Genomic DNA, 57,671 nt, shown 5'->3' with positions numbered 1-57,671 from the left:
GTTGACTCAGTTAAAGCGGGAACTCAGCTGGCGCTAACTACCTTAGCTAGCGGTAAAGCACACCAGGTACTAACACAATTAGCCACTATAAGCCAAGCGACAGAGCCAACTCAAGTGCACGCGCAAACTCAAGGGTAACGCCAAATGAATCAAGCTAATCAACACCCAAAAGAAAGTAATGTATTAACTAAAATAGTGGATACCAAAGTCGCCCATATTGCCGCCCTAAAGCTGCGTTTTCCAGAAGCGACATTGCAACCCAAAATATCTGACCGCAGTTTATTTGAAGCGCTAAAACAGCCTAATGCGCAATATATATTTGAGTGTAAAAAAGCCAGTCCATCAAAAGGGGTTATTCGTCCTGTTTTTGATGTGGAAGCCATTGCAGATACTTATACCAAGTATGCCGCTGGCATTTCAGTCCTCACAGATGAAGAGTTTTTTCAAGGTGATATGGATTATATTCCTCAAGTACGCGCCCGTGTTACTCAGCCTATTTTATGTAAAGACTTTTTTGTTGATGTATACCAGGTCAAATTAGCTGCCCATCAGAGCGCTGACGCAATATTGTTAATGCTTTCGGTGCTCGATGATGAACAATACCGACTACTGGCAGAAGAAGCTGCAAAGTATCAACTAGATACATTGACTGAAGTCAGTAATGAAGACGAATTACACCGAGCGATTGATCTTAATGCGCCTATTATTGGTATCAACAACCGTAACTTACGTGATTTATCGACAGATTTGGCTACTACAGAACAATTAGCGCCGCATATTCCGGCGGATCGGGTAGTGATAAGTGAATCAGGCATTTACTCGCATGACCAGATAAAACGTCTCAACCCTTTAGTTGACGGTTACTTGGTTGGCAGCTCAATTATGGCGCAAGAAGATATTGATTTAGCGTGTCGTCAGTTATTATTTGGCAACAACAAGGTCTGTGGCTTAACTCGTATTGAAGATATTAAAGCCGCTGCCGATTTAGGCGGTGTTTATGGCGGCTTAATTTTTTATCCTAAATCACCACGCGCAGTCGATTTACCCCAAGCTAAAGCCTTAGTGGATCAAATGGGTGTTCAGGGAATTAGTCTTAATATGGTAGGTGTATTTGTTAATGCCGACGCAAAAGAAATAGTCGAATCCGCTAAAATGCTCTCTTTACATGCGGTGCAATTACACGGCAGTGAAACAGAACTCGAAATAGCCGCATTAGCTGAGCAGTTTAGAGGTTTAAATATTAATTGTGCTATTTGGAAAGCCATTGCCGTTGACAGTAACAGTGGCGACATTGGTGTTACGCCAAAAGGCGCAAACCGTTACTTGTATGATAGTAAAAATGATAATCAATTTGGCGGCACGGGGCAGGCTTTTAACTGGCAATTATCTATCGAAAATAAAGATCAAGCTATGTTAGCGGGTGGCTTAAATGCCAGTAATGCCTACGAAGCCAGCCAGCAAGGGTTCTACGGATTAGACTTTAACTCAGGTGTAGAATCACACCCTGGTCAAAAGGAATATTCATTATTGGCACAGGTATTTAGCGCCCTTAGACGCAACTAACATTGCTAGCAGTGACTAGTTGTATGCAGTCATCAATGACTCACAGTAAAGATTAATTGAACCCATTTAGGATATCGCTGTTTGACTAGCGATATTCACAAATATCCGATTTTAACTTCGAATCGACAACTGACTCAAAAACAGAATCGATTTAGCAACAGGACAAGATTATGGACGAGCTCAAGCTTAACCCTTATTTCGGCGAATATGGCGGTATGTATGTACCTCAAATTCTAGTACCAGCTTTAAAGCAATTAGAAACTGCCTTTGTAGAAGCTCAACAAGACCCTGAATTTCAAGCAGAGTTTACTGACCTGCTAAAAAACTATGCGGGTCGACCAACCGCGCTGACACTTACCCGTAATTTAAGCCCTAACCCATTAGTAAAAATCTATCTTAAAAGAGAAGATTTACTCCACGGCGGTGCCCATAAAACCAACCAGGTATTGGGGCAAGCATTATTGGCTAAGCGTATGGGTAAGAAAGAAATTATTGCTGAAACCGGTGCCGGCCAACACGGCGTAGCAACCGCCCTAGCCTGTGCATTATTGGACCTTAAATGTAAAGTTTACATGGGTGCAAAAGACATTGAACGTCAATCACCAAACGTATTTAGAATGAAATTAATGGGGGCTGAGGTGGTACCTGTGACGTCTGGTTCATCAACCCTCAAAGATGCTTGTAACGAAGCAATGCGTGATTGGTCTGGCAGCTACGATAAAGCACATTACCTGTTAGGTACTGCAGCAGGCCCTCATCCATTCCCGACCATAGTGCGTGAATTCCAACGTATTATTGGTGAAGAAACCAAAAGGCAAATTCTTGAAAAAGAAGGTCGCCTACCGGATGCGGTTATTGCCTGTGTTGGCGGTGGTTCAAACGCTATTGGGATGTTTGCCGACTTTATCGATGAACCGTCAGTTGAACTTATTGGTGTCGAGCCAGCAGGTAAAGGCATTGATACGCCTATGCACGGCGCCCCGCTTAAACACGGTAAAACCGGTATTTTCTTTGGTATGAAAGCCCCACTAATGCAAGACAGTCATGGTCAAATAGAAGAGTCTTACTCAGTTTCTGCCGGACTTGATTTCCCCTCTGTTGGTCCACAACATGCTCACCTTAATGCTATTGGCCGTGCTAGATATGAATCAGCCACCGACGATGAAGCATTAGAAATGTTCCAATTATTGGCTCGCAAAGAAGGTATTATTCCTGCGCTTGAATCAGCTCATGCACTTGCCTATGCCGTGCGTCTAGCAAAAGAAGCCACCAAAGAAACCATTTTAGTGGTTAACTTATCAGGTCGTGGTGATAAGGATATTTTCACCGTAGCAGACATTTTAGCAGCCAAAGCACAGGAGAGCGGCAATGAGTAATCGATATCAGGCAGCCTTTGCTGCGTTAAAAGCAAAAAAACAAGGTGCCTTTGTCCCGTTTGTGACCATTGGTGACCCTGGTTTAGATATTTCTCTTAATATCATTAAAACCCTAGTTGAAAGTGGTGCTGATGCACTGGAGTTAGGTTTTCCTTTTTCAGACCCACTTGCTGATGGCCCGGTCATTCAAGGCGCTAATTTGCGCTCGCTAGCAGCAGGCACCACACCTGACGACTGCTTTGAATTAATCGCTAAGGTTCGTGTGCTTTATCCAGAGTTACCCATTGGCTTATTACTTTATGCTAACTTAGTATTTTCAAATGGTATTGACAATTTTTATGCCAAAGCACAGGCGGCTGGCGTCGACTCAGTACTAATTGCCGACGTACCTGTGGAAGAATCTGCGCCCTTTATTGCCGCAGCTAAACAGCATAATATTGCACCAATATTTATAGCGCCGCCAAATGCAAACAGCGACACATTAAAGCAGGTGAGTGAGTCTGGTGAAGGTTATACCTACTTATTATCCCGTGCTGGCGTAACAGGCACTGAGTCTAAAGCAGGCGCACCGGTTGAACTTATTCTGGCAAAATTAGCTGAATTTAATGCGCCGCCGCCACTATTGGGTTTTGGTATTGCTGAGCCCGCACAGGTCAAAGAAGCGATCAAAGCTGGTGCTGCGGGTGCTATATCAGGCTCAGCTGTGGTTAAAATCATTGAAACTCATCAACATGATGAAGTTAAATTACTGACAACACTTGCAGAGTTTACCAAAAAAATGAAAGCTGCCACGGCTTATTAAGTAAACCTAATTAGCTAATTATAATTGGAATAGATAGAATAATGGAGCCGCTAAAGGCTCCATTATTTTTACACTGCTATACTGATTTAAATGACTAAAATTGAAAAGGACACCATGGCTAAAACTGTATTGCATTTAATGATATCGATAGGCTTACTGCTCTTTGTTTACGGAGACGCTGAGGCCATCGACATTGAAGAAATCACTGAAGTGAAATATAACTTATCGGTGCAGTTTGTCGACCCTAAACAAGCCTATTATATTGCTTTACTTGAACTGGCTTTACAAAGAAGTGAATCAAAGTACGGCGCTTACAAAATGACACCTGTGGTTATCGAAATGCCACAAGCCCGTACCATCAAATTAGTTGAATCAAACCAGCATATAGACATTGTATGGACCATGACCTCTATTGAACGAGAAAACCAGCTGCAAGCAGTTTATATTCCGTTACTTAAAGGCTTAATGGGTTATCGTATTGGTATCATACGCAAAGGCGAACAAAGTCGTTTTAGTGGGATAAATTCCCTAACGGAATTTAAACGTATTCTTATTGGCCAAGGCTCAGACTGGCCTGATACAGATATTTTACAGCAAAATGGTTTTAGCGTAATTTCCGGTTCTGCCAGTAAATTATTAGCCATGTTAGCCAAAAATCGCTTTGACTATTTCCCCCGCGCAATACATGAACCTTGGGATGAATTGTCTCGCAGGGATGACATCGAATTAGAGCAACATTTGTTATTGCACTACGCCGCCCCCATTTACTTCTTTGTTAATAAGCAAAATAAACCATTGGCTGAACGATTAGAGTTTGGGTTACGCCAAACAATTGATGATGGCAGCTTTGATGAACTACTTTTAAATCATCCTATTACAGCAGGTATAATAGAGAAGGCTCAGTTACACAAGCGCAGACAATTTGAAATAGCCAATCCCCTTTTATCGGCCAAAAGCGCGGCATTATTAAATGATGCCAAATTATGGTTAACAACACTAGAAAGCGCTCAATAACATTAAATATCAATGCGATTAATCTCGACAACCTTACAATCAACTTAATGACCACAGCTAAATTTATTGATTAGTTTACCTGTCTACTGCAGTTATTTTATCCATCATAATTGATGAAAAAATGTTAATTATCAAACACCATTTTAGCCGTGGTAAAGGTTCTCGATTAACCTTATTGCATGTTACACTCTCAGCTTATTTTTTCATGCAATCGACTTTGCAGCCAACAGTGAATTTTATCTAACATGAAACAATTGCTCGATTTCTTACCCTTAGTTATTTTTTTCGCCGTGTATAAATTTGCCGATATTTATACCGCGACAGGCGTACTTATCGCCGCCACAGCAGTACAACTTATGGTAACGTACCTACTGTATAAACAAGTAGAAAAAATGCATCTCATTACCTTCGCTATGGTGACGGTATTTGGCTCATTAACTTTGTTTTTTCATGACGATGCCTTCATAAAATGGAAAGTCACTATCGTCTATGGACTGTTTGCCGTGGGGCTAGGTGTTAGCCAATTAATGGGCAAGTCAGCACTGAAAAGTATGCTAGGTAAAGAGATGGTTGTCCAAGATAAGATCTGGGCTCAGGTAACCTGGTATTGGGTCAGTTTTTTCATTATTTGCGGTATCGTTAATATTTATGTCGCCTTTAGTTTACCGCTAGAAATCTGGGTTAATTTTAAGGTGTTTGGCTTAACCGCATTAACCCTAATTAATACCGTAGTCACTGTGGTTTACTTGTTTAAACACATGGAAAATCCACCGGAAGATCAAAAAAATTAGTATCACTGTAATCGTTATTGAGGACGATTACAGTGCGTTTTATTCAACAAAGTTACACAGCAAATTTACGAACAAATGGAGCCTTGACTATGTGGTATATGATCTCTTCTCAAGATGTTGAAAACAGTTTAGAAAAACGTTTATCAGTCCGTGCCGACCACCTTGCACGTTTACAAGCTTTAGCTGACGAAGGTCGCTTGTTAACCGCAGGGCCACATCCAGCCACTGATAATGAAAATCCAGGCGATGCAGGCTTTACCGGTTCATTAGTGATTGCTGATTTTGCCTCACTAGAAGAAGCGCAAGCCTGGGCTGATGTTGACCCATATATTGCTGCAGGTGTTTATAAAAGCGTGATTGTTAAACCGTTTAAACGAGTCCTTCCATAATGAAAATTGTCTCATTTAACATCAATGGTATTCGGGCGCGGTTACATCAATTACAGGCATTGATTGATAGCCACCAGCCAGACATTATTGGCTTACAGGAAACCAAAGTGCATGATGAAGCATTTCCACTGGCCGATGTTGAAGCCATGGGTTACAAGGTGCATTATCATGGTGGCAAAGCCCACTATGGCGTAGCTATGTTGTCTAAAGTCGAGCCTATCAAGGTTATTAAAGGCTTTGAAAGTGACAGCGACGATGCACAGCGCCGTTTAATCATTGGCCAATTTAGTCAACCAAATGGCCGAGTATTAACTGTAATCAACGGTTACTTTCCCCAGGGGGAAAGTATTCACCATGAAACTAAGTACCCTGCTAAGCGCAAATTTTACCAAGATTTAATGACCTACTTAACCACTCACCACACCCCAGATGAAGACATTGCTGTGATTGGTGATATCAATATTTCACCACTTGATTTAGATATCGGTATTGGTGAACCTAACGCCAAGCGTTGGTTAAAATCAGGTAAGTGTAGTTTTCAACCTGAAGAGCGTGAATGGTTAAAGACCTTATTAGACTGGGGCTTTGTTGACAGTTTCCGTCAATTACATCCAACACGTACTGAGCGTTATTCATGGTTTGATTATCGCAGCAAAGGCTTTGATGACAACCGTGGGCTGCGTATTGACGTTGTGTTAGCAACACAATCGTTAGTGGCTAATGTGGTAGAGTCTGATGTCGATTATGAGTTACGCGGCATCGACAAACCCTCTGATCACGCACCGATCTGGAGCACGTTTAAAGCATAAACAACGGCTCTAATGTTTGTGTTTTACCCCATTAAAAAAGGCCTAATCGATGAGATTAGGCCTTTTTTGCTAATGCTATCTACAGAAATAACACTCAGCTTTCTATATGAAAACTGAAACTATAGCAACAAAGACTATAATATCTGCGCTATATCAAGGTGTTTTGCGGCTAATTCAGCACTTACTTGTGGAAGGTAAGGTACGTAACCTAAATAAGGTGCTGTCATCATTTGTTGTAAGCTTGCCAAATTAGCGGCTATCTCACTCATGTTTGCATCTACCTGATTAGCCACCCAACCAACAACCTTTAAGCCATCGGTTTCAATCGCTTGTAAGGTCAATAAAGCATGATTCAAACACCCTAGCTTCATACCGACCACTAAAATAACCCCGACTCGTTCGGCATTATGGGTTTGTACATAAGCATCCAGTTGCTTAGCACTGTCCGACAAATACTGGTTATTGCCTAAAGGTAATCGCCAGCCACCCGCCCCTTCAATTAAGGCGAAATCTGCCGCTAAAATTGGTGTTGCCAGTAAAGCTTCTACTACCTTAGACGCCGATAATGTTACATCTATTTGAGCAGCAGCAATATGCGGTGCAATGGCTGGTTCAAATGCAATAGGATTAACCTGTTGGTAGCTTAAGCCCATGTTTGATTGTGCCATTAACGCTTGCGCATCTGGGTTTCTTAATCCATCAGGCGTTAATACGCAGCCCGATGCGATGGGTTTAAAACCACACTTGTTACCTTGGGCCAAAGAAAGCAACGCTGAAGAAATTAAGGTTTTACCGCTATCGGTATCGGTACCCGTCACAAAATAAATCATGTTCCGCCTACTTTATGTAAATGCAAAATTAACGCTTTTTCGCGTGGATATAAGCTATGTGGTAGGTCAAAGGAATGCCTTTTTCGGTGGCGAGACCTTGTGCTAACACCACCCGCTCTTGCCAGGCGGATTTTGATAACATCGCCCGCGATTGACTGCCAGCTTGCCCAGCTGATGCCCCAACGCCTTTAATTGAATACAATAAACTGCGTAAACTATCAAAATATACGGTTACTTTTTCGACCTTAGCCTGTAAAACCATCCAATTGCTGTTGCAAGATTGCATCGATGCATCTTTAACACCAAACGCGCTTAACAGGCTGGGCATACTGGCAAATTGATTGGTTCTAAAACCTAATGTTTGTAGTTCAGGTAAACTGCCATCGGCTACTATGGCGAGACTACAAACACCGTTATCCACTAACACGCGCTCAATTTCATTAACTGCTTTGGGGAAATCATCACACCATTGCAAGGCAAGATTTGAGTAAACGCTGTCAACACTATTAGCGCTAAGCGTCAAAGATTGCGCATCACAGTTAAGGGTTGAGTATTGAGGGTAATTCAATCTGACCTGCTCTAACATGCCAGCGGCAATATCTATTGCAGTGACGTTCGATACCGATGAAAAATCACTAAAGCAGGTACCAGGGCCACAGCCAATATCTGCCAGATGACCTGTTAATATGGCATTACCCTGTAATGTTTTGGCGGTGATCCGCTGTAACACATCATGTTGTTTATAAAGACTGGCCGCATGGGAAAAGGTATCGGCAACCGATTTATCTAACATCTATTGATTCTCAATTGGCTGATCTATTAACAACAAAGCAAGCTCGGTTACAAGTTGGCGAATTTCTGCAGACGTATGCTTAGCATTTAGGGTAATGCGTAATCTGGCAGAACCTTGAGGTACTGTGGGCGAACGTATTGCCCCTACCTTAAAGCCTTTTTGAGCCAGCGATTCTGCCACCGTCATGGTCGATGTATTATCGCCAATAATAATAGGTTGAATTGCTGTGTTTGACTCAGTTAACCCAATACCCGCTTGCTCTGCTAAACGTCTAAATAAGGTAATATTGTCATTGAGTTGCATAAGGCGTTCAGGCTGCTGTTCAATCAATTTAAGCGCAGAAAAAGCCAAATATGCATTAGCCGGTGACAAAGCTGTTGAATAAATATAATGGCGGGCATTGGCCACTAAAAAATCAATCACTTGCTGGCTCGCTAAAATGGCTGCGCCTTGACAACCTAATGCTTTACCAAAGGTAACCACTTGAATATCTGCATCAGCTGCTGTTAATCCCTTGGCGCTTAACACCCCAAAGCCGTGGGCATCATCGACGATTATCCAGCTATTATGTTGCCGACACAGCGCGCTTAAATCACTAATGGGCGCGCAATCGCCGTCCATACTAAAGACGCTTTCGGTGACTAATACACTATTGGGATGTTTGGCTAACAGGCGGGCGGCACTGTCTATATCGTTATGCAAATAACGCAGCAACTTTGCGCCGCTGTCTTGAATGCCGTCAATAATAGAGGCATGTACCAGCTTATCGGCAATCACAGTGTCAGTGGTTGAAAATAAGGTTTTCATTAATGCATTATTTGCACTAAAACCAGAGCAAAAAAGCATTCCTGCTTGATGCCCGGTTATATCGCACAACTTTTCTTCAAGCATTGTATGTGCCTGACTATAGCCGCTGACTAATGGTGATGCTTTGCTGCCAACACCATAGGTTAATGCGCCTTGATAAAGCGCATCGGCAAGTTCGCTGGCGTTAGCTAAACCTAGGTAATCATTGTGACTAAAATCGATAACCGATTCTGCTTGATGGGCTGTGGCATTTAGCTCATGACGTTGTCGCAGCAAGCCATTTGCTTGCTGCTGCGCCATTTGCTGAGTCATTTTATCCGTGAGAGGATGCGCCATCAATTTGCCGTATTGTTGTCAATAATAAGCTTACAGTGCCGCGGCATCGTAAAACTGTTGAGTTGCTTTAGCGGTTTGCGCGCTGGCTTTGGCCACCATTTGACTGTCTTGGTCAATATTAGCCACAGGTCCTTGTTCAGGGTGTAGTCCTAAACGTTTAAACAAGTTCATGTCATCATTTTCTTCAGGATTAGCTGTGGTTAATAGCTTACATCCGTAGAAAATTGAGTTTGCGCCTGCAAAGAAACACATTGATTGCAATTCATCGCTCATACTTTCACGCCCTGCTGATAAACGCACTCGAGACTTAGGCATAATGATGCGGGCAACCGCAATGGTGCGCACAAATTCAAGTGGGTCTAGATCATCAATTTTCTCAAACGGCGTACCTGCGACTTTCACTAGCATGTTAATTGGCACTGAATCTGGGTGTTGGGCTAAGTTGGCTAATTGTTGTAACAAACCTGCGCGGTCAGTGGCTTTTTCGCCCATGCCGACAATCCCGCCTGAGCAAACCTTCATGCCAGAAGAACGCACGTTCGTCAGTGTATCTAAGCGGCTTTGATAAGTACGAGTGGTGATCACATCGCCATAATATTCAGGCGAGGTATCTAAGTTATGATTGTAGTAATCAAGCCCTGCGCCAGCCAATTGTTCAGACTGCTCTTTTGATAACATGCCAAGTGTCATGCAAGTTTCCATGCCTAAAGCACGGACATCTTTTACCATTTGAGTTAAATATGGCATGTCTTTATCACGCGGGTTACGCCATGCGGCGCCCATACAAAAACGTGATGCCCCTGCGGCTTTAGCGCTTTTGGCTTCCGTTAATACTTTTTCAATTTCAAGTAAACGCTCTTTTTCAAGGCCGGTATCATAACGCGCACTTTGTGGGCAATATTTACAGTCTTCAGGGCAAGCACCGGTTTTTATCGATAATAAACGGCTGATCTGTACTTCGTTAGGATCAAAACTTTCACGATGAATACTGTGGGCTTTAAACAGCAAATCATTCATTGGCAATGCAAATAACGCTTCAATTTCAGTTTTTTGCCAATCATTGCGAACTTCAGCTAACGACATGGATCATTCCTTTATTTTGATTTTATGTTGGCTAGGATACCTGTAGCCCGTAAACTGTCAACGCAGCGCCTACCACCAACTTTACTAATGGTTACTTTATGAGCAACTCGAGCGTGTCACAACAACCAAAAACCGAATCAAGCATTGATTACGCATTTGACCGCCAGCATATTTGGCATCCTTACACGTCAATGACTCAAGCTATGCCTGTTCATGGTGTGGTGTCTGCGCAAGATTGCGAACTCGTGCTGGATAATGGCCGTAAGTTAATTGATGGCACAAGCTCGTGGTGGGCATGTGTCCACGGTTATGGTCACCCGCATATTTTGGCGGCGATGCAACAGCAGCTTCATCAATTAAGTCATGTGATGTTTGGCGGTATAACCCATCAACCCGCTATTGACACCAGTAAGTTGTTAGTCGAAATGACTTGCTCGAGATTAACCAAGGTATTTCTGGCTGATTCAGGCTCTATTGCGGTTGAAGTGGCATTAAAAATGGCACTGCAATACTGGCAAGGACGAAATCAGCCTAACAAGCAAAAAATAATGACCGTAAAACGTGGCTATCATGGTGACACCTTTGCCGCCATGAGCGTATGTGACCCTGAAGGCGGTATGCATACTATGTTTGGTGACAATGTCACACAACAAATCTTTATTACCGCCCCGCAAACCCCGTTTGGCTTCAGTGCAGCATTAGACCCTCAATTACCATTAAATGTTCAAGACTTAGCCATTGAAGATGAAACCGCATTAATAACGGCTTTTGAAACCCACCATCAAGATGTGGCCGCGATTATTATCGAACCCATTATGCAGGGCGCTGGCGGAATGCGCTTTTATTCTCCGGCATATTTAACCCGATTACGTCAGCTATGTGATCAGTTTAATGTCTTACTGATATTAGATGAAATCGCCACAGGCTTTGGTCGCACAGGTAAATTATTTGCCTATGAGCATAGCAATATTGAGCCCGACCTACTGTGCTTAGGTAAAGCGCTCACTGGCGGTTATATCAGCCTTGCTGCGACTATGTGCAGTGATGAAGTAGCCAAAGGGATTAGTGACTCGCCCGCGGGGGTATTTATGCATGGGCCGACGTTTATGGCCAATCCCCTCGCCTGCGCCGCAGCAACAGCTAGCTTACAATTAATTAATCAACAGCAATGGCCAGCACAAATCAATATGATTGAACAACAAATGATCACTGAGCTTGGAGAGGCAATTGAATTTGAACAGGTAAAAGATGTTCGCGTATTAGGTGGCGTAGGGGTGGTTGAAATGCGCCACACAGTCAATACCGCACAATTACAGCAGGCTTTTATCGAGCAAGGGGTTTGGGTAAGGCCATTTAGCAATTTAATTTATATTATGCCGCCCTACACCATTAGCTCAGCGCAATTAAGCAAATTGACCAAAGCAATGAAAGTAGTCGCCGCGAGTATCTCAGAACCGCAAAGGGTCGCACCGAAAAAAGTGACTAAAAAGGAATTTATTAGCCATGGGTAAATGTCGATTGTTAGTTGTTTTTGTTTTATTGATCTCTCCATTGGCTCAAGCTCAATGGCAGCAAAAAAGTTTTCATGTTATGGGCACCCAAGCCCATGTTGAGTTCTGGTTGGCCGACAGTCAAACCCAAGCCACTGCCGACATGTTGATCAGTCAAGTTGAACAAGAAATGCAACGCATTGATGAAACAATGAGTCCCTATAAGGACACCAGTGAGCTCAGCCTAGTTAATCGTCACGGGGCGCTCGAAGCGGTGATTATTAGCAAAGAGTTATTTGAGTTACTGCAAGACGCTTACAAGATTGCAGAGTTAACCAAAGGCACATTTGATATCACCTACGCCTCGGTCGGTTACCAATATGATTACCGCCAACACAAAAAACCCAGCCAAGCTTTTATCGATAAAAACCTCAGCGCCATTAATTATCATTCGGTACAACTCGATGCGGATAACTCATCAGTCCATTTTAATCACCCAGCGGTTAAAATAGATTTAGGCGGAATAGCCAAAGGCCATGCGGTTAAGAACTGCCTCGCAATACTAAAGCAAGCAGGTATTAAACATGCATTAGTGAGCGCTGGCGGTGATACTGGCTTACTGGGTGATAGGCGTGGCAGACCCTGGTATGTTGGCATAAAACATCCAAGGGCAGACGATAAAACCGCAGTTCAGTTACCCCTTAGTGACGAAGCTATTTCAACCTCAGGTGATTACGAGCGCTACTTTATTGAAGATGGCGTACGCTACCATCACATTATCAACCCTAAAACTGGTGATTCAGCCCGCAATGTGGTTAGCGTATCAATTATCGGCAAAAATCCCACCTACGTAGACGCACTTTCAACTGCAATTTTTGTCAAAGGTTTACAACAAGGCATGGCACTGATCAATCAACTCCCGGAGTACGAAGCCATCATTATCGATAATAAGCAAACTTTGCACTTTTCAGAAGGATTACAGCAAGATTAAAGAATTGAATAAACTGTAATGTGCTTATTTTTATCACTTATCACTTATCACTTATCGGGACTGGAGCAATATAATAGGGCTGATAATGCCACCTAGCCTTTAAATGATGAGCGGTATCTAGAAAAATGAGCTAGCTAAAAGCTAACTCATTCATTACATCAACAACCTATAATACCCTGTCTATTATGGAAGTTTTCCCTACACAATAGGCTGAAACGCGGTCAACGAATCCAACATAGTGGCATTACCTAAACCTTGCCTTGGAGCGACACTATTAAACTGGCTTTGTTCACCGTGTAACGCCATATAGTTAAGTAATACTGTTTCAACTAGTAAGTTAACGTTATTTGCTGACGGTGCAGATGCTGTGTCTACCGAAGCATCTGAGCGCATAAAACCAATTTGTTGCTTTCTAGCCATTTGGTCGGCATTGGCTCCCATTAATTGCGGCTTGCCTGCAGGATTAAACACTAAGAAGAAAGCGGCTCCAGTTGATGAATTATCACCGGTCCACTCACCTTTACCTCGCCCTTCCTGTGAATCATCAATACGGCCATTACTTGCCACTGAACCATCACTAAACACGTATAGCATTAACGGCATATTGCGACGGGCAGCGTATTCTAAACAGGCTCCCATGCAACGTCCGGCGCGTAAGTCTCTTAGTTCTCCAGTAGCACGTTCACCGGTGTGATAGTCAAAACCGCCCATAGTGACTGTGCCCGCACCGGAAAATCCATTCACGACCAGTTTCATAATTGAAGCGGTTTTTTGAAACTCAGATTCCGAATCAAACTCATTGATATTAAAAATACCACTTGGGCCGACAATATCAGGGTCAAGTACTGGGTTTAACGTTGACGGATCACCAAAGCGATCCGCTAAGTCAGCGCTTTTAACATAACCGCAGTTAACCAAATCTTTAATCACATCATCACGGGTCACCTGGGTATTAACCGACGCCATTTTCTGCGCACTAACTCGTTGAATACTTTCCATTACAGTAACAGCATCTCGTTGAGATAACAGGCTAAATAAATCACCTACATCCACTAAGCCAGTAACATCTGAAGGTCGATCTATTTTCGTTGGACGTTTACCCAAATCGATAAAATTTGTCGCTGACATTGAATTGCCACCGGAGTCAGTATTGCGAGACCCGATTAGCGGCATTAACGAGCCATTTGCCCCTGCAGCCGCAATCGCATACATAGGATTATGTGGATTATTGCCGGTGTCGTTGTCAGATCTACTTGGAATAACCGCGCCATTAATCCGCGATGCGGTATCCGTGGATACTTTTTCTAGAATGCCACGTAAAAAGGCTGAATCAGAATGAAATGCTAAGCCTAAATCAGTATTGATAAAGTCAGACATGGCTGCATTAGGGTTAGCAATAGACGGTGCCATATCGCCGGGCAAGCCTAATTTGTTATAACCTGCTGTCGACAAAAAGTCTTGTTGTCCCCCGGCTCCGCCAACTAACACATTAGAGCCTGCTATGTTGGCTCCACCAGCTAGGTCGAAACTAATAAATGGAATTTTACCTACGCCCTGAACACTAATACCGCAGGACTCTCTTAGGGCTTCTAAATCTGGCGATAATGTGGCGTTAGCGTTATTGGGGTTGGCAAATAAGCTGAATAAAGATAACCCGGCAACCGCTGCGCCACCTTTACACAAGCCGGTAGAAATAAATTCACGTCGAGTTAACGGTTTGCGATGATCAGCAAACAACAAAGGACTGTCTAGGTGAAGATGCTTAGGTTTTCTCATGGTCAGTTCCTTGTGCTTGCGCTTCTGGTGTTTGATTAAAAACGGTGACAGTTAAAAATGGTTTGAATTGGCTCATCATCATTCTCCTACTGCACCAGCATAACGGCACTTGCTAATACTGCGGCACAACTGGCTTTTGCAATAGTGCGAGTGCGCACTGCATCACAATTGGTTGTACACACAGACAAGTTGCTCACTAGACTATCAAGTTCGTTAAACACCCCCAAACTGCTTGGCTGATTAGCCAAGTTAAGTGGCATTAATTGCGCTATTAAAGGATTAAGTAACTTGCTTCGCTCAGCAGGGCTTAATGCCACACTAGGCGCTGAAGTAAAGTCCACATCAGGGAACCAGGCACTACGTATGACGCTATCTTCAATTGCAGTATCACAATAGGCGATGGCCATTTGAGTTATTCCCATTTGCTGTGCTGAAATAAAGGTTTCAATGTTTTCAATACTCGGCAATTGGCGTTTTACCAACTGATAGGTATTGAACACTTTGGTTGACTGTTGCTCTACCCCTGTCAGCACGCTCATGGTGTGATTAATTTCTGCGAAGTTACGTATCCCCATTTGAGCAGACTTTGTGGTTGCAGGAACTTCTTCGGGGAACACTATTACTCCTGGAATGACCACGTTTTCGTGCTCACCCAGTTTCTCAAAAGTGAGAAAAAACTCATCTTGACTAGCACCTTTTTCAAGTGCGACAAGGGTGCCTAAAGGAGATATTAAAAACGGTTCGGCAATTTCCTGGCCAGCTTCAATCGCCAAATCAAGATTCATATAAGCCTGACCATGGGAGCTTTCTTTACCATTTATACCAAGGCGAAGTCCCTTAAGCGGAAATCCATTTCCTACTTGCGTACCATCAATATTAACAATCGATGCACCGCTAAATAGGTAACTGTAATTATCAAATTGGCTGACCTCAAACATCACATAGGTATTAGGTAAATCAATTAAATGACTAATAGAAAACAGTAAAAAGAATTTCTCACCCACACCAACATCATAATTCTGTAGCACTTGTGCAGGCTCTAGTACGCGGTTATACAGTGCTAGTAAGCGAATATCCCCTTGCCATACATGCTGATTTGACGCTTCACGGCCTAAAATTAATGCAAAGCTGTCATCCCAATTTGCCAGCGGGGCAATATCTTCATCCGCAACATTGATTAAGCGACCATTGACGTAAATTTTACGTCCTTCATTAGCCTTATAAGTCATCACTACGTGTTGCAATGTAGCTTGTAAAACTTCAGCGGCATCAGGAGTGCTTAATGCAGGCTCACCATTGGCACTTGAACTTTCGGTGCGCAGCATAAAATCATAATTATATTGAGTTTGCCCTAAAGTAAAGTTGCGAGCATTATCACCAGCCGAATAGGTCACAATGCGCGCAGGACCTTCTTGAACCACATTACTAGGAGTCACCCAGGCTTCAATCGAAAACTCACCGGTTGCTGTCATTAAGTCATGTAATTTTTTACTATTCGCGGTGCTGGCCTGTGCCTTACCATTTTTAAACGATAACCCCCAGCTTCCTAACCAATCAATATCGCCACTTAAACTGAGGTTGGCCGCAGGCGAAATACCTGAAGTGTCATAGGCAATATTGCCCTCTCCCGTTTTAAACTGGTATAAAGCAATGACGCCAGTTTCAAATCGGCCACCACTTGATGCGGTAATACCGTCAGTTAAACGCAGCGATTTAGACACCACCATATCCGCTGAAATGACGTCAAGTGGAATCGCATCACTTAATGCCGTAATGGCGTCACGCATTTCAATACTGTTCGCCTGACAATTGTCCCAACAGTTATGAAACTCACTGCCTAAACGCACCACTAAACGCGACTGAGCGGGCTCATCTAAGTTCATGACACGTTTGGCTGCTTCATACGCTTGTCCAACGTCATTACTAGCAAAGAATGGCGATTGTGCTAATTGAGCACTTTGATTATGACATTGCGAACAATACTGGTTAACAATAGGGTAAACATGTTGGCTAAATAAGCTGCTGTCATCGGGAAAGCTTTTGCTTGATCCAGGTTCACGGATAACTGGTGCGGTAAGTTCAATGGTATTTGCGGTACTCACACGATCGTCCGCCCATAACTTGATCCACTGAGTCATGGTTTCACCACATGCAGCATCACTGGCTAGCCAACAGTTATGACCACCAGCCACTTTATCCACTAAACGTGATTTTTGAGGCTCAGCTAAATCAACCAAAGGGTTGGTTGCCGCATAGGCATCATTAACATCATTACGACTAGCAAAGTAAGGTGCTTGATTACCTTCGGTATGACATGCGCCACATCGGTCTTGGGTTGAAATATTATCCCAAAGCGAAACTTTGTATTTTTGAATATCTTCCGTGGCAGCTGCGGGACCGCTGTACACATCAGATTGAGGGTCTTGCTTTTTAGGTGGATTGGTTTCTACATCGCCGCCCCCGCAAGCTGTGAGCATAAATATAAGCGAGAAAATAACTGAGGTTTGGATTAATAGGTGCTTCACCGTTACTCTCCCATACAGTAATTGCCAACTTCAGCAAATACGCGCTTCAGTTGGTAAGAGTTCTGTTTAAAGGAGGCGGTAGTTGCATTGATTTGTGATAAATCAGCTTGGCTTTCCGCATCACGTAAACAAACTGTTTTAAATACTTTTTTCACCTGGCACTGAGCAAATGCCTGGCTGTTAGCTAACTCTTGACCCAATGATTTTGCACCTGCACCTTGACCCGCTAAGCTGTTATCCCAACCTAGCTTTTGATTTATGCCCTCGCGCCAATAGTTTTTCCATTGATCATTTGCAGTAACAAAACCGAAAGGGAAGCTGGTTGCATTGAAATGATATTTAGCTTGCACACGACTGCCAGTGCTTGGGTCGACTTGACCACTGCTGTTATATGCTACCTTCCCTGCGTTGCCATCAGGGTCTGTGTCAAGGTTAAACTCATAGTTATAATAAGCAAATGCCTGCGCTAATGGATCCATGCCGGTATGACAGCCTGAACAATTGTTTATAAATAAGCGGCTATCACCACCTGGGCTTCGGCTAACGTCTTGGCGAATTCTATCGGTTGATAAAGTGTTGTCTTTTAATGGTTCTAAGTCAGTACATAAATGATTCATTAAGGTAAATCGCAACATAGCGCGATTGGTCCCTAAGTAAAAGAAGGCTTTTGCTGCTGCACGACTGGTCAACACTCCTGCGGTCGCGTCACTGGGCAAACCATTAAGACTTGATTGGGTAGTGCGCTCCAAATTCTCTTTTAAATCGACAAATTGATCATCAAGCGCTTGATAATGTGAATTGTTATTAGTGTTGTAAGCAGGTAAACCTAGACTACTTTTACCCACATAAACCATATCAGATTGTAGGATGTCTCTAAAATCTACATCATCTCTAACTGCGCCAATCACTGTGGCAGAGTAGTCATTTAGAGGCTCAAAAGTATCTTGATCTATATTGGTCCAAGGGGTAGCAAACAGCTTTAATGTGGTCGAATAAAATGCAGGAGTTTCCATGGCTAAGTAAGCTGCTTCGAGAGTTTTACCTTCATCAAGTAAACTGGCCATATTCTGCAATGTTTGCTGTGAAGCGGCAACACCGGCAAGGCGATCGTGCAGTAGTTTAGCTTGTTCAAGTGATCCTGCAGCTACATTAGCGGAACTAAAAATCATTAAAACTACTGTAAAAGTGTGGATTAATACTTTATTGCCTAAATGTTTAAGGCCAAATTTTGCAGCATAAACCAGACTGTTTAGTGTATAAAGTCGAGCCTTCATACTGTCTCCTTGTCATTTGTTCAAATTAACAATCGCCTGAAGAAACAGCATTTCACATTAAGCTGATTTTTGACGGGTCATTTAAAATCAGTAAAGCAGATTGTTTTTTATTTATTATTCAAGCCAATAATCTAAAATGAATAATTATTCAAATATTCAGCATAAAACCAACACCTTGTTGTTTGACTTTAAATATAGCCAAATTGTTACGGTTCTGATAATACTTCTCAACAAGGTAAATAAAAAGGATTAATTTTATTTTAACAAAAGTATTGAAACAAACACACATGACGGCAATAATACACTAAAGGCAAACAAGCCTACTCAATGACGCTAACAATAATAATACATCGTTAAGGGATTCTAATGAGGCCGACTGTAGGCTATAAATTTGTGATTTTTTCAGTATTTAGCTTACTTTTAGGCTGCGATACTGACACAGCCATAAAAGATGAACAGCCTGATCCCGTATTGATAGAGCACCCTGTTGTCTACATTCAGCGCGATCAATTAAGCGCTGAAAATCAGCCCCCACAATTTGATACTTTCGATCCTGCCCACTTTAATCCTGGTGCCAATTTATTGACAAAACGCAATGCGTTTGCCGATTCTCCGCCATTCAGTTTAACTGCATCTTTATTTGAATCAGACCAACTTGTTGATATAAGAGATTTATCAGTTTCAGATGATGGTCAACAATTATTGATGTCTATTAAAGTACAAAAGATTGACGCCAATGAAGATGAGCAAACTTCGTGGAATATTTGGCGCTATGACATTGCCACAAAAACGTTAAGCAGAGTCATGGCTAGTGACACCTTAGCCGAGCAAGGTAATGATTTAATGCCGTCATTTTTACCTGATGGCCGCATCGTATTTGCGTCGACCAGGCAACGTTTATCACGGGCAATTTTGCTTGACGAAGGTAAACCTCAATACACAGCATTAGATGAAAATAGAGATAATGAAACCTTTAATATTCATGTAATGGATCCTGATGGTTCGGCAATAAAGCAACTCAGCTTTAATTTGAGTCACGATTTCTACCCCTTAGTGATGCAAAACGGCCAAATTTTATATAGCCGATGGGACCTGATGGGGGCAAATCATGGCATAAATTTGTATCGCATGAACCCTGACGGCACCAATAATGAACTGGTTTTTGGTTGGCACTCGCATCAAATTGCACTCGATTCACAACCTGAAGTGATTGAATATATTAAGCCACAGCAGCTTCCGAGTGGAGATATTCTGATGATGCTAACCTCGCAAGCAGATCCAACAGCCGTTCATAAGCGTCCTGTTAGCATCAATATCGACGACTATATTGATGCTAATCAAGCCACAGGGTCGTCTGGAGCTCTAGGTAATGCGATAAATGATGTCGGATTAGCTGATTTTGATTTTAACTTCTCACCCAGTTTGTCAGCTACAGGTCGAATTAATCATCTATTTCCAATCCCAGATAACAGTAATCGGTATTTAATGAGCTGGGATTTGTGCCGAGTTATAATTGATGGGCAAATTAGATCTTGCGGTCAGTTAACAGAACAGCAACTTGCTGATGAAGCCTTGGTACTCGCCCCTGCATTTTACGAATTATGGTTATTAGACAATGCCAATAAAACTCAGCAGCTTGTGGCAACAACAGAGCAAGGCAAAATATTAACAGAAGCCGTGGTCATGCAACCCTCAGCTCAGCCTAAAACCTTTATTGCAGACAAAGTGGTTGGCAATGAATTAGATGCTCAACTATCACAAGAACTTGCAGGCAGTATTCATATTCGCAGCGTTTATGACTTTGATGGCACTGATAGCACAGCAAGCGCTGGCGGTATTGCTCGCCTAAGTGACCCGTCACAAACCCCTGCAGCAAACTTACCTGCCCGATTTTTACGCATTGTGCGTGGCGTACCTATGCCACCCGATGAAGTACGTGATATTCCCAATACTGATTTTGGCCGCAGTAATAATCAATTAATGCGAGAAATCATTGGCTATACGCCAATCCAACCTGACGGTTCAGTTAAAATTAAAGTGCCCGCTAATGTGCCACTTGCTATCAGCATATTAGATATTAATGGCAAACGAATTGGCGGGCGTCATCGTCAATGGATAAGCCTAAAGCCCGGTGAAACACTTGAGTGTGCAGGTTGTCATACTGCCAATAGCCAATTACCCCATGGGCGAATTGATGCCCAAGCCACCAGTATCAATGCAGGCGCAGTGGCAGGAGGTAGTCCTTACCCAAATGCCAGCGCAAACATCATTCCATCACAGGGCCAAACGATGGCTGAAGCAGATGAAATGGTTAATGGACTGGCGCAGTTAACCGCAGATATTCTCTACCAAGACATTTGGACTAATCCAGCAATTTCCGCTGTTAACCCAGCGTTGGAATATGCCTATAGTAATATGCAAACCTCGGCGCCAAATGGCGCAGAATGTTTTTCCAATTGGACCACTTATTGCCGTATTCAAATTAATTACGTTGAACATATACAACCACTTTGGGATTTGCCTCGCCCTGTTATTGATGAACTCACTCAAGTTGTTATTGCTGACAATACCTGTACAGCTTGTCACAATATGGCTAACCAAGAGGGAGTAGCCCAAGTACCGGCAGGGCAATTAGCCTTATTGAATACACCTTCAACTGACCAAGTGGCGCATTTAACCAGTTACCGCGAATTATTTTTCAACGACGTAGAACAAGAAGAAATAGATGGCATTATTGTCGATAGATTAGTAGAAGTACTGGATGCTGACGGTAACCCTGTCTATCAAGTCGACAGTGATGGTGAATTAATTTTAGATGCCGATGGTAACCCTATTCCAGTATTAACCACGGTCAATGTACCCGCTATTTTGTCGACTAATGGCGCGAGGGCGAGCAGAAACTTCTTTGATGCGATGAACAGCCCAACTCATCAAAGCATGTTATCGCCTGATGAACTTAAGCTGTTAAACGAATGGTTAGACATTGGCGCACAATATTACAACACGCCTTTTTATCCACTACCGTAATGATCGTAAACCAGCAAAAATGCTGGAAGCATAAAACAGTCACTACAAGTATTCGTACTGGAGCATATGGAATGATAATAACAATAGGAATCTATGTTTAAGCTCATGTTTAAGTTTATTACTAATGTTAGGCACTTTAAAAACACACTTTGTTTATTGGCACTAATTTGCCTAAGCCCTACGGTATTAGCTGAAACAGCTGCTGAACCCACGCTGCGTATTGAGGTGCCTTTTATTGAGCTACATTCAGGTCCCAGCGCAGGCTATCCTGTGGTGTCGGTGATCGAAAAAAATGAACTGGTCACTTTACTAATAAAACGCACCACCTGGATAAAAGTCAAAAATAAACGCGGTATTGAAGGCTGGTTCCATGAAGATGCCTTGCTCGGCCTATCTAAAGATGGCCAAGCTATTACCCAAAACCAAATCAGCCAGCAAGATGTGATAAACCGTGATTTTGAAGCGGGCGTTATGTACGGTGATTTAGAAGGTGCTAACTTTTATAATATCTATGGCGGCTATGCCTTTACTCCCGTATTCAGTGTTGAGTTATCGGCAGGTAAAGCATTGGGGAGCATTTCAGACAGTGACGTTTTTGAAATAATGCTGATGAGTCAGCCGTTACCCGACCTTATTGTTATTCCTTACATTGGTGTAGGCGCAGGCCTGATTAGCACTAAACCCCACAGCGTTATTGCCGATTCAGAAGCACGCGAAAGCACACTGATGAGTGGCGCTGTCGGCATTAAGTATCACATAGCACGTAACTTTTTAGTTCGGGCTGAATATAAACTCTCGTTAGCGTTAACAGACCGAGATGAAAATGAAGAGATCCAAACATGGAAAATAGGATTCAGCGTGTTTTTTTAATGCCGTTATTAACCGTCAGCGCGCTGACCTTAGGCCTAATAACGGCAAGCACACCGACTTTTGCTGCAGAAGCAGAGGTGAGCTCGACCGTTGCGGTTAAAGCCGGCGTGGAACGTCGCGACGTAGTAGAAGATTTACTTGATACTGAAAATTTTGAAGTCGGTATTCAAGGTGGGATCATGTCGATTGAAGACTTTGAATCTAGCCCTTGGATAAATGCACATGTGGGTTATCACATCAGTGAGCATTTTTATGTCAAAGCCAACTATGCACAAGCCAAAGCCGGTGAAACCAGTTTTGAAAAGCTAGCTAACGCTGCACCATTATTAACCGATGCAGAGCGCGAGTTAACCTATTATGGTTTAAATATTGGCTATACCCTCCTTCCTGGGGAGATATTTTTTAGCAAGGACATGGTATTTAACAGTGCTTTCTCATTCGAATTAGGTGGCGGTAGCACTGAATTTGCCGGTGATGAACAGTTCACGGTTAATTTAACCGCAAATTATCGGGTGTTTCTAACAGACTGGTTAGCATGGGACTTAAGCATGAGTGATTACCTGTTTAATACCGAAGTGACCGGAGCGTCTAAAACAACCCATAATTTAACCTTCGCTACCGGTGTTGCATTTTATTTTTAACCCGTAAATCGTCAGTTCAATTTATAAAGAACAGCTAATAAAAATAAAAAAGGATTATCGAATGTTGTTGAACAAACTGGGATGTAAAAGCCTGCTGACCGCGTTGGCACTATTAATGTCCATTAACGCCCAAGCCTTAACAGTAGGCGACGCAGCACCTGATTTCACCTTGAAGAATATGCAAGGCAACAACCTCAATTTGGCCGAGCAACGCGGTGAAATCATTTTAATTAACTTTTGGGCATCCTGGTGTGGACCGTGCCGAAAAGAAATGCCGGTGCTGCAAAAACTACAAGACAAGTATCAAGATTTAGGTGTACAAGTCTGGGGCATTAACGTTGAGCAAGAAAACCAAGCAGGCAAAGACTTCTTAGCCGATTTGGATTTAAGCTTTTCAATCTTTTTTGATGAAACCAATGCCTTGTCAAAAAGCTACCAAGTAGAAGCGATGCCGACCACAGTGATGATTGATCGCGACGGTAAAGTGCGTCATATCTTTCGCGGCTATAAAGACGGTTATGAAAAAAAATATGCCGATGCGATTAAAAAGCTGATCAGAGAATAAATCGATGAACATTAAACGCATAACTGACCGACTCTCTGCGAGTAAGCGTCTAAACACAGTGATATCAGCCGCAGCTGTTCTTGGGTTACTCAGTTTAAGTGGCTGTTCAAGCTTAAACATTGAGCCCTGGGTTAAACCCTATGAAAGGCAAAACCTAGCGGATCCCATTATGCGTTTAAACCGCCATCCTAGTGCAAGTATGCACATGGCGCACGTGTTAGAGGGCCGCGAATCGGCCCGCGGCGCAGAAGGCACGGGAGGAGGAGGTTGTGGTTGTAACTAATCGATTAAATCCGTTATTACGCAAAAGCTTAGTTCTATTACTGAGCCTAGTTGGCTTTGTATCACATGCCGCCATTATTGACCCTGATAGAGTCGATGTGCTCTACCACAGTTATGAAGGGGGTGGGATGAAAATTGACGGTCCCTCTATTTTACTGCGAAAAAAAGCCTCTGAATCTGTTGCGGTTACCGCCTATTACTACCTTGACAGTATTTCATCAGCCTCTGTGGATGTGATCAGTACCGCCAGCCCTTATACAGAAGAGCGTAATGAAGGCCAATTAGGCATTGAGTATCTTCGCGATAAAACCATGATGTCGTTTAACATACGTCAAAGTGATGAAGATGATTATTTAGCTCAATCCTTTAGTGTCAATGTGTCGCAAGATACCTTTGGTGACTTAACTAATCTTAATATGGGCTTATCATTTGGCGATAACGAAATTCGACGCAACGGCGATGAATTATTTGAAGAGCAAAGCCAGCAATATCGTATTCGCGCAGGCATTAGCCAAATTATTACCCGCAATCTAACCACCAGTTTAAATGTCGAAGCCATTGCCGACAGCGGTTACCTTAACAACCCATACCGAACAGTGCGATATGTGGACAGCAGCATTCCATCAGGTGTGGGCTATCAAGCCGAGGTTTACCCCGAAACTCGCAACTCCTTTGCCGCAAAGTTAACGGCCAGTTACTTTTTACCCTATCGCGCAGCGTTATTTGCTCATTATCGCCACTTTACTGACAGTTGGGAAATTCAAGCCAGTGATGTTGAGTTAGGTTATCGCCATCCCATTGGTGATGATCTCGAGCTGGAATTTAAAGTGCGCTACTACCAACAAACCCAAGCTGAATTTTATAGCGACTTATTTCCCTATCGTGATGCGCAAAACTATATGGCACGCGACAAAGAACTGAGCGACTTTAGCGATATCACTTATGGATTAGGGGTAACCTACTTTTTACCCGCCTCATTATCCTTTGGTGAAACTCGTTCGGAAGCGACATTACAATGGGATTATATTGATTTTAATTATCAAAACTTTAGAGATCCAACCGCAGATGGCGGCGTAGGAAATGAGCCGTTTTACGGTTTTTCAGCCAATGTTATACGCGCTTTTGTCAGTGTCTATTTTTAGCGCTTGCGGTATTCGCAAAGTCGACCAGACATACACTATTGTAATTAACAATTTCGCTCAGTAAGCATATTGCATGTTAAGCGTCCCTATTAATCAAACGTAATAGCCAAGGCTTTTTGATATGACTCAATCTCACTTTTATCGTGTCGCGTTAACTCGCTTTTTTAGCGTATGTTTACTGGTTATAGGAATGGCAACACTGGCCACACAAGCCAATGCTGAAGAGTCGACCATAGCCACAGAACTTGAAAATATAAAAAGCCAAGTGCTTAAGCTCAACCGTGATTTATTTATTTTAGAAGAAGATTTACTGTTTCCTGCCAGCACTCAAATAGCGGTATTTGTGTCTGTCGATGTTGGCCGTTTTATGACCCTCGACAGTGTGGAACTGAAAATTAATGATGATAACGTCTCCGGCACCTTATATACCGAGCGCCAACGCAAAGCCTTAGAACAAGGTGGTATTCAACGGGTATATTTAGGCAACCTTAAAATGGGCAAACATCAGTTAACGGCTATTTTCACTGGTATCGATACTGAAGGCCGAACGGTGCAACGTGCTGTTAACCATAACTTTGAAAAGACCGACGAAACCATAATGATTGAACTAACACTAGAAGATAACCAGTCTAACTATCGCGCGGATGTCAAAGTAGAGCAATGGGTGTTGTAGTTGAAGTTTTTAGTAGGAATTTTATAACATGGTTTTTGTAAAAGAGGTTTCGCTATATGGACTTTACAACCAACAATGACTTTTAAACTAATGTTTTCAAAAAAAAATCTTAATTTGTCGGTCCATTTTTTTAGCTTGTCTGCGATAAAGTGTGCATGTGTCATGAGCTTTCTGTTGTTAACGCAGGTTTGCATGGCACAAAGTTATCTAGCCTCGCCATTGTCTGTCCAGTCAACTAAAGACAAATTAGAAGATAAACTATACCGCCAAGCACTGTATTTTTACTTTGCCGGTGATTACGCTGCTGCGCTAAGACAAATTAGTTTAAATGAGCAACGCCATCAGCTCATATCATTAAGAAGTGATTTATTCGAAGCCGGTTTGCAAATCAATATAGGCCTTCACAGTCAAGCTGCTGCAACCCTATTGTCTTTTGAACAGAACCAGAATAATAGCCATCAGCGCAAATCAAGTGATGAAAACGCACAACAAAAAACTAAATCATCAACCTCTCCTTCGGAGCTATTACTGATTGCCTTGTTACAGCTTAGTGAACAACAAGTGGAGCAAGGCGATAATCAAGCAGCACAGCAAACTCTTGCCAAAATACAGCTTGTACAAGCTGAATATGTCAACCAATACCAAGTATTAAATCAGCTGGCATATTGGCCTAATACACCGTTAATGTTGGCAAAACTGGCCGCCCCAGTCAAAGATGAATCAGTCTCGCAAAGCTTATCGGGTGCTTATATCGCCCTCAATAATGCGCTGCAATATATGCAGCAAAATGAGTTCCAATTAGCTGAGCCCATTTTAAGTCAATTAAAAAATCAGACCTGGTTGTCCGCGCAGCAAACTTTTTGGCAACTGCTGTTCAATCCATTTTCAAGTGATCAATATGACAGCCTTGATAGCCAGGGCAATGTTATAAATGATAAACGGCGCCAACAGCAGGCGGTTAACGATTACGCTAAATTATTACTGGCACAAATGTATGTTATGCAGCAGCAATATGATGCCGCATTTAAAGAATTAGCTGACTTTCCTCAGAACAGCCCTTACTCAGAGTCAGCACTGTATTTATTTGCTTTTGCAGCACAAAATGTCGGCGAATATGACACCGCATTTAATTTACTCGATTTAGTTCAGCAACAATATCCATACTCTCATCTGGGTTGGCAAGCTGCGCTATTAAGTGCCGCACAAGTCACCCAGCAACAAACGCTTGAACAAGGTATGGCACGTTATCAACAAGCCGAGCAATTGTATTTAGATCAAATCGCCGACTTAGCCACCTTTAAACAGACATTCTTAGCTGCAAGTGATGTCGCCAATTTTAGTTTAAGCCATAAAAAAACCAATTTAATTGGTAGCCCACAGGTCAACTCAGATGACAATTCACTTGAATTATTAACCCCGCCCTCGTTTACTACTCAATCAATGTGGTTAAAGAAAGCCCTACTAGACGCGCTTTTAGCGACAGATTATCAAACCGTATTAACCCTCGATTTATTAAATGCCAATTTAAGAAGTCAGCGCAGCAAAAGTGATTGGTTAAAACAGACATTAGCGTTAAATAAGCAACGTCAACGCAGCGTGATTGAAAGACAACAGCAAACGCCTTATGCCGCATTAATTACACAGTTGAAGCAGCAAAAGCAAAGTGTAGCTAACATTATAACCGCTGCAAAAAATCAGCAAAATGGCCGAGCATTTGCTACCCAACTCGAGCAACAATGGTTACAGCGTATTGAGCAAAGCCAACTCAGCATTAATAAGTTGTCTGGCCAACGCGATATGAGCGATTATCAGCAGCGACTCACTAAAGTATCTGGGGTATTACACTGGCAATTACAGCGGAACTTTGCCGACAGACTATGGCAACACCAAAAAAGCCTGCAACAACTCGATCAGCAACTCAATGCGCTTGAGGCACAATCACAGCGATTTAATGCATTGTCTGCTTCGCAACGGGTTTACTCTGATTTTGATAGTCGTCAACAAATGAATGAAGCAGAAATTAACAAGTTAACCCTAGCTATTAAGCAGCTGCGTCTTAAAACCAGTGATGACATTCGTCAAAAAGTGACTGTATTTGTGGATCAACAACAGCAACAGTTAAAAAGGTTATTACTCACCACTCGTCATGAAATGGCGGCAATATTAGAACAAATGGCACAAGCTGACACCTTGCCGATGCAGAGAGCTCAATAATGTCGATTCATCACGTCAGTTCTAAAACAACCTACAGCACTAATGTCAGCGTCGCGATGTTGTTTATCGCTGGTGTTATGCTTGCTGGTTGTAGCAATACATCAGATGAACAACCGAGCAATATTAACCGCCCGACCCTGACTGATCTCGCTAAAAAACGCACCGCATCGTCAGTTGAGCCAATAACGATGAGCAAAGCGGAGCGCAGCAGAAAACTGGCACAAATATATCAACAGCTATTATCAATTGAACCGGATCCTGAAATTAGAACTCACGTTGAATATCGCCTAGTACAAATTAATACCGAGTCATTTGAAACACAGTCTTATGGCGGTGATGATGACGGTTTAATTGAACCAAATCAAAATGTGCAAGCTGAAGATGCTGCGGTATTGGCACAGTTAAAACAAGACGATATTGCCCTGCAGAAACTGATCACAGATTACCAGGATTTATTGCAGCGCTACCCAAATCGACCTGAAAATGAACATCTACAATACCAGCTAGCCAAAGCACTCGACTTGCAAGGCCAACTGAAACCTAGCTTAGTTGAAATGGAGTCATTGCTGCGCAGTTACCCACAAACTCAATACCTTGCTGAGCTAAACTTTAGACGCGGTGAGATTTACTATAATCTGCAAAATTACCCAGCGGCGATTCAAGCTTATTACCAGGTGTTACAAGCTGACAATAACCAAAAATACAAAATAAATAGCCTGTATATGTCCGGGTGGTCACAATTCAAACTCAATAGACTGCCTGAAGCAGACAAGGCTTTTTTAAAAGTGTTTGAAGCCATTGTGGCAGCAGATGAAAACCAACATAAACTCGTTCCAGACAACTTCTCTTTTGATAAGCTTGGCCAGCGGGCACAAAATTTAGCTATCGATACCCAAAGGGTACTCAGCATTTCATTAAGTCAGCAAGGGCAGTCTGAGTCACTGGTTCAACTGGTTAAAAGCAATGGTTCTTTACCTAACCTGGCCCTCTATCAACATGTGTTATTTGATAATTTAGCGCAGTTTTTGCTGAAAAAAGAACTGACCTATGATGCAGAGCTAACCTATAAAGCCTACATTGATTTAGCCAAAGACAACATTTGGTCAACCCGCTTCTCTTTGTCTTTACTGGACTTATATCAAAGCCAGGGCAAGTTTGCTTCAATGCATGAACTCAAAGAACAGTTTGTTAATCAATATGGCTTAAACAGTGGTTTTTGGGCTGCGGCTTCACCCGCGCAGCAAACTGAACTGCTGCCTAACTTATTATCATTTAGTGATGAGCACAGTCGCCGCACTTATGCCTACGCGCAATCTTTGCAAGGCAATGCGCGCGTGGGGGCATTTTCACAAGCCGCTATCGCGTTAAAAGTGTATTTAAATCATGCATCATTGCCGCAAGCGTCGGCACTATTGACCAAAGATATCGTTACTGACCAATACCTTTTTGCCGATGCCAATTTTGAAGCAAAGCAATATCAGCAAGCATTAAATAGTTATCAACAAATTGCATATCCTGCTGATACGCTAAAGAATACTGCGAAACCACCACAGACTGCCGAACTAGCCAAAATTCAATTACAATCGGCATATGCAACCACCATTACCATTCGTGAAATACTCAAGGCCTATCCACATGATACCCAGGCAGACAACACTGAGTATCAGGCATTAATGCAAAAACGTAATCAATTAGATAAAGACTTTATTCGCCACTACCCGCAGGATGAACGCGCCCTGCAAATTGCTACTAATGCCGCTCAGTATTCATTTGAGGCTCAGGATTATGTGGCTTTAACACAATTCACCAATTTTGTATTACTGACTCACGGGGTGATTAACCAAAACAGTCAACAACAAGCTGTTTATCTAAACGTTAACAATGCGAACCAGCTATCGCCAAGTGCATTAAAGCAAGTGCAATTTGTTAGCCAGCTCTACGCTAATAGCTTATATCAACAAGGGCTTTATGCCCCTGCGGAACAAGGTTACTTACTGGCATTAGAATACGCTGACAGGAAAGCTACCACCTGGCTGGAAATGCGCAACCTCTTAGCCTCTTGTATTTATTTTCAAGCTCAAGCACTAAAGCTAACCCAACCAGATTTAGCTGTTGCGCAACTGCTGCGAGTTGGCCTGGTTGTGCCTGAATCAACTTATGCGGTGAATGCGGAATTTGATGCTGCTAATTTATTGCTTGAGCAACAACGCTGGCAAGAAGCCGTGGTGGTGTTAAAACCCTTTAAACTCCGTTATCCTAATCATCAATTTAGCGCTGCCATACCGGCTAAATTGGCTCAGTCCTTTGAGGCGTTAGGCCAATGGGAATTAGCCGCTGAACAACTACTCATTATTGTTGATAATGAAGACTCTCTATCGTTAAAGCGTGAAGCGCAGTACACAGCAGCCGAGTATTACCTTAAAGCAGATAATACGGCCAAAGCACTGACTACCTTTAGACGTTACGCCAAAACTTACCCAGAGCCCTTTGATGTGGCGCAGGAAGCTCGCTTCAAAATGAGTGAGTTTTATCGGGCTAACGGCGAGCAAACTAAACAGTTTTATTGGTTTAAACAAATATTAAGTTTTCATCAAAAACAAGCACAGTCATCGCCACAAGACATTCAAATGCGTCAATTTGAACTAGCTTCTTTATCTGCTTTGGGTTTAGGTGAGGCGGAGCAACAAACTTTTATGACTATTAAGCTTAATGTGCCATTGCAGAAAAGCTTAAAGCGTAAGCAAGACGCGATGAAAAAAGCCATTGGTTATTATCAACAGGTATTAGATTTCCAATTGGCTAAGTATGTTCCCCATACCACTTTTAACTTGGCTGAAATGTACCGTCAATTGGCCCAAGATATGATGCAGTCACAACGCCCAGCAGATTTAGATGAGCTGGCATTAGAAGAATACGATATTTTACTGGAAGAGTTAGCCTATCCATTTGAAGAAAAAGCCATTGAGATACATGTCAGTAATACTGAGCGGGCTTGGCAAAATATTTATGACCAATGGGTCGGTAAAAGCTTCAATAAACTTGCAGAAATCGCCCCGGCGCTTTATCAAAAACAAGAATTAACCCACGAGGTGATCGATGCAGTTCATTAATCAAACTAGGGCATCCACATCAAATATACCTAAGAAATTAGTGGTTATAGTCGTCATGATTATTGGGCTGCAAAGCTGCGCATCAGCGCCAGATTCTGTTAGCAGTAACACTGACAAGGGCTCATTAGGCAGTTTAGGTAAAGACATTGTTGCCATGGTAGACATGCAGTCATCGAGGGGAAATGATAGCAACAGTAATAGCATTTCCAATAGCACACAAAATCGCTACCTTGAGCAAGCCGACATAAAGTTAGCCAATGTGCCTAAAAGTGTCATCAGCCAATATCAGCAGGCGATTGAATTGATGCGCCGCCAACAGTGGCAAGCCGCTGATAATCTATTTGATAACGTCATTGCTGCACAGCCACAATTATCAGGCGCTTATGTCAATAAAGCGCTCAGTGCATTGCAGCAAGACAATATTGCTGCAGCAAATTCATTATTGGATAAAGCCATACGGGTTAACACAGATAACCCTTACGCCCATCAAATTAAGGCTGGCTTACTGCGTAACCAGGGCCAGTATGAACAAGCTGAACAGCATTACCGTAACGCACTGGCTATTTGGCCTCGATACCCTGAAGCACAAGTCAATTTAGCCATTTTACTTGAGTTATATCGTGGCCAGTATGCAGAGGCTAGACAATACTATTTAGCTTATTTGGCCAATCAACCTGATAACCAACAAGCCAAACGTTGGTTAGCCGGTGTTGAGATTAAAATGCAGCGCGCAGGACTGACAATACCTGCAGAAACACCAAAAGATACAGAACAATATGTTCCACAGTCAAAGGAAGCAGAATAATGAAACATGTACTTTTATTGCTGCTTTTACTATGGATAATGACTTTCTCTGCTAGCGCGATGGCGATTGACGAAATCGGTACCAATGCTCAAACCAGGGCAACAAAACCAGAGATTGCCAAAGCCGCGGAATCAAAGCGCACTGAGCCAACACAAAAAACAACCGCTGCCAGAGCCAACAAGTCAGTATTAATTGAAAGTAGGGTCACTGGCTCGCAAGAACAACCCAAGGTGCTTTACATCATGCCGTGGCAAGGAATAACCAATCCAATTAGTGTAGATAATAACGACATGAAATTTGCACTACCCCAGTTTAAACCGATACATCCTAAAGTTTTTCAGCAGCAAATAAGAGATTTTTCTGCGCCAATAGGAACCGTTGAACAATAGCACTTCGGATAGCCAAAATGCGTTTTAGTGACGGAGTAATAAATCAGCAAATTAAAAAATAAATTTGAATAACAAACCACAAACAACCGAGTATCAAGCATAAACCAGCCAAAGTAAGTCCTACTTATTTGGTCATAATAAATAAAAAACCGAACAAATGCCGCCACAAATGCACGAGTTCACTTTACAATAACAAGGAATATCACATGAATTTCATGGACCATATAATCGCTTTTTTACAAAATGGCGGCCCGTTTATTTACCCGATTGCATTAGTATTAGTGGTAGGGTTAGCGATCACTATCGAACGCTGGTTATATTTAAGCTCGGCTCATCGCACTAATCAAAAAGCGTTTTCTTTGATTAAAAATGCATTAAAAACCGGTGATATCGCCTCAATTAGTCAACATGCTCAAAACCATAAAGCGCCAGTATTTGACGTATTGCAGTCAGGCATCGCCCGTATTTCAAGTGCCAGTCGCCGTGAAGATGTTGAATATGCCATGGAAGAAACTGTGATGGAATACATGTTGCGCCTTGAAAAACGCACTCCATTTATCGCCACCTTAGCGAACATTGCTACCCTGCTAGGTCTACTGGGTACCATTATGGGTTTAATTGCTGCATTCTCGGCCGTAGCCAGCGCAGACCCAGCAGAAAAAGCTAACTTACTCTCACAAAGTATTTCGGTTGCGATGAACACTACCGCATTTGGGTTGATAACGGCTATTCCATTAATTCTATTCCACTCTAGTCTGCAAACTAAAACAGCGACTATCGTTGATTCTATCGAAATGGCGGGGATCAAATTATTGAACTCACTGTCATTTAATAAGCAAACGGATAACAACCGAGGCTAATGATATGAGACGCCGTCGTCGCCACAATGCCCAAGATGCAGAACTAGACATCACATCATTTATGAATTTAATGATTGTATTAGTGCCTGTGCTACTGCTGAGTTTGGTGTTTTCTCAAGTGCGTATTTTGAATTTGCAGCTACCTATATTATCTGAAGCAGAGCAAGCACAAGATGACCAAGAACCCAAAATATTAGAACTGGTAATAACACCAAAACGCTTCGAACTTAACTACCCTGCCGGCATGCTGCTTAAACGCTTCGACATTGACGAACAAGGATATGACTTTGCTGCGTTATCGATTTATTTGCAGGACTTAAAACTGACCTTTCAGCAACAAGAAATTGATAAGAATGACATTGTACTATTGCTAGACCCTGCGGTGGATTATCAAACCATCGTATCGGCAATGGATACTGTGCGTTCATATAAAGCCGTTGTTGTGGCAAATTTAGTTGATGCGGAATTGTTCCCGATGATCTCATTAGGTGATGCACCTGAAGAAACCGACTCTGCCGAGCCTGTGACTGCGCAGCCTCAAGGAGAGCAGCTATGATGAAACAATCACCCAGAGCGAAACGTATTGCCAAGCATCACAAACGCTTTAATTCCGGCGGTAAGCTAAACCTTGTCGCGCTAATGGATATTTTCACCATTTTGGTTTTTTTCTTAATTGTGAATCAATCTGAAGTACGTGTGCTGCAAAGCGTAGATAAAATTAAGCTGCCGGTGTCTATCGCAGAAGAATTACCAGTAGAAAATCTGGTCATTACAGTGCTTGAAGATACCGTGCTAGTGCAGGAACGGGCAATTTGGCAGAAAGCTGCTGATGGCATTGGCTTAACTGAACAAGAAAATCCGTTGTTTATCGAAGCACTGACCAAAGAGCTTAATTACCAAGCCAGCAAACGGCTAGAGCTAACCGAAACAGAGCAAGAAAAAGGTCGTGCAGTCACTATTATTGGAGATGCTTCAACCCCTTATGTGGTGCTGAAGCAAATTATGTCGGCCTGTGCAGATACAGGTTATCGTAATATGTCTTTGGCAGTAGAGCAGCAAGCCAAAAAAGCAAATGGTGAGGGCTAATATGACAGCAAGCTCATCGAATGCAAGCCTCGCAGATAAAGGCAATCTGAATAGCCACATGAATGATGATTTCAATAATTTAGGTGACTTATTTAAACCCAGTCGCCAGGATAAACTATTTAAACTGATTTTATCGCTACTGTTGGTGGTCTACCTGATTTTCGGGATCATTGTGCCTTTGCTTGATCAGGTAGAAATCCCCCGTGAAATAAAAGAGCAAGTGCCGCCACAATTGGCGAAAATAATGCTCAAAGAAAAACAGCTTCCACCACCGGAACAACCAAAAGAATTACCTCCGGAACCTGAACCGCCTAAAGAGGAAATTAAAGACCAACCCATTCAAACGGTGCCTGATGAGCCTATTTTAAAACCAGTAGTACAACCAACAGTAATCACACCGAAAACCAGCCGTGAAGTGGCCAAAGAAAAAGCCAAAATCTCAGGGTTAGCGGCCATGAAAGATGAGTTATTCTCAATGCGAGAAGCGTTTGATATCAAACCAACCGCGCAGAGTACGCTTGAGAAAACCACCGCACAAGAGGTAAAAGTTAAACGTGAAATGCTAGCAGGCGCCGCCAATAAGCAAAGTGATAACTTATCCACCTCAACCATCAGTAAACCTGTTGCGTCCGGTGCATTAAGTGCTAATAGCACTCAGCAAATTCGTTTAGCTGAAGAAGAGGTTTTAGCATCTCAAGGCGCTATTGCAGAAAAAGCCAGCCAAGCGTCCACAGGAGGGCAACGTTCAGAAGCCGCACTTCGCCGCACCTTAGAAGCGAATAAAGCCCGACTTTATGCGCTATATAATCGTGCTTTAAGAAAGGATCCATTTTTAAAAGGCAAAGTGATGTTTGAGATTGTTATTCAGCCTAACGGCAGTATTAGTCGAGTAGAGATTAAATCAAGCGAGTTGAATAACGCTAAGTTAGAACGCCAATTAACCTTGGTATTGCGCTCAATATCCTTCCCTGCGGAAGATGTTGCGGTTATGACCACCATTTGGGCAATTGATTTTTTACCGAGTTAGCGGGTTTTAAACAAGTAACAAAGTAAAAAAGCAGTTAATGAGTCCACCTCACTAGCTGCTTTTTTATTTGTCGTTGAATTCAAATATGGGTCATTAATCATAGGCTTTTAATGACTCAACGTAACAGCAAGATGCTGGAGTAAGGGTGCTGACAGGGGCGTATCCCTATAATGCCAAAATAACAGGCTTAAAATTGTTTGTTAAAATTTTGAGATACTAAAAAGAAAAAACTGCTTTAAGTCCTAGTTTATTTGCTTAGTTGGACGCGGCTTCGCGCGGCCTATCCTTAGGTATTTAGCTAATACTCAACTGTTCAAATTTTACATTTTGCTCTAGCTGAGATGTACTAAAATAATCACCCAAGTTATTGGTAAGACGATTAAGCCAGTTTTTACCATAATCAAGTTTATTAATTTCACATGCTTGAGCACTTAACTTAATATAATTTTGTAGAGAGTTTCGGTATTGATTAGCTACAATCTAAAGGTGTTTTGTATTACTCTCAATTGCCTGTTTGATAGATAATAATTCAAGTTCAGCCTATACAATTTTTGATGATGGCATAGCCTTAATAAACAAACGTGACCAGTTTTAAAAATTCTGTATCGCACTCAACTTTCTCCAGAGAGTGCCTCAACGCCTAATTAGACATACTGACGAGTTAAAACTAAGCATACCGCTATGATTGATATGTTTATTAATACTCGAACAAGCCAATGATGCTCACTGTATGAAACACCAAATGTCTTTGTCACTAAAACCATAAAACTCATTAAGATAAACCAGGGTGTAAAATAGAACGTAAACTCCCACTTTACCAAAGATACCGCCAAATCGTGTAATGCACCACTAACAGCGAAAGTCAAAATAATTGCTAACCACATAGGAAGTAAATCGCTCAATGGTTTCATTATTTTGCGAGAAAGATAGTAACCCCATATTGGATTCCAATACTGCCAAAATAAATAGAATGAACTTGCACCTAACGAACGTTTGAGCATATTAGTCATTGACCCAGGTGCACCAAGTGCTACGCCATTACGCTTTTTTACATACTCTGATAATGTAATAGATCTATGCATGCTGACCCTGTATGCCTAACAAGCCTGTGGAATTACTCGTTTTACATTTATTTTATTAATTAACAAACGATATCTGAGTTTCTATTTTGATTCAATTATTTAGTCTGGCGGTTTTTTATATTTTAAATAGCGGTCTTGTGAAGGGTTTTCGCGGTATAGGTGAAGCTTTAGGTTAAAAGGGCTCTAGCCTACCCAGAGAAAGCGTAGAAATGCCACCCATGATGTTGAAGTCATAACATAACGTCTTTCGTTTTAGTGACTAACACTGTCTCTCAATTCCGCAAAATGGCTCAGAAACTAAATTCAACACAGCAGAAAAGCGTGATATCAATCAAATATAAAAAGGATGGTTATTGGGGATAAGATTAAAAAGAATACATAAGCACAAGTATCGATGGCAAAGATGGTAGCCAATTCAAGAATACGGGCATAGACCCACTCTCGTCGATGCTCAAAGTTTTCACCTGTTGAGTTATCAAACCGCACCCGAACAATAGTGACAACTTTCTATCATCGATATTTTTGTTGCTTACTGCCACTGGGATAGATAATCTCTTTGATTCAAGCTGTTAAGTTTAAACTCTTTTATATCGACTCATACTTAAAATAAACGCAAAGGATGCAAAATGTTAAATAATGAAGTAAAGCTTTCCTCAGTACTTACCGCCGCTAAAGTGATCCCCCTTGTTGTGCTAATTACTGTGTTAACAGCCTTATTTGGTAGTTGGTATACGGTCGACCAAGGTGAGCGTGGTGTGATATTACGGAACGGTAAAATTATTGGTACCGCAGAGCCTGGCTTAGGTTTTAAGATGCCGATGATTGACAGTGTGGTAAAAATATCAACTCAAACTCACACCACAAGTTATCAAGCTTTGCAGGCTTATAGTCGTGATCAGCAGCCAGCAACTCTGCGCGCTTCAGTGACTTTTAGTATTCCGCCAGATCAGGTTGAAGCTGTTTACGCCAACTTTAAAGGCATCGATTCTTTAGTCGCTCGTTTGTTAGATCGCCAAGTGCCGACACAAGTTGAAAACATTTTTGGTAAATACACTGCAATTTCAGTGGTGCAAGAGCGTATTAAATTCGGTATTGATGTCACTGAAGCTATTAAAAAGTCGATTAAAGGGCCGGTAGAAATAACTTCAGTTCAAATTGAAAATATCGACTTCTCTAATGCTTACGAAAAATCTGTTGAAGACAGAATGCGCGCTGAAGTCGAAGTACAAACTCAGCTACAAAATTTAGAAAAAGAGCGTGTAAGTGCTCAAATTGCAGTAACACAGGCGCAAGCAGAGGCTGACTCACAATTGGCTCGCGCAAAAGCAGAAGCGGAAAGTATTCGAATTAAAGGTATCGCAGAAGCGACAGCGATTAAGAGCCGCGCTGAAGCATTAGCTCAAAACCAAAACTTGGTTGAACTGACCAAAGCGGAACGTTGGGATGGCAAGCTACCAACAACCATGTTGCCAATGGGCACATTACCGTTTATTGACGCTGTAAAAACCAAATAATAAAGTGGAGGAGCAGGAGCACAATGCCTAATTTTTTGCCACTCCAGCGCGTTAACAAAACCCTTCAATAATTTAATCAATGTGGTCAATCATGGTTGGCCACATTGATGCTCAATACACTCGCTCAAAAAACAACATAGCCATATATGGCTACGTTGTTTTGATGTTGTTTTTCCAAGAACGTCGCCAATTTTTATTTGGGTTGAGTGTATGCCACTTTTTAACGGTTGATGCTATCAGGTTAAAACCTATTGCTGGCCCTCATAAACAAGAGTTATTTCTTCCATAACCCTGCCATTGTCATCGGTAAACACTGCGAGTTTACTAGGCCAGGCATGCATTAGGTTCCATTCAGTAGTAACCCGACCGGTTATCGGCTCAATCATGCGCAGGCTTACATTGCTTCTGGCAGCATCCACGTCCCCGTTTACTACCTGTGCATTCCAGGCATCCAAATCAATGTTATTGACCAGCTCTCGACGCAGCACAAGGTTGTTAAATTTCAGTCTTCCCGGGGTTTTGCTAACAGTCTCAACTCCATTAACATCAAAAAGTCTAGTTTCCACTATTTCGGTTTCATTGGATAAAGCAGGTGCGCCGATAAAGCTAGCCATTAGTTCATTGTTTCTCCACAGTTGCATGGTTGCGCCTTCTGTTGATACAGCCCTCTCGCTGCGAGTAGCAATTCTGCTGACTGATTCTGTTACTATGGTAATTTCTTCGATTGGCGTGCCATTTTGTGAGGGATACAAGTTAATGCTTGAAGGCCAGGTATTTGTTAATTCCCAAGTTGCAATGAGCGAAAAACTTTCGTCTAACAGATCAATGGTGACGGCTAGAGGTGTTTCATTGCCGTTGGCAATCTGATTACGCCAGGCTTGGATAGATAGGTCACGGCCTGCATCACGCCTAAGAACCAGATCATGCAATCTTACCTGGCCAGGAAGCTTCAATACAATTTCATTGCCGTTGCCATCGACAACCTTGTGATCAATAGTAACTGTTTCTGTAACTAACTCACTGATTGGATCAAAAAAGAAATCACCGATACCTTCGATGCTAGCTCGAAAATGCCTTTTCGCCGCCACTGGCGACCTTATTGCCGAAGTGCCATTACACACATAGTGGGTGCCTGACGCAGAGGTCAGTTCAACCCCTCCCTGAGGGCAATTGGTACTGGAGATGGCTAAAGGGGTAATTGCGACGGATTCACCATTAGTGCCTGCTAAACCATCTGCTCCTTTCACACCGACCGAACCTTGAGGACCTTGTGGGCCTATTGCCCCAGTTGTTCCAGAAATACCTTGCTCACCTTTAATACCGGTCGGGCCCTGTGGACCTGATGGACCTGTTAATCCTATCGCGCCAGGAATTCCCTGCTCACCTTGAATCCCGACTAGTCCTTGTGGACCCTCTGCACCAACCGCTCCAGGAATACCCTGTTCGCCATTCACGCCAGCTGGACCTTGTGGGCCTATTACACCAGTTGTTCCGGCAATACCTTGCTCGCCTTTAATACCGGTAGGTCCCTGTGGACCTAATGGACCCGTTAATCCTATCGCACCAGGAATTCCCTGCTCACCTTGAATCCCGACTAGTCCTTGTGGACCCTCTGCACCAACCGCTCCAGGAATACCCTGTTCGCCATTCACGCCAGCTGGACCTTGTGGGCCTATTGCACCAGTTGTTCCAGCAATACCTTGCTCGCCATTAGCGCCAGTTATACCCTGTGGGCCGAGTGGGCCTGTTGCTCCAGTTAATCCTGGAATACCTTGTAAACCTGGAAGCCCCTGGAGACCTGGTAATCCCTGTGAACCTGGTAATCCCTGAAAACCTTGAGGGCCTGCCGGTCCTGGTATACCAACCCAGGAGTCGACCTGCTCTGACAGGTCGTCCACCGCAGTTTTTACATCGTTAAAATTTTGATTCATGTCTGCAGCTTTAGCTGGCTCACCAGCAACAAAAGTATGAGTAACTTTAAGTGGTGTATCAGCCATCGCCAAGCTGGTGTTTAATACTGACAATACACTTAATAAAAACGTTATACGGCTTATTTTATTGCCCATAATTAATACCCTGTTTACTTACTATTGTGGTTCAATCTCGTTCAATGTTATTCGCTCTAGAACAGTGTAATTCTGTTCTGGCGTTCTGGCAGTTTATTGCCAAACGTTGTTTTCATTCCAGTTGAAGCGATCCCACACCGCATTATTCACGGCGGTGGTGTTGGCGGGTGTTATCACAAAAGTAATATCACCGCTGCTCAATTCTGAAATAGAAGCCGTAGAACCTGTTGTTAATGTCTCAGCTATCAGAATATCAATCACTTGTGCTACAGTCTCGCCGTTAGCCGCATTGGGGATCATCAGTGTGGCCGGATTCTGGGTAAAAAGATTCAGGATGGTACTGTCATAAACCTGAGAAAAGGTGTCGTTAACATTGCCATCTACCAAGCCATCGCTTAAATCTTTGGCTAACTCCTCGAGTATGGCGTCAGAGTCAAAACCCGTATTTGTCGCTTGCTGCATCTGAAAAACAACAGCGGTTAACGCTTCGATGGCTGTTCGATAGGCTAGCATCTCATAACGCTTAGATGAGGTATTGACTGTGTCATTCAATAATGGCGGGGTGGTAAATATGTCGATATTTAATGGCATGCCAAAACCAACAGTCGTGATAACCTGAGTCGCTGCTGAGGTTATTTTTAAAAGAAAATCTGCAGCCTTTATGTTACTACTGGCGTTATTTTTTGCTATTTCTACTGCAAGCGTTGTTAAGGGGGTGGCATACAAGGGATTGCCGCCATCAAGCATAGCCTGGGTAATAACAGTGCTGAGATGACTCATTACTGGAAATACGCCCGTAGTCATGTCTATAGTCGTGCCGGGAGTGCTGGTAAATTCCATAATATAAGGAGGTGTCAGTGGCAACGGCAATGCCAAATCAACTATAACGGCTCTACTATCGGTGGTACCAGAGTCAATAAGCTCACCTTTAAAGCCAGGTTGAGAGCTATCAAATTTATAAACAGTAACTAACGCGTTAATCAATGGACCTTTAGTAGCACCGCCATTAATAGTATAGGTTGGAGGGGTATTATTGTCGCGACTACAAGCGTTAAGTAGCAACAGAAGTAGCGCAACATAAATCAGTTGAGGCCGGTTAAACATTCAATAATCTCATTAAAATGGTTATACGCTGCTTGTTATTCACAAAAATTCAGTTTCAACGCGGAAAGTTTAAATCAAGTAAATAAAGAGGGTCACAAATCAAGGGTTTAGATTCGCTGATATCATGACAAGGCTGGCAGCACGATAAGCTCGGATGTCAACAATTATGCAACAATTAACTTCAACCTACACCATAACCTCTTTCATTTAACTTGCCTATACTTAAGTTCATTTACTGATGAGATGATTCCATCTAAATTTCTAATTTAACTCTGACACCCACCATTATTTCCGAGCTAAAATACCAAATTAGCGCACAAATTTAAGAATATGGCCTTTAAAGGGGTTAACAAGGTATTCGGTGTGTAGCGGTTTTAAATGAACCGACGTAAAGCCAAATTCAATCATTTTATTGGTAAGCTTATTTTTATTTCCCCGACCAGGGTCAACCAAAATCATTTCACAATGTGGCTTAGCGTGCTCGTTAATAAAGTTAGCTAATAACTCGACGTGTTCATCCTCGTACAATAAATCACTGCCAATAATCATGTCGAACAAACCTAAACTGTCGTCATGGCTTGCCCAATCAGTTTGTTGATATGCAATGGGTTTATCTTGATTTAACACAGTGTTTCGAAGTAAAAACTTACCGACTTCGGGGTGATAATCTGTGGCGGTGATATCAGCATGTTTTTTATTAAGCATTAAACTGGTTAAAGCCATACCACAGCCGATTTCAAGTATCCGTTTAATTCCCGTATCGTAATCGGAGATGTAATGCGCTAACACTAAACTTGAAGGCCAAATAATGCCAAATATTGGCCATGTGGCGGATGAAATACCGAGTTTTTCAGCAATGCCTGCAGGATCATTAAATTCTTGATTATCGCGAAGCGTACACAGATGAATATCGGTCTTACCAAACTCAACGGTTTGGTAACGTAAGCGTAGATTTGTCATTTGGCGGCCTAATAATTGGCGCTCAGCCAGGTATCTTTGATAAATGACAAAACGGGATGAACGTTCAAAATATAGTAAATCAGCAGAAAGGCAATGTATTTAAATTCTAACGCTGAGCAAAAAATAATTTTATTCTCAATACTTTAGTCACAATTATCATCTTGATATTTTTTGGCAAATAACGCGCAAAAGTATTTTATCGTTTTTAATACTTTGCTCACAAAAAGGAGTTAACAAACTAGCAAAAAAATGACATTTAACGGTGACTTACTTATACTCTGCTCAGAAGCTGTTCGATTTTATAATGGATAATTCGCGCTTCAAGGGAATATGCATACAGGAAGTAAGATTTAAATGGATAATTTAACCCTAACGGTAAGTGCTGCTTTAATCAGTATATTTATGTTCCTTACGTCGTTTTTGCTTTACCTTAGCAGTAAATCTGATAAATACCTTATAGATTGGTCATTTGCAGGGCTGGCATTTTTCTTCAACAGCGTGGTTGTTTTGGTCGGTTCACGCCAAGACTTTTCTTACTTTTTAATCCCTTCTTTAGTGAATGCTTTTTACGTTATGGGCCATGCGGCGCTGCTTTCTGGTACGCTAAAATTAACCACAGGAAAATCACAGCCTTTTATGGTGTTAGGATTGGGTATCGCGGTAATTACCCTTCATTATTTTGATTTCACTCAGTCCTCAGTCACCGCAAGATTTCTAATTTTTTACCCTATTATCATTTTATTGTGTCTCAGTAATATATATGTCGCGATCAGGCATATAAAATCTTCCACAGCTAATTACTTAAAACTGTTAGTTATAATTCAAGTTACCTTCGTTTTACTCATGATGTTAAGAATAGGTTATGTGCTGCTAGGCAATGACAAACTGCACTTATTTGGCAATGAAATCCTGCAGACTTCTGGGACACTTTTACTGCTGTCTTTCTTATTTCTTATGACGCTAAACTTTGTTTTTATCAGTAACTGGAAAAAAGAATATCAGCTCAATCAGAATTCCAGAACAGACTATTTAACCGGCTGGTTGAATCGTAGAGCATTGAATGAAACGGCTTCAACTATTTTTGCTAAATGCCAACGTGAAGGAAAGAAGTTCGGTTTTATCATTATCGATATTGATCATTTTAAAGTGATTAATGATACCTATGGCCATGCCATTGGAGATAAAGCAATAAAACACATTTGTTCAACAGCTGAGAAAAGCAACCGAGCATATGACTTTCACTTCAGATTAGGAGGTGAAGAATTTGCAGTATTATTTGATGATACTGAAGATAACCATCTGAAGCGATTTGCTGATCGAATGAGAGAAAATATTGAAAAATCTCCTTTAATGCAGGGTCATACAGAGATAAAACTTACCGTAAGCATTGGAGTGACAATTTCGCAAGCGACCGACGAGCATTGGGAACAAGTATTAGACCGTGCAGATAAAGCCTTATATCAAGCCAAGAGTAATGGCCGTAACAAGGTAGAAGTCGTAAGTGAATTACAATTAGACTTTAACAGCGCAATAGCAAATATAGGCTGATTTTATGGGTGTTTTTCAATTGAGAACCGTCTATGTGACAGATACTTATAAATCATGACGAATACAATTTAACAATGACACCCTATTCCCTATTCCCTATGCCAACAATACTGCAAACACACGCCAACAATCACACTACAACGAGCTTATTCACTTTGAACTGAATAAATACCCGCTCATAAAAAATTTTTATGAAGTTTGAAACTCATCACTTTTATGATTTATCCATCTGATATTCTGTTGTTGTGTTTAGGATATTTTCTTTGGATTAAAGACCATTATAGAAAAAACCGCCAGAATTGAGCGTTTAAAAATGGAATTAAGACCCGAATAAGGATTCAGTTTTGACGACTTTTTAACCGTACTAGGCAGTGGACTGGTTATTGTTGGAGCGATATTGCTGGCGGCTGACTTCTGATTGTAAAGACTATTTGTGCCTGATTAAAAATGCTGACAGATCACTTTATCAAGCTAAACAAAATGGTCGCAACCAAGTGATAGTCGGATAAAAAGCCTTTACTAGCTCGGTATACAGACTGCTGTTGGTATTAATCACGACATAATCTCCCTCTAGCTCTCTTAATACGTTATTTTTTAGCGATATCTCAATATCTCATGTTTACGGGTGTAGTAAATTCAACCAGAACCTGCCGACCAAGCCACACCTCATTTATAATCAATTAATTGTCAGGTTTTTAGCGTTCAAATACGCTATGATCTCCGCTACGACTTTGCGACTTAACTGGCTTTATAGTAAGCCCTTAACTGACGGTGTTATTGAATGATATTCTGCCGTAATGATCGCAATGTGAACCATTGACTCTTTTACATTTATATTAGGCAATACCATGGCTATCAGAATTAAACTTAAACCCGGCCGCGAGCGTTCATTAGAGCGACGCCATCCTTGGATATTTTCTAACGGTATTCACAACGTTAATGGCGGCAAGCCACAGGCGGGAGATACGGTTGATGTGGTCGGCCATGATGGTCGTTGGCTAGCACGCGGTGCCTGGTCACCTGAATCACAAATTCAAGTGCGCATATGGACCTTTGATAAAGAAGAAACCATTGATAGCGATTTTTTTGCTAGACGCATTAAAAGAGCCCAAGCTGGACGTGATGAACTGATACGTGAGCAAGGTTTAACCGGTTATCGTTTAATTGCTGCAGAATCTGACGGTTTACCCGGGATTACCATTGACCGTTATGCCAATGTGCTTGTCTGCCAATTACTCAGCACAGGTGCTGAAAAATGGCGCGACACTATCGTCGAGCAGTTAGCGATTCAATATCCAGATTGTGCCATTTATGAACGCTCTGATGTCGACTCAAGAAAAAAAGAAGGCCTATTGCCAGTCACTGGATTACTGCACGGTGAACTGCCACCTATGCCGGTTATCATTGAAGAAAACGGGATTAAAATTGCTGTCGATGTCGTTAAAGGCCACAAAACAGGATTTTATCTGGATCAGCGAGACAACCGCGCCATGGCTGCGCGCTTTGTTAAAGGCAAATCAGTGCTTAACTGTTTTTGCTATACGGGCACTTTCGGCTTATACGCCGCTAAAGCGGGTGCAGCGAGTATTGAAAACGTTGATGTATCATCGCTGGCACTGCAAACTGCCCGCGACAATATGGCCATCAATGCGCTAAATGATGACCATGTCATTTATAATGAAGCTGATGTGTTTAAGTTACTGCGCCAGTACCGCGATGAAGGTAAAACCTTTGATGTCATCGTGCTTGACCCACCTAAGTTTGCCGATAATAAATCGCAACTCGATGGTGCATGTCGCGGTTATAAAGACATTAATATGATTGCGATGCAGCTGTTAAACCCTGGTGGCATGTTACTGACGTTCTCTTGTTCAGGTTTGATGCAGTCTGACTTATTCCAAAAAGTGGTTGCTGATGCGGCACTTGATGCCAAACGTGAAGTGCAATTTGTTGAACGTATGCACCAAGCTAGCGACCACCCAATAAGCAGCGCTTTTCCTGAAGGCTACTACCTTAAGGGTTTAGTTGCGCGCGTTTGGTAAATAACCAAATTAATGAGTAACAACTCACCCAAAGGGAGCATGAATTGCTCCCCTTTTTTATTGGTTATCTGCTCTGGGCACTCACTACTAATCATGCTGATTAATCCACTTACTCAGGTTGACCCATTCTAATGAGTCCTAACTACTCAATCTCTGTTAAATAAAATCAATACTTCCTGATACTCATTTTGTAAATATAGCTTTTCGTTAACCAACACACGTTTTTAGTCTCGGGTGATTGTATCGGAGTGAAACCTCAGGTAATCTGCGTCTTCTTATTATATATAAGTGGATTTAGGCACAGTCAGCGCACGAACGACACGCCAGTCCCAACAGATTATTCGGATATGCTGTCTCGATGACAAAAAAGATAAGTACGCCTACAGAAGTGAGTCAGGCCGACGGGACTGCCAGCAAAAAAACGGTTAATCACCGCAATGCCACCACCACACCCGAGATGCGTCAGTTCATTCAAGAATCTGACTTAAGCGTGAGTCAACTATCCAAAATTCTCAATATCAGCGAAGCCACTGTACGTAAATGGCGTAAGCGTGACTCGGTAGATAACACCCCAAATACCCCACACAAACTCAATACGACCCTGTCCCCCATGGAAGAGTACGTGATGCTGGGGTTGCGTTATCAATTGAAAATGCCCTTAGACAGGTTATTAAAAGTCACCCAGGAATTCATCAACCCCAATGTGTCTCGCTCCGGCCTTGCCCGCTGCTTAAAGCGCTTTGGGGTATCTAAGCTAGATGAGTTCGACAGCCCCTTTGTGCCAGAAAAATTCTTTAACCAGCTCCCTGTTACTCAGGGGGCTGACATTCAAACCTACACCGTAAACCCACAAACCTTAGCCGATACCTTGTCGCTACCGAGTCCTGATCCTGACAACGTAGTACAAGTGGTGTCGTTAAGTATTCCGCCCCAACTAACAAAGCAGCAGGCTTATTCAGTGTTGCTTGGGGTCGATTTTAAATCTGACTGGGTTTACTTAGATATTTATCAAGACAGCCATACTCAAGCGAGTAATCGCTATATCACCCATGTCTTAAAGCACGGCCCGTTTCATTTACGAAAGTTGCTCGTCCGCAACTATCACAGTTTTCTTGCTCGATTTCCTGGAGCAAGTCTATCAGCTGCCAAGCCTAATAATGGCCAATCTAGCGCAACTGAATCCCTACATCAGATGGCTCATTCCCAGCCATCAAACGGAGACTCACAATGAGCCAATCCAAGAAAAACACCGACAAACGTCTTAATAAACGTTTAAAAGACATGCCAGTAGCCATTGTTGGCATGGCGAGTATTTTTGCCAATTCGCGTTATTTAAATAAGTTTTGGGATTTAATTAGCGAAAAAATCGATGCCATTACCGAAGTGCCTGACACTCATTGGCGTATCGAAGACTATTACGATGCTAATAAATCTGCGCCGGATAAAAGCTACTGTAAGCGCGGTGGTTTTTTACCAGAAGTTGACTTTAACCCAATGGAATTCGGCCTGCCGCCTAATATCCTTGAGCTAACTGACTCATCACAATTATTGTCGCTAATCGTGGCAAAAGAAGTATTGGCCGATGCAGGCGTAGGTGCCGATTACGACACCGACCGCATTGGTATTACGCTAGGTGTGGGTGGCGGCCAAAAGCTGAATCACAGTTTAAGTGGCCGTTTGCAATATCCTGTACTTAAAAAGGTATTCAAAAGCAGCGGATTAAGTGATGAAGACACTGAAATGCTGATCAAAAAATTCCAAGATCAGTATGTTCATTGGGAAGAAAACTCGTTCCCTGGATCGTTGGGCAACGTGATCGCTGGTCGTATTGCTAACCGTTTCGATTTTGGCGGCATGAACTGTGTGGTCGATGCTGCATGTGCTGGTTCATTAGCTGCGCTGCGTATGGCGTTAACTGAGTTAACCGAACATCGCAGCGACATGATGATAACCGGCGGAGTGTGTACCGATAACTCGCCTTCCATGTACATGAGTTTTTCTAAAACCCCAGCGTTCACCACTAACGAAACCATTCAACCCTTTGATATCGATTCAAAAGGCATGATGATTGGTGAAGGTATTGGCATGGTGGCATTGAAGCGCCTTGATGATGCAGAGCGTGATGGCGACCGTATTTATGCGGTTATTAAAGGTGTTGGCGCTTCATCAGACGGTAAGTTTAAAAGTATTTATGCGCCCCGCCCTGAAGGCCAAGCAAAAGCATTAAAACGCGCCTATGATGACGCAGGATTTGAGCCACACACTATTGGCTTAATTGAAGCCCATGGTACAGGTACTGCAGCGGGTGATGTGGCCGAGTTTAATGGCTTAAAGTCGGTGTTTTCTGAAGGCAACGACACTAAGCAACACATCGCATTAGGCTCGGTTAAATCTCAAGTCGGTCACACTAAATCTACCGCAGGTACTGCTGGTGTGATTAAAGCAGCGCTTGCACTGCACCACAAGGTATTGCCGCCAACCATTAACGTCAGCAAACCTAACCCTAAGTTAGGCGTTGAGGATTCTCCGTTTTATTTGAACACTGAAACACGCCCTTGGATGCCACGCAGCGATGATACCCCGCGCCGCGCCGGTATTAGCTCGTTTGGTTTTGGTGGCACTAACTTCCACGTGGTGTTAGAAGAATACAAGCAAGATCACGCCCGTGATGCCAAGTATCGTCATCGCGCAGTAGCACAAAGCTTACTGATCAGCGCAAGCAATAAAGCGGCACTGCAAGCTGAATTAACCCAGTTATTAAATACCGTAAAAGCCATTGATACCGCTTCACCTAACAGCAGTGAAATTGAATTAGCCAAGTTAGCTAAACGTTTTGCGGTCACCACACTTGATAGCCAAGCTGCACGTATTGGTATGGTGGTAAGTTCATTAACGGAACTTGTGACCCAACTGACCCAAGCGATTGCACAGCTTAGCGCGAACACCAATGATGCATGGCAGTTGCCGTCAGGTACAAGCTATCGCACTAGCGCGTTAGTGGCTAAAGACAGCAAGGTTAAAGTTGCCGCACTGTTTGCCGGTCAAGGTTCACAATACGTCAATATGGGCGTTGATTTAGCCTGTCACTACCCTGAAATGCGTCAACAATTAATGTTGGCCGATAAGGTATTTGCTAAAAACAAGCAAACACCATTGTCACAAATTCTATTCCCTATTCCAGCGTTTGAAGCTGATGATATTGCAGCCCAACAAGCGGCATTAACTAATACCGCGAATGCGCAAAGTGCTATTGGTGCCGTGAGCATGGGACAATATCAACTGCTGACCCATGCAGGTTTTAAAGCCGATATGGTCGCCGGACACAGTTTTGGCGAACTATCGGCATTATGTGCTGCTGGGGTTATCTCTTCTGAGGATTACTACCAATTAGCCTTTGCCCGTGGTCAAGCCATGGCGGCAACACCTAAAGATCAAGATGCTGGCGCCATGTACGCGGTTATTTTGCCCGCCACAGCGGATACGGCCAATATTGATAAATTAGAACACTGCATCAAAGATTTTGATGGCGTGAAAGTGGCTAATTACAATTCACCGACTCAGTTAGTGATTGCAGGCCCAACGACAACCACCAGTGATGCGGCAAAAGCGATTCAAACCTTAGGCTTTAAAGCCATTGCTTTGCCGGTTTCTGGCGCCTTCCATACGCCACTTGTGGCCCATGCCCAAGTGCCGTTTGCTAACGCAATCAACAAGGTCAAGTTCGCCAAGCCCAAGCTGAATTTATATGCCAATGGCACAGGTAAACTGCATCCTAAAGATCCTAAAGCGATTCAAGCCGCCTTTAGCGAGCACATGTTGCAATCGGTACGTTTTAGCGATCAATTACAGTCTATGTACGATGCCGGTGCCCGTGTCTTTGTTGAGTTTGGCCCGAAAAATATTCTACAAAAATTAGTTGAAGGCACCTTAGGTAATCAAAGCGATGCCGTTAGCGTTGTAAGCTTAAACCCTAACCCTAAAGGTAATAGCGATATTCAATTACGCCAGGCTGCAACTCAGCTTGCGGTATTAGGGTTAAGCCTTACAGAGGTTGACCCATATCAAGCACCGATTGCTGAATTAGCTAAGTCATCGCCGATGAATGTGAAGCTAACGGCAACCAACTTCATCAGCCCTGCGACCAAAGCCAAAATGCAAAAGTCACTGGAAACAGGTCAAGTTGCGCTTAAAGAAGTGAAAGTTGAAGTGCCGGTTGAGAAGATTGTTGAAAAAATTGTGGAAAAAATTGTGGAAAAAGAAGTGATCAAAACAGAATATATTGAAGTGCCACAAGCTGGCAGTGCTAATGCGAGTAACAGTGCGAGCGCTCAAACAAGTGCTCCAGTCAACGCCGCGCCTGTAAACACGGCACAAGTCAGCCATGACAGCATAGGCGCATTTTTTGCGGCCCAGCAACAAACGGCTGAATTACATCAACAGTTTTTAGCCATTCCACAGCAATACGGTGATACGTTTGCCACCTTAATGGCAGCGCAAACGCAAATGGCAGCCTCAGGCGTTGCTATTCCTGATAGCCTGCAGCAATCAATGGCATTTTTCCACCAGCATCAAGCACAAACGCTGCAAAGCCATACCTTGTTCCTTGAGCAACAAGCGCTTTCAAGCCAAAACGCATTAGCTATGTTAAGCGGTCAAGCGCCTGTTGCATTTGCTCCGGCTCAAGCTCAAGTTCAAGCTCGCGTTCAACAGCCAGTTCAACATATTGCGACTCAAACTGCTGCGCCTCAAGCTACAGCTCAAGCTGCAGTGACTCAAACACCTTTCGCTCAAGCTGCGGTGCAAAATCGCGCAGCTACGGCTCCACAAGCGGCCGTTGCTATGTCAGCCCCAGCGCCTCAAGTGACGCCAGTTAAAGCACCTCTACCAACTCCAGTTGCTGCAGCGGCGCCAGTTACTCCAGTGGTAGAAAGTTCAGGCTTAAGCGCGCAAACAGCCCTGAGCGCGCAGAAAGTACTGCAAACCATGCTAGAAGTGGTGGCAGACAAAACCGGTTACCCAACTGAAATGCTTGAACTTGGCATGGATATGGAAGCCGATTTAGGTATCGACTCTATCAAGCGTGTTGAGATTTTAGGTACGGTTCAAGACGAATTACCAGGCTTGCCAGAATTAAGCCCAGAAGATTTAGCCGAGTGTCGTACCCTTGGTGAAATCGTTGACTACATGAACTCTCGTCTACCAGCTGAGGGCTCTAAGCTGCCAGCAGCAGGTTCAAGCCCAGTTGCAGCATCGGTAGCATCAGCACCGACTTCATCAGAGAGCAACGGATTAAGTGCAGCAAAAGTTCAAAGCACCATGATGGCTGTGGTTGCCGACAAAACCGGTTACCCTACTGAAATGCTAGAACTTGGCATGGACATGGAAGCCGATTTAGGTATCGATTCAATCAAGCGTGTTGAGATTTTAGGTACGGTACAAGATGAGCTTCCAGGCTTACCAGAATTAAGCCCTGAAGATTTAGCCGAGTGTCGTACATTAGGTGAAATCGTTGATTACATGAACAGCAAATTGCCAGCTGCGGGCGCTGCGCCAGCTCAATCAGCTGTCGCGCCTGTTGCATCTGCAAACAATGGCTTGTCTGCAACAACAGCCTTGAGCGCGCAACAGGTACAAAGCACCATGATGGCTGTGGTTGCCGACAAAACCGGTTACCCAACTGAAATGCTAGAGCTTGGCATGGACATGGAAGCCGATTTAGGTATCGATTCTATAAAGCGTGTTGAGATTCTAGGTACGGTTCAAGACGAATTACCAGGCTTACCAGAATTAAGCCCTGAAGATTTAGCCGAGTGTCGTACCTTAGGTGAAATCGTTGCTTATATGGGCAGCAAGCTGCCAGCCGCAGGCGCCATGAACTCTCCACTGCCAGCACAAGCAGTTCCAGCAACAGCCATGAGCGCTGAAACAGCCTTGAGCGCGCAAAAGGTTCAAAGCACCATGATGGCTGTGGTTGCCGACAAAACAGGTTACCCAACTGAAATGCTAGAACTTGGCATGGATATGGAAGCCGATTTAGGTATCGACTCTATCAAGCGTGTTGAAATTCTAGGTACGGTTCAAGATGAGCTTCCAGGCTTACCAGAACTGAACCCAGAAGATTTAGCCGAGTGTCGTACCTTAGGTGAAATCGTTGCTTACATGAACTCTAAGCTCCCCGCACAAGGCGCGGCTTCAGTACAACATACTGTGTCTGCACAAGCCGCTCCTGCATCAGGTTTAAGCGCAGAAACAGCCTTAAGCGCAGAAAAAGTACAAAGCACCATGATGGCTGTGGTTGCCGACAAAACCGGTTACCCAACAGAAATGCTTGAATTAAGCATGGATATGGAGGCCGATTTAGGTATCGATTCTATCAAGCGTGTTGAGATTTTAGGCACAGTACAAGATGAGCTTCCAGGCTTACCAGAACTGAACCCTGAAGATTTAGCTGAGTGTCGTACCTTAGGTGAAATCGCCGCCTACATGAACTCTAAGCTAACTGCTGGTGGCGCATCAACAACTAGCCCTGCTGCACAAACTGTTATTCACCAAGCTACCGCTGAACTTGCTACAGAATTACCTCCTCATCAGGAAGTCGCGCTAAAAAAGCTACCAGCGGCGGATAAGTTAGTTGGCTGTTTTTCGAAAGACGCATGCATCGTTATCAATGATGACGGCCACAATGCCGGCGTATTAGCAGAAAAATTAGCATCAACAGGCCTAACCGTCGCAGTGATCCATAGCCCTAAGGCCATTACCAATAAACAGTCGCCACTAAGTAGTGCTGTTGCTAGCTTTGAGTTAACGCAAGTCAGTGATGATGCGATTGCTGCTGTGATTAAACAGATTAGTGCTAAACACAAGATTGCAGGTTTTGTGCATCTACAACCTCAGTTTGAACAGATAAACAATGCATTACCACTGAGTGATGCGGCTTTTGCTGCGGTTGAGCAAGCCTTCTTAATGGCGAAGCATTTACAAAAAGGTTTTGAAACCCTATCAAAAACTGAGCGTGTTAGCTTTATGACGGTAAGTCGGATTGATGGTGGTTTTGGTTATTTAGATACCCAAGCCCTAGCGACAACTGAGCTAAACCAGGCGGCACTGTCAGGATTAAGCAAAACACTCGGCCATGAATGGCCAAACGTGTTCTGCCGCGCCTTAGATATTGCACCAAGCTTTGAAGCGGCAGAACTAGCCAAGGCAATTGTTGCAGAGCTGTTTGATATTGACACGTCAATCACTGAAATCGGCATCAGCAAGCAAGGTCGCCACACGCTTAGTGCAACGGCTTGTGCTAAAACACGTTACCAAACCACCACGTTAAACAGCGATGATACTGTGTTAGTTACGGGTGGCGCAAAAGGAGTCACATTTGAATGTGCCCTCACCTTAGCTAAACAAACTAAATCACACTTTGTTTTAGCGGGACGTAGCGAGCATTTAGCGGCTAATTTACCAACCTGGGCGCAAGGTAAAAAAGTTAATGAGCTTAAAGCGGCAGCGATTGGGTTTATTCAATCCCAAGGTGACAAGCCAACACCTAAGCAAATTGATGCTTTAGTTTGGCCTATTACCAGCAGCTTAGAAATTGACCGCGCGCTTAGTGCATTTAAAGACGTGGGCGCCAGCGCTGAATATATCAGCATGGATGTCAGCTCAGATGCGGCAATTAAGCAAACCCTTAAAGGGCTTAACACCATTACAGGCATCATCCATGGTGCTGGTGTGTTAGCGGATAAACATATTCAAGACAAAACCTTAGCTGAATTAGGTCGAGTATATGGCACTAAAGTGTCTGGCTTTGCCGGTATTATCAATGCGATTGATGCCAGCAAACTTAAGCTAGTGGCGATGTTCTCATCTGCGGCGGGTTTTTACGGCAACACAGGCCAAAGTGACTATTCAATGTCTAATGAGATCCTCAACAAAACAGCACTGCAACTTGCGGCTAACTACCCACAAGCCAAAGTGATGAGCTTTAACTGGGGCCCTTGGGATGGCGGTATGGTCAGTTCAGCATTGAAGAAGATGTTTGTTGAGCGCGGCGTGTACGTTATTCCATTAGATAAGGGCGCAAACTTGTTTGCCCACAGCCTGCTGTCTGAAACGGGCGTGCAGATGCTGATTGGATCGAGTATGCAAGGTTCTGACACTTCAGCCCAAGCGAGTGCTGCTGTAAAAAAGCTTAATGCGGACTCTTTGCATCACGCCAAGGGTTCGCTGACACTGTCTTTTAATGGCATGAACAACACTTATATTGTTGAACGTGTACTTAACCCGCTTTTAATGCCCTTCATTGAAGATCATTGCATTGCGGGTAATCCAGTACTACCGACCGTATGTGCCATTCAATGGATGCGTGAAACTGCGCAGCTATTATGTGGCCAGGCGGTTTGCGTTCAAGATTATAAGTTACTCAAAGGCATTATTTTTGACACCAATACGCCGCAGGTATTAACCCTGACATTGACGCAAACTGAGGCCGGCTTAAATGCAATTATTGCTAGCCGTCTGCAAAGCGACTCTGTAGACAGTGTGTTAAGACCGCAATATCAAGCGAGCCTGACTGCTAATAAAAAAGTTATTTATAATCAGCAAGATAACTCTTTACCAACGCTACCAGCGGCCGCTATTGATGCACAGCAATTAGCTAACGCAGGCAAAGTGATAAGCACTGGCAGCGAGCTTTATTCAAACGGCAGCTTATTCCACGGCCCTCGCCTACAAGGGATTAAGCAAGTGTTAATTGCTGACGATCAGCAGTTGGTGTGCAAAGTTGAACTACCGCAGATTAACGACAATGATTGTGCCGGTTTTGCACCTCAGTTAACCCTTGGTGGCAGTCAGGCATTTGCTGAGGATTTGTTATTACAGGCCATGCTTGTGTGGGCGCGTATTAAGCATGATGCCGCCAGCTTGCCGTCTACCATTGGTGAACTGACAACTTATGTGCCTTTTGCATCGGGTGATACAGGTTATTTAGTGCTAACCGTACTGAAAAGCAGCGGCCGCTCACTCACTGCCGATATTGCGCTTTACCATGAAGATGGTCGCTTAAGTTGCACTATGTCAGCGGCTAAAACCACTATTAGCAAAAGCTTGAACGATGCCTTTATCGCACCGCGTAATAAGCTTATAGAGGGTGCAATTTGAGTACTGACTTAACAGATAACTCATTAACTGGCCGCGCATTAACTAGCGCGGAACTCGCCCAAGCCGTGAAGCAACGCCACACTATGCCACTGCGCATAGCGGTGTTGCTTAACGCACCTAAGATTATGGCTCAAACTGAGATCCAGTTTGTTAGCCTTGATGAAACTAATCAGCTTGGGTTTGAGCAAGCTCTTGCTGATACAGCAGAGCGTCTAACCAGTGTCCAACCGGCAAATGTGATCATTAATTTAGCAGACAAGTTATGGTTAATGCCTGCGCTGATGGCGGCAAAGAATGGTATTCACCCACATGCTTTAATTAACGGTGTCGGCATTGCTGAAAATAGCCTTGAAGCCATTAATCAAGCTTTAGCCCATGCTAAACGGGATCACGTTCAGCCTGTGGTGCAAACCGTTAAAGCAGGATCGGCCAGACATAAGCTTAATCAACTTCATGGCTTAGTAACTTCTATGGCGACAAGGCAGCTTCCCCTTGCTAGCAGCAATGGAGCTACCAGTGCTAGCGAACAAGGATATTGGTTTTGCGAGTTTCATCAAAGCCGAGTGGCTGCTTTTACTAGCTCTATGTGCGCTAACTCGCATCAAGCAGTCATTTTAACCCAGGGCACAGGGCTGATTACGGCCAAGCCTTTACTCAATACTTCACGATTATGGCTGCCTATTGGCGCAATATCGATTGATGATTTACAAGCCCAGTTAGCGTCACTAGCACTATTGCTGAGTCGTTTAGCCAGTGACTCAAGTAATGATATTGCTTTATTGGAACTGATTAAACAGCAGCTTATTGGTTATCAAGCTAAGTCAGCAATAAACAGCTTAAGCGCTGTGGTGATGGCAAGCAGTTATGAGGCACTTTGTGTTGAAGTCAACGCCATGCTTAACGCAGTAAGCCAAACTGACAGTACTGATATTCACTCACCAATTAATTATAAAACGCCTGCTGGCAGTGCTTTTACTCATCAGCCCTTAGGTGAAAATGGCTTAAGTTTTGTCTATCCCGGTGTCGGCACCGTGTATCCCAATATGTTTAAACACTTGGGGCATACTTTTCCTACACTATATAGCGAGCTTGAGAAACAAGGCGATTTGCAAGCCATGTTGCAAAGTCAGCTAATCTATTCGAAAGAAGATACGACAACGGCACAGAGCATGAGTTTATCTGAACTGGCTATTTCAGGTGTTGGCGCCAGTTATATGCTGACCAAGTTGTTAGAAAAAGAATTTAACATCAAGCCTAAATTGGCCTTGGGTTATTCGATGGGTGAAGCCTCAATGTGGGCTAGCCTTAATGTGTGGCAACAGCCACACAGTTTAATCGATGCCACCCAAACTAGTTCATTATTCACCCAAGATATTTCAGGGCCATTACTGTGTGTTAGACAAGATTGGCAGCTTGATGTGTCAGACGCCACCAAAGGCGAAGACATTGTCTGGAACAGCTTTATTACTCGGGCAACACCAGAAGAGTTAGCGCCACACCTTAACGATTACCCTAGGGCATACATTGCCATTATTCAGGGCGATACCTGTGTGGTTGCGGGGTGTGAAGCTAGCTGTAAAGCCATGCTCAAACAAGCGGGTAAACGCGGTATTGCATCCAATAAAGTCACTGCAATGCACACGCCCCCGGCGATGCAAATTATTGAGCAGGTAAAGCAGTTTTATCACCAGCCTCTGATGGCGGACTTACCTAATGACATCCGCTTTATCACAGCAACAGAAGCTAAGCCAATAGTGTTAAGCCCGGATGCAATAGCCCAATCGATTGCCGATACTTTTTGCCATCAATTGGATTTTACCCAGTTAATTGCCAAGGCTTGTCAGCATGGCAGCAGGCTATTTGTTGAAATTGGCGCGGACAGACAAACTAGCACGCTAATCGATAAAATTTTAACCAGCCAGCTTGCTGACAAACAGGTTAATCAAGACAGCTTTTCAGCCCAAGCTATTGCCGTTAATGCCAAAGGTGCGGATGAAAGTATCAGTTTATTGAAATGCCTAGGCCAATTGTTAACTCATCAAGTCCCTATGTCATTTACCCCTTTTATCGACAGCATTGATTGTGCCATCTCACAAGAGCTAGCACGAAAAGTCGAAAAGCTAGCGGCTCGTGTTGATCCGACTTTATCGGCTCAAGCACCTCACCCTATTTCAGAAGGAGAACCTCATTGAGTTCTCATAATGCCCCAAAAATTGCCATAGTCGGCCTTGCTAATCAGTATCCTGATGCGGACACGCCGGCTAAGTTTTGGCAAAACTTATTAGATAAAAAAGACTCACGTAGTCAAATCAGCGATCAAAAACTGAATGCCAGCCCAAGTGACTACACAGGCGTGCAAGGTCAGTCTGACCGCTTTTATTGCGACAAAGGCGGCTACATTGAAAACTTCAGTTTCAATGCCAATGGTTACCATGTGCCAGCCAGTGCATTTGACAGTTTAGATGACAGTTTTTTATGGGCCACAGACACTGCGCGTAATGCCTTAAATGATGCGGGCATATCGTTAAACGATAGCCGCTTATCACGCACCGGTATTGTGATGGGCACGCTGTCATTCCCCACGGCTAAGTCCAATGAGCTGTTTGTGCCGCTTTATCACGGCGCAGTTGAAAAAGCCTTACAGGTAAAACTTGCCCAGCCTAATTTTGTGCTGCAAGGTTTTGGCAATGAGCAGAGTGCTGGTAATAAACCGGCTGAGCCAATCAATTATCGAAATGGTGCTATTGCCCACAATGCTTCAAAATTGGTTGCCGATGCACTGGGTTTAGGCGCAGCGCAATTAAGCTTAGATGCCGCCTGTGCAAGTTCTGTTTATGCCTTAAAACTGGCGTGTGATTA

43 protein-coding genes and 1 pseudogene (2 of these 44 cut by a window edge) are annotated in these 57,671 nt (G+C 43.1%); 32 read left to right on the top strand and 12 right to left on the bottom strand.

What is annotated here, in order from left to right; genetic code table 11:
- The 8 genes from trpD to xthA form a co-directional block, all read left to right on the top strand.
- Positions 1 to 138 carry the 3' end of an anthranilate phosphoribosyltransferase gene (gene trpD / locus ACRWQN_RS08885; protein WP_434940499.1) on the top strand. It extends 939 nt beyond the left edge of the window, so the window shows 138 of its 1,077 coding nt (coding positions 940-1,077); its start codon lies beyond the left edge, outside the window; its stop codon occupies positions 136 to 138.
- Positions 139 to 144: 6 nt separating this feature from the next.
- Positions 145 to 1,563 (top strand): bifunctional indole-3-glycerol-phosphate synthase TrpC/phosphoribosylanthranilate isomerase TrpF, encoded by a 1,419-nt coding sequence (gene trpCF, locus ACRWQN_RS08880; protein ID WP_434940498.1) that lies wholly within the window; start codon positions 145 to 147, stop codon positions 1,561 to 1,563.
- A 170-nt stretch (positions 1,564 to 1,733) separates the two neighbouring features.
- Positions 1,734 to 2,939 (top strand): tryptophan synthase subunit beta, encoded by a 1,206-nt coding sequence (gene trpB, locus ACRWQN_RS08875; protein WP_434930029.1) that lies wholly within the window; start codon positions 1,734 to 1,736, stop codon positions 2,937 to 2,939.
- Positions 2,932 to 3,741, top strand: a complete 810-nt coding sequence (trpA, locus tag ACRWQN_RS08870) for a tryptophan synthase subunit alpha (RefSeq protein ID WP_434930030.1) — start codon at positions 2,932 to 2,934, stop codon at positions 3,739 to 3,741. The genes trpB and trpA overlap by 8 nt, the downstream gene beginning before the upstream one ends.
- A gap of 114 nt (positions 3,742 to 3,855) precedes the next feature.
- Entirely contained in the window at positions 3,856 to 4,755 is a 900-nt protein-coding gene (locus ACRWQN_RS08865; RefSeq protein ID WP_434940497.1) for a substrate-binding periplasmic protein, read from the top strand.
- A 245-nt stretch (positions 4,756 to 5,000) separates the two neighbouring features.
- Positions 5,001 to 5,546 carry a septation protein A gene (locus ACRWQN_RS08860; RefSeq protein WP_434940496.1) on the top strand — a complete coding sequence of 182 codons (546 nt, stop codon included), beginning with the start codon at positions 5,001 to 5,003 and terminating at the stop codon, positions 5,544 to 5,546.
- An 89-nt stretch (positions 5,547 to 5,635) separates the two neighbouring features.
- Complete coding sequence (locus tag ACRWQN_RS08855) at positions 5,636 to 5,935, top strand: YciI family protein (RefSeq protein WP_434940495.1); 300 nt, start codon at positions 5,636 to 5,638, stop codon at positions 5,933 to 5,935.
- The gene (xthA, locus tag ACRWQN_RS08850) at positions 5,935 to 6,744 is read left to right on the top strand and encodes an exodeoxyribonuclease III (protein ID WP_434940494.1); all 810 of its coding nucleotides are present in this window, start codon (positions 5,935 to 5,937) and stop codon (positions 6,742 to 6,744) included. The genes ACRWQN_RS08855 and xthA overlap by 1 nt, the downstream gene beginning before the upstream one ends.
- Before the next feature lie 134 nt (positions 6,745 to 6,878).
- Here the strand turns inward: xthA and bioD are convergent, their stop codons facing one another.
- From bioD to bioB, 4 genes are read right to left on the bottom strand one after another with little or no spacing between them, the layout of a single operon-like run.
- On the bottom strand, positions 6,879 to 7,571 hold the full coding sequence (gene bioD, locus ACRWQN_RS08845; protein WP_434940623.1) for a dethiobiotin synthase: 693 nt from the start codon (positions 7,569 to 7,571) through the stop codon (positions 6,879 to 6,881).
- 31 nt (positions 7,572 to 7,602) lie between these two features.
- Entirely contained in the window at positions 7,603 to 8,367 is a 765-nt protein-coding gene (locus ACRWQN_RS08840) for a methyltransferase domain-containing protein (RefSeq protein ID WP_434940493.1), read from the bottom strand.
- Positions 8,368 to 9,510 carry an 8-amino-7-oxononanoate synthase gene (locus tag ACRWQN_RS08835; protein WP_434940492.1) on the bottom strand — a complete coding sequence of 381 codons (1,143 nt, stop codon included), beginning with the start codon at positions 9,508 to 9,510 and terminating at the stop codon, positions 8,368 to 8,370.
- A gap of 30 nt (positions 9,511 to 9,540) precedes the next feature.
- On the bottom strand, positions 9,541 to 10,593 hold the full coding sequence (gene bioB / locus ACRWQN_RS08830; RefSeq protein ID WP_434928862.1) for a biotin synthase BioB: 1,053 nt from the start codon (positions 10,591 to 10,593) through the stop codon (positions 9,541 to 9,543).
- Between the two features lie 98 nt (positions 10,594 to 10,691).
- Here bioB and bioA point away from each other — a divergent pair, with 98 nt between their 5' ends.
- Complete coding sequence (gene bioA, locus ACRWQN_RS08825; RefSeq protein ID WP_434940491.1) at positions 10,692 to 12,104, top strand: adenosylmethionine--8-amino-7-oxononanoate transaminase; 1,413 nt, start codon at positions 10,692 to 10,694, stop codon at positions 12,102 to 12,104.
- Positions 12,097 to 13,074 (top strand): FAD:protein FMN transferase, encoded by a 978-nt coding sequence (locus tag ACRWQN_RS08820; protein ID WP_434940490.1) that lies wholly within the window; start codon positions 12,097 to 12,099, stop codon positions 13,072 to 13,074. The genes bioA and ACRWQN_RS08820 overlap by 8 nt, the downstream gene beginning before the upstream one ends.
- A 198-nt stretch (positions 13,075 to 13,272) precedes the next feature.
- Here ACRWQN_RS08820 and ACRWQN_RS08815 read toward each other — a convergent pair whose 3' ends face one another.
- From ACRWQN_RS08815 to ACRWQN_RS08805, 3 genes are all read right to left on the bottom strand, one after another.
- On the bottom strand, positions 13,273 to 14,850 hold the full coding sequence (locus ACRWQN_RS08815; protein ID WP_434940489.1) for a hypothetical protein: 1,578 nt from the start codon (positions 14,848 to 14,850) through the stop codon (positions 13,273 to 13,275).
- Positions 14,851 to 14,936: 86 nt separating this feature from the next.
- Positions 14,937 to 17,375, bottom strand: coding sequence for a LamG domain-containing protein (locus ACRWQN_RS08810; protein WP_434940488.1), 2,439 nt, complete (start codon positions 17,373 to 17,375; stop codon positions 14,937 to 14,939).
- Positions 17,376 to 17,377: 2 nt separating this feature from the next.
- Positions 17,378 to 18,649, bottom strand: a complete 1,272-nt coding sequence (locus tag ACRWQN_RS08805) for a hypothetical protein (protein ID WP_434928856.1) — start codon at positions 18,647 to 18,649, stop codon at positions 17,378 to 17,380.
- A 366-nt stretch (positions 18,650 to 19,015) separates the two neighbouring features.
- Between ACRWQN_RS08805 and ACRWQN_RS08800 the strand changes: the two genes are divergently transcribed.
- The 15 genes from ACRWQN_RS08800 to ACRWQN_RS08730 all read left to right on the top strand — a co-directional run bounded on the left by ACRWQN_RS08800 (position 19,016) and on the right by ACRWQN_RS08730 (position 35,340).
- Complete coding sequence (locus ACRWQN_RS08800; RefSeq protein WP_434940487.1) at positions 19,016 to 21,676, top strand: hypothetical protein; 2,661 nt, start codon at positions 19,016 to 19,018, stop codon at positions 21,674 to 21,676.
- A 93-nt stretch (positions 21,677 to 21,769) separates the two neighbouring features.
- Positions 21,770 to 22,546 (top strand): outer membrane beta-barrel protein, encoded by a 777-nt coding sequence (locus ACRWQN_RS08795; protein ID WP_434940486.1) that lies wholly within the window; start codon positions 21,770 to 21,772, stop codon positions 22,544 to 22,546.
- Positions 22,516 to 23,187 carry an outer membrane beta-barrel domain-containing protein gene (locus ACRWQN_RS08790; protein ID WP_434940485.1) on the top strand — a complete coding sequence of 224 codons (672 nt, stop codon included), beginning with the start codon at positions 22,516 to 22,518 and terminating at the stop codon, positions 23,185 to 23,187. Before ACRWQN_RS08795 ends, ACRWQN_RS08790 begins: the two co-directional genes overlap by 31 nt.
- Positions 23,188 to 23,248: 61 nt before the next feature.
- Positions 23,249 to 23,752, top strand: a complete 504-nt coding sequence (locus ACRWQN_RS08785; protein ID WP_434928852.1) for a TlpA family protein disulfide reductase — start codon at positions 23,249 to 23,251, stop codon at positions 23,750 to 23,752.
- Between the two features lie 4 nt (positions 23,753 to 23,756).
- On the top strand, positions 23,757 to 24,035 hold the full coding sequence (locus tag ACRWQN_RS08780) for a DUF4266 domain-containing protein (RefSeq protein WP_434928851.1): 279 nt from the start codon (positions 23,757 to 23,759) through the stop codon (positions 24,033 to 24,035).
- Positions 24,022 to 25,176, top strand: a complete 1,155-nt coding sequence (locus tag ACRWQN_RS08775) for a DUF3570 domain-containing protein (protein ID WP_434940484.1) — start codon at positions 24,022 to 24,024, stop codon at positions 25,174 to 25,176. Before ACRWQN_RS08780 ends, ACRWQN_RS08775 begins: the two co-directional genes overlap by 14 nt.
- Before the next feature lie 121 nt (positions 25,177 to 25,297).
- Complete coding sequence (locus ACRWQN_RS08770; RefSeq protein ID WP_434940483.1) at positions 25,298 to 25,849, top strand: AraC family transcriptional regulator; 552 nt, start codon at positions 25,298 to 25,300, stop codon at positions 25,847 to 25,849.
- 192 nt (positions 25,850 to 26,041) lie between these two features.
- Positions 26,042 to 28,063: a tetratricopeptide repeat protein gene (locus ACRWQN_RS08765; protein ID WP_434940482.1), complete on the top strand. Its 2,022-nt coding sequence runs from the start codon at positions 26,042 to 26,044 to the stop codon at positions 28,061 to 28,063.
- Positions 28,063 to 31,173 carry a tetratricopeptide repeat protein gene (locus ACRWQN_RS08760; RefSeq protein WP_434940481.1) on the top strand — a complete coding sequence of 1,037 codons (3,111 nt, stop codon included), beginning with the start codon at positions 28,063 to 28,065 and terminating at the stop codon, positions 31,171 to 31,173. The genes ACRWQN_RS08765 and ACRWQN_RS08760 overlap by 1 nt, the downstream gene beginning before the upstream one ends.
- Positions 31,160 to 31,978, top strand: a complete 819-nt coding sequence (locus ACRWQN_RS08755; RefSeq protein ID WP_434940480.1) for a tetratricopeptide repeat protein — start codon at positions 31,160 to 31,162, stop codon at positions 31,976 to 31,978. The genes ACRWQN_RS08760 and ACRWQN_RS08755 overlap by 14 nt, the downstream gene beginning before the upstream one ends.
- On the top strand, positions 31,978 to 32,367 hold the full coding sequence (locus ACRWQN_RS08750) for a hypothetical protein (protein ID WP_434940479.1): 390 nt from the start codon (positions 31,978 to 31,980) through the stop codon (positions 32,365 to 32,367). The genes ACRWQN_RS08755 and ACRWQN_RS08750 overlap by 1 nt, the downstream gene beginning before the upstream one ends.
- 206 nt (positions 32,368 to 32,573) lie before the next feature.
- On the top strand, positions 32,574 to 33,227 hold the full coding sequence (locus tag ACRWQN_RS08745; protein ID WP_434928843.1) for a MotA/TolQ/ExbB proton channel family protein: 654 nt from the start codon (positions 32,574 to 32,576) through the stop codon (positions 33,225 to 33,227).
- A 4-nt stretch (positions 33,228 to 33,231) separates the two neighbouring features.
- A complete protein-coding gene (locus ACRWQN_RS08740) occupies positions 33,232 to 33,783 on the top strand; it encodes a biopolymer transporter ExbD (protein WP_434940478.1) in 552 nt (183 codons plus the stop codon).
- A complete protein-coding gene (locus tag ACRWQN_RS08735) occupies positions 33,780 to 34,313 on the top strand; it encodes an ExbD/TolR family protein (RefSeq protein ID WP_434928841.1) in 534 nt (177 codons plus the stop codon). The genes ACRWQN_RS08740 and ACRWQN_RS08735 overlap by 4 nt, the downstream gene beginning before the upstream one ends.
- A gap of 1 nt (position 34,314) precedes the next feature.
- Positions 34,315 to 35,340, top strand: coding sequence for an AgmX/PglI C-terminal domain-containing protein (locus tag ACRWQN_RS08730; protein WP_434940477.1), 1,026 nt, complete (start codon positions 34,315 to 34,317; stop codon positions 35,338 to 35,340).
- A 644-nt stretch (positions 35,341 to 35,984) separates the two neighbouring features.
- On the opposite strand, the gene ACRWQN_RS08725 is transcribed toward ACRWQN_RS08730, so the two are convergent.
- Both ACRWQN_RS08725 and ACRWQN_RS08720 read right to left on the bottom strand, forming a co-directional pair.
- Positions 35,985 to 36,422 carry an acyltransferase gene (locus ACRWQN_RS08725; protein WP_434940476.1) on the bottom strand — a complete coding sequence of 146 codons (438 nt, stop codon included), beginning with the start codon at positions 36,420 to 36,422 and terminating at the stop codon, positions 35,985 to 35,987.
- A gap of 378 nt (positions 36,423 to 36,800) precedes the next feature.
- Positions 36,801 to 36,899: pseudogene (locus ACRWQN_RS08720) on the bottom strand (transposase); the annotation flags it as partial.
- 149 nt (positions 36,900 to 37,048) lie between these two features.
- On the opposite strand from ACRWQN_RS08720, the gene ACRWQN_RS08715 reads away from it, so the two are divergent.
- The gene (locus ACRWQN_RS08715) at positions 37,049 to 37,936 is read left to right on the top strand and encodes an SPFH domain-containing protein (RefSeq protein ID WP_434928838.1); all 888 of its coding nucleotides are present in this window, start codon (positions 37,049 to 37,051) and stop codon (positions 37,934 to 37,936) included.
- A 248-nt stretch (positions 37,937 to 38,184) separates the two neighbouring features.
- On the opposite strand, the gene ACRWQN_RS08710 is transcribed toward ACRWQN_RS08715, so the two are convergent.
- The 3 genes from ACRWQN_RS08710 to ACRWQN_RS08700 all read right to left on the bottom strand — a co-directional run bounded on the left by ACRWQN_RS08710 (position 38,185) and on the right by ACRWQN_RS08700 (position 42,066).
- Positions 38,185 to 40,002 (bottom strand): phage tail protein, encoded by a 1,818-nt coding sequence (locus ACRWQN_RS08710; protein WP_434940475.1) that lies wholly within the window; start codon positions 40,000 to 40,002, stop codon positions 38,185 to 38,187.
- A 93-nt stretch (positions 40,003 to 40,095) separates the two neighbouring features.
- Complete coding sequence (locus ACRWQN_RS08705; RefSeq protein ID WP_434940474.1) at positions 40,096 to 41,106, bottom strand: hypothetical protein; 1,011 nt, start codon at positions 41,104 to 41,106, stop codon at positions 40,096 to 40,098.
- 309 nt (positions 41,107 to 41,415) lie between these two features.
- Positions 41,416 to 42,066, bottom strand: a complete 651-nt coding sequence (locus tag ACRWQN_RS08700; protein ID WP_434928836.1) for a class I SAM-dependent methyltransferase — start codon at positions 42,064 to 42,066, stop codon at positions 41,416 to 41,418.
- 354 nt (positions 42,067 to 42,420) lie between these two features.
- On the opposite strand from ACRWQN_RS08700, the gene ACRWQN_RS08695 reads away from it, so the two are divergent.
- The 6 genes from ACRWQN_RS08695 to ACRWQN_RS08670 form a co-directional block, all read left to right on the top strand.
- Positions 42,421 to 43,614, top strand: coding sequence for a GGDEF domain-containing protein (locus ACRWQN_RS08695; protein WP_434940473.1), 1,194 nt, complete (start codon positions 42,421 to 42,423; stop codon positions 43,612 to 43,614).
- 848 nt (positions 43,615 to 44,462) lie between these two features.
- On the top strand, positions 44,463 to 45,656 hold the full coding sequence (locus tag ACRWQN_RS08690; RefSeq protein ID WP_434928835.1) for a class I SAM-dependent rRNA methyltransferase: 1,194 nt from the start codon (positions 44,463 to 44,465) through the stop codon (positions 45,654 to 45,656).
- Positions 45,657 to 46,014: 358 nt separating this feature from the next.
- Positions 46,015 to 46,887: a transcriptional regulator gene (locus ACRWQN_RS08685; RefSeq protein WP_434940472.1), complete on the top strand. Its 873-nt coding sequence runs from the start codon at positions 46,015 to 46,017 to the stop codon at positions 46,885 to 46,887.
- The gene (locus tag ACRWQN_RS08680) at positions 46,884 to 54,812 is read left to right on the top strand and encodes a phosphopantetheine-binding protein (protein ID WP_434940471.1); all 7,929 of its coding nucleotides are present in this window, start codon (positions 46,884 to 46,886) and stop codon (positions 54,810 to 54,812) included. The genes ACRWQN_RS08685 and ACRWQN_RS08680 overlap by 4 nt, the downstream gene beginning before the upstream one ends.
- Positions 54,809 to 57,004, top strand: a complete 2,196-nt coding sequence (locus ACRWQN_RS08675) for a PfaB family protein (protein ID WP_434940470.1) — start codon at positions 54,809 to 54,811, stop codon at positions 57,002 to 57,004. The genes ACRWQN_RS08680 and ACRWQN_RS08675 overlap by 4 nt, the downstream gene beginning before the upstream one ends.
- Positions 56,959 to 57,671 carry the beginning of a beta-ketoacyl synthase N-terminal-like domain-containing protein gene (locus ACRWQN_RS08670; RefSeq protein WP_434940622.1) on the top strand. The gene runs 5,224 nt beyond the window's last position, so only the first 713 of its 5,937 coding nucleotides appear in the window; its start codon is at positions 56,959 to 56,961; the stop codon falls past the right edge of the window. Before ACRWQN_RS08675 ends, ACRWQN_RS08670 begins: the two co-directional genes overlap by 46 nt.

It is taken from the genome of Shewanella sp. HL-SH8 (assembly GCF_051165765.1).
Taxonomy (GTDB): domain Bacteria; phylum Pseudomonadota; class Gammaproteobacteria; order Enterobacterales; family Shewanellaceae; genus Shewanella; species Shewanella glacialimarina.
The sequence above is the reverse complement of the archived record's forward strand: the minus strand, read 5'-3'. Positions and strand labels throughout refer to the sequence as shown.

Bases quoted from the DNA above. Each gene is read 5' to 3' on its own strand.
- trpCF (WP_434940498.1), top strand. From the start codon at position 145: ATGAATCAAGCTAATCAACACCCAAAAGAAAGTAATGTATTAACTAAA.
- trpB (WP_434930029.1), top strand. From the start codon at position 1,734: ATGGACGAGCTCAAGCTTAACCCTTATTTCGGCGAATATGGCGGTATG.
- trpA (WP_434930030.1), top strand. From the start codon at position 2,932: ATGAGTAATCGATATCAGGCAGCCTTTGCTGCGTTAAAAGCAAAAAAA.
- ACRWQN_RS08865 (WP_434940497.1), top strand. From the start codon at position 3,856: ATGGCTAAAACTGTATTGCATTTAATGATATCGATAGGCTTACTGCTC.
- ACRWQN_RS08860 (WP_434940496.1), top strand. From the start codon at position 5,001: ATGAAACAATTGCTCGATTTCTTACCCTTAGTTATTTTTTTCGCCGTG.
- ACRWQN_RS08855 (WP_434940495.1), top strand. From the start codon at position 5,636: ATGTGGTATATGATCTCTTCTCAAGATGTTGAAAACAGTTTAGAAAAA.
- xthA (WP_434940494.1), top strand. From the start codon at position 5,935: ATGAAAATTGTCTCATTTAACATCAATGGTATTCGGGCGCGGTTACAT.
- ACRWQN_RS08840 (WP_434940493.1), bottom strand. From the start codon at position 8,367: ATGTTAGATAAATCGGTTGCCGATACCTTTTCCCATGCGGCCAGTCTT.
- ACRWQN_RS08835 (WP_434940492.1), bottom strand. From the start codon at position 9,510: ATGGCGCATCCTCTCACGGATAAAATGACTCAGCAAATGGCGCAGCAG.
- bioB (WP_434928862.1), bottom strand. From the start codon at position 10,593: ATGTCGTTAGCTGAAGTTCGCAATGATTGGCAAAAAACTGAAATTGAA.
- bioA (WP_434940491.1), top strand. From the start codon at position 10,692: ATGAGCAACTCGAGCGTGTCACAACAACCAAAAACCGAATCAAGCATT.
- ACRWQN_RS08820 (WP_434940490.1), top strand. From the start codon at position 12,097: ATGGGTAAATGTCGATTGTTAGTTGTTTTTGTTTTATTGATCTCTCCA.
- ACRWQN_RS08815 (WP_434940489.1), bottom strand. From the start codon at position 14,850: ATGAGAAAACCTAAGCATCTTCACCTAGACAGTCCTTTGTTGTTTGCT.
- ACRWQN_RS08805 (WP_434928856.1), bottom strand. From the start codon at position 18,649: ATGAAGGCTCGACTTTATACACTAAACAGTCTGGTTTATGCTGCAAAA.
- ACRWQN_RS08800 (WP_434940487.1), top strand. From the start codon at position 19,016: ATGAGGCCGACTGTAGGCTATAAATTTGTGATTTTTTCAGTATTTAGC.
- ACRWQN_RS08795 (WP_434940486.1), top strand. From the start codon at position 21,770: ATGTTTAAGCTCATGTTTAAGTTTATTACTAATGTTAGGCACTTTAAA.
- ACRWQN_RS08790 (WP_434940485.1), top strand. From the start codon at position 22,516: ATGGAAAATAGGATTCAGCGTGTTTTTTTAATGCCGTTATTAACCGTC.
- ACRWQN_RS08785 (WP_434928852.1), top strand. From the start codon at position 23,249: ATGTTGTTGAACAAACTGGGATGTAAAAGCCTGCTGACCGCGTTGGCA.
- ACRWQN_RS08780 (WP_434928851.1), top strand. From the start codon at position 23,757: ATGAACATTAAACGCATAACTGACCGACTCTCTGCGAGTAAGCGTCTA.
- ACRWQN_RS08770 (WP_434940483.1), top strand. From the start codon at position 25,298: ATGACTCAATCTCACTTTTATCGTGTCGCGTTAACTCGCTTTTTTAGC.
- ACRWQN_RS08765 (WP_434940482.1), top strand. From the start codon at position 26,042: ATGGCACAAAGTTATCTAGCCTCGCCATTGTCTGTCCAGTCAACTAAA.
- ACRWQN_RS08760 (WP_434940481.1), top strand. From the start codon at position 28,063: ATGTCGATTCATCACGTCAGTTCTAAAACAACCTACAGCACTAATGTC.
- ACRWQN_RS08755 (WP_434940480.1), top strand. From the start codon at position 31,160: ATGCAGTTCATTAATCAAACTAGGGCATCCACATCAAATATACCTAAG.
- ACRWQN_RS08750 (WP_434940479.1), top strand. From the start codon at position 31,978: ATGAAACATGTACTTTTATTGCTGCTTTTACTATGGATAATGACTTTC.
- ACRWQN_RS08745 (WP_434928843.1), top strand. From the start codon at position 32,574: ATGAATTTCATGGACCATATAATCGCTTTTTTACAAAATGGCGGCCCG.
- ACRWQN_RS08740 (WP_434940478.1), top strand. From the start codon at position 33,232: ATGAGACGCCGTCGTCGCCACAATGCCCAAGATGCAGAACTAGACATC.
- ACRWQN_RS08735 (WP_434928841.1), top strand. From the start codon at position 33,780: ATGATGAAACAATCACCCAGAGCGAAACGTATTGCCAAGCATCACAAA.
- ACRWQN_RS08730 (WP_434940477.1), top strand. From the start codon at position 34,315: ATGACAGCAAGCTCATCGAATGCAAGCCTCGCAGATAAAGGCAATCTG.
- ACRWQN_RS08725 (WP_434940476.1), bottom strand. From the start codon at position 36,422: ATGCATAGATCTATTACATTATCAGAGTATGTAAAAAAGCGTAATGGC.
- ACRWQN_RS08715 (WP_434928838.1), top strand. From the start codon at position 37,049: ATGTTAAATAATGAAGTAAAGCTTTCCTCAGTACTTACCGCCGCTAAA.
- ACRWQN_RS08710 (WP_434940475.1), bottom strand. From the start codon at position 40,002: ATGGGCAATAAAATAAGCCGTATAACGTTTTTATTAAGTGTATTGTCA.
- ACRWQN_RS08705 (WP_434940474.1), bottom strand. From the start codon at position 41,106: ATGTTTAACCGGCCTCAACTGATTTATGTTGCGCTACTTCTGTTGCTA.
- ACRWQN_RS08700 (WP_434928836.1), bottom strand. From the start codon at position 42,066: ATGACAAATCTACGCTTACGTTACCAAACCGTTGAGTTTGGTAAGACC.
- ACRWQN_RS08695 (WP_434940473.1), top strand. From the start codon at position 42,421: ATGGATAATTTAACCCTAACGGTAAGTGCTGCTTTAATCAGTATATTT.
- ACRWQN_RS08690 (WP_434928835.1), top strand. From the start codon at position 44,463: ATGGCTATCAGAATTAAACTTAAACCCGGCCGCGAGCGTTCATTAGAG.
- ACRWQN_RS08685 (WP_434940472.1), top strand. From the start codon at position 46,015: ATGACAAAAAAGATAAGTACGCCTACAGAAGTGAGTCAGGCCGACGGG.
- ACRWQN_RS08680 (WP_434940471.1), top strand. From the start codon at position 46,884: ATGAGCCAATCCAAGAAAAACACCGACAAACGTCTTAATAAACGTTTA.